This is a genomic window from Rhizobacter sp., from assembly GCF_032229685.1.
In the GTDB taxonomy this organism is placed as follows: Bacteria; Pseudomonadota; Gammaproteobacteria; order Burkholderiales; family Burkholderiaceae_C; genus LMDS01.
On the sequence record NZ_JAVTWP010000046.1, the window covers coordinates 1 to 55,080 of the forward strand.

54 protein-coding genes and 1 riboswitch are annotated in these 55,080 nt (G+C 68.5%); of the genes, 39 read left to right on the forward strand and 15 right to left on the reverse strand.

The genetic code is table 11. The features are described 5' to 3' along the window. Positions 1 to 423: 423 nt before the first annotated feature. Positions 424 to 1,797, reverse strand: a complete 1,374-nt coding sequence (locus AC30PD_RS22835; RefSeq protein ID WP_489538001.1) for an efflux RND transporter periplasmic adaptor subunit — start codon at positions 1,795 to 1,797, stop codon at positions 424 to 426. A 210-nt stretch (positions 1,798 to 2,007) separates the two neighbouring features. Between AC30PD_RS22835 and AC30PD_RS22840 the strand changes: the two genes are divergently transcribed. Genes AC30PD_RS22840 through AC30PD_RS22880 form a run of 9 tightly spaced genes read left to right on the forward strand, consistent with a single transcriptional unit; the run spans position 2,008 to position 10,557 of the window. Then, the gene (locus tag AC30PD_RS22840) at positions 2,008 to 2,754 is read left to right on the forward strand and encodes a FadR/GntR family transcriptional regulator (protein ID WP_489538143.1); all 747 of its coding nucleotides are present in this window, start codon (positions 2,008 to 2,010) and stop codon (positions 2,752 to 2,754) included. An 18-nt stretch (positions 2,755 to 2,772) separates the two neighbouring features. Further along, on the forward strand, positions 2,773 to 3,801 hold the full coding sequence (locus AC30PD_RS22845; RefSeq protein WP_489538002.1) for an L-idonate 5-dehydrogenase: 1,029 nt from the start codon (positions 2,773 to 2,775) through the stop codon (positions 3,799 to 3,801). A 35-nt stretch (positions 3,802 to 3,836) separates the two neighbouring features. Continuing rightward, positions 3,837 to 4,808, forward strand: coding sequence for a sialic acid TRAP transporter substrate-binding protein SiaP (locus tag AC30PD_RS22850; RefSeq protein ID WP_489538003.1), 972 nt, complete (start codon positions 3,837 to 3,839; stop codon positions 4,806 to 4,808). 9 nt (positions 4,809 to 4,817) lie between these two features. After that, entirely contained in the window at positions 4,818 to 5,417 is a 600-nt protein-coding gene (locus AC30PD_RS22855) for a TRAP transporter small permease (RefSeq protein ID WP_489538004.1), read from the forward strand. A gap of 13 nt (positions 5,418 to 5,430) precedes the next feature. Next, positions 5,431 to 6,837: a TRAP transporter large permease gene (locus AC30PD_RS22860; RefSeq protein ID WP_489538005.1), complete on the forward strand. Its 1,407-nt coding sequence runs from the start codon at positions 5,431 to 5,433 to the stop codon at positions 6,835 to 6,837. Between the two features lie 27 nt (positions 6,838 to 6,864). Beyond that, positions 6,865 to 7,635, forward strand: a complete 771-nt coding sequence (locus tag AC30PD_RS22865; protein ID WP_489538006.1) for an SDR family oxidoreductase — start codon at positions 6,865 to 6,867, stop codon at positions 7,633 to 7,635. A gap of 28 nt (positions 7,636 to 7,663) precedes the next feature. After that, on the forward strand, positions 7,664 to 8,530 hold the full coding sequence (locus AC30PD_RS22870) for a fumarylacetoacetate hydrolase family protein (RefSeq protein WP_489538007.1): 867 nt from the start codon (positions 7,664 to 7,666) through the stop codon (positions 8,528 to 8,530). A gap of 15 nt (positions 8,531 to 8,545) precedes the next feature. Continuing rightward, on the forward strand, positions 8,546 to 10,075 hold the full coding sequence (locus AC30PD_RS22875; protein WP_489538008.1) for a UxaA family hydrolase: 1,530 nt from the start codon (positions 8,546 to 8,548) through the stop codon (positions 10,073 to 10,075). Between the two features lie 14 nt (positions 10,076 to 10,089). After that, positions 10,090 to 10,557, forward strand: a complete 468-nt coding sequence (locus AC30PD_RS22880; protein WP_489538009.1) for a CIS tube protein — start codon at positions 10,090 to 10,092, stop codon at positions 10,555 to 10,557. 15 nt (positions 10,558 to 10,572) lie between these two features. Here AC30PD_RS22880 and AC30PD_RS22885 read toward each other — a convergent pair whose 3' ends face one another. The 3 genes from AC30PD_RS22885 to AC30PD_RS22895 all read right to left on the reverse strand — a co-directional run bounded on the left by AC30PD_RS22885 (position 10,573) and on the right by AC30PD_RS22895 (position 12,926). Next, positions 10,573 to 10,821, reverse strand: a complete 249-nt coding sequence (locus AC30PD_RS22885; RefSeq protein ID WP_489538010.1) for a DUF3297 family protein — start codon at positions 10,819 to 10,821, stop codon at positions 10,573 to 10,575. A 288-nt stretch (positions 10,822 to 11,109) separates the two neighbouring features. Then, positions 11,110 to 11,994: a DMT family transporter gene (locus AC30PD_RS22890; protein ID WP_489538011.1), complete on the reverse strand. Its 885-nt coding sequence runs from the start codon at positions 11,992 to 11,994 to the stop codon at positions 11,110 to 11,112. Between the two features lie 77 nt (positions 11,995 to 12,071). Next, positions 12,072 to 12,926 (reverse strand): SDR family oxidoreductase, encoded by an 855-nt coding sequence (locus AC30PD_RS22895; protein ID WP_489538012.1) that lies wholly within the window; start codon positions 12,924 to 12,926, stop codon positions 12,072 to 12,074. An 89-nt stretch (positions 12,927 to 13,015) separates the two neighbouring features. Here AC30PD_RS22895 and AC30PD_RS22900 point away from each other — a divergent pair, with 89 nt between their 5' ends. Together AC30PD_RS22900 and AC30PD_RS22905 are read left to right on the forward strand one after the other, a co-directional pair. Continuing rightward, positions 13,016 to 13,450 carry a winged helix-turn-helix transcriptional regulator gene (locus AC30PD_RS22900; protein WP_489538013.1) on the forward strand — a complete coding sequence of 145 codons (435 nt, stop codon included), beginning with the start codon at positions 13,016 to 13,018 and terminating at the stop codon, positions 13,448 to 13,450. Positions 13,451 to 13,452: 2 nt separating this feature from the next. Continuing rightward, positions 13,453 to 14,616, forward strand: a complete 1,164-nt coding sequence (locus tag AC30PD_RS22905; protein WP_489538014.1) for an HPP family protein — start codon at positions 13,453 to 13,455, stop codon at positions 14,614 to 14,616. Here the strand turns inward: AC30PD_RS22905 and AC30PD_RS22910 are convergent, their stop codons facing one another. Next, entirely contained in the window at positions 14,617 to 15,240 is a 624-nt protein-coding gene (locus AC30PD_RS22910) for a rhomboid family intramembrane serine protease (RefSeq protein WP_489538015.1), read from the reverse strand. A gap of 181 nt (positions 15,241 to 15,421) precedes the next feature. Between AC30PD_RS22910 and AC30PD_RS22915 the strand changes: the two genes are divergently transcribed. Continuing rightward, positions 15,422 to 15,673 (forward strand): hypothetical protein, encoded by a 252-nt coding sequence (locus tag AC30PD_RS22915; RefSeq protein WP_489538016.1) that lies wholly within the window; start codon positions 15,422 to 15,424, stop codon positions 15,671 to 15,673. Here the strand turns inward: AC30PD_RS22915 and AC30PD_RS22920 are convergent. Further along, a complete protein-coding gene (locus tag AC30PD_RS22920) occupies positions 15,660 to 16,655 on the reverse strand; it encodes a helix-turn-helix transcriptional regulator (RefSeq protein ID WP_489538017.1) in 996 nt (331 codons plus the stop codon). The genes AC30PD_RS22915 and AC30PD_RS22920 overlap by 14 nt on opposite strands. An 88-nt stretch (positions 16,656 to 16,743) precedes the next feature. Between AC30PD_RS22920 and AC30PD_RS22925 the strand changes: the two genes are divergently transcribed. Then, positions 16,744 to 17,445, forward strand: coding sequence for an NIPSNAP family protein (locus AC30PD_RS22925; protein ID WP_489538018.1), 702 nt, complete (start codon positions 16,744 to 16,746; stop codon positions 17,443 to 17,445). A gap of 13 nt (positions 17,446 to 17,458) precedes the next feature. Next, positions 17,459 to 17,983, forward strand: a complete 525-nt coding sequence (locus AC30PD_RS22930; RefSeq protein WP_489538019.1) for a hypothetical protein — start codon at positions 17,459 to 17,461, stop codon at positions 17,981 to 17,983. Here the strand turns inward: AC30PD_RS22930 and ypfH are convergent. Continuing rightward, complete coding sequence (gene ypfH, locus AC30PD_RS22935; protein ID WP_489538020.1) at positions 17,929 to 18,600, reverse strand: esterase; 672 nt, start codon at positions 18,598 to 18,600, stop codon at positions 17,929 to 17,931. The two genes, AC30PD_RS22930 and ypfH, sit on opposite strands and share 55 nt — an antisense overlap. Before the next feature lie 111 nt (positions 18,601 to 18,711). On the opposite strand from ypfH, the gene AC30PD_RS22940 reads away from it, so the two are divergent. Continuing rightward, positions 18,712 to 19,641 carry a transglycosylase SLT domain-containing protein gene (locus AC30PD_RS22940; RefSeq protein WP_489538021.1) on the forward strand — a complete coding sequence of 310 codons (930 nt, stop codon included), beginning with the start codon at positions 18,712 to 18,714 and terminating at the stop codon, positions 19,639 to 19,641. Between the two features lie 119 nt (positions 19,642 to 19,760). After that, positions 19,761 to 20,717, forward strand: a complete 957-nt coding sequence (locus AC30PD_RS22945; RefSeq protein WP_489538022.1) for a complex I NDUFA9 subunit family protein — start codon at positions 19,761 to 19,763, stop codon at positions 20,715 to 20,717. Here AC30PD_RS22945 and AC30PD_RS22950 read toward each other — a convergent pair. Beyond that, on the reverse strand, positions 20,659 to 21,312 hold the full coding sequence (locus AC30PD_RS22950; protein ID WP_489538023.1) for a TMEM175 family protein: 654 nt from the start codon (positions 21,310 to 21,312) through the stop codon (positions 20,659 to 20,661). The two genes, AC30PD_RS22945 and AC30PD_RS22950, sit on opposite strands and share 59 nt — an antisense overlap. A gap of 123 nt (positions 21,313 to 21,435) precedes the next feature. Here AC30PD_RS22950 and AC30PD_RS22955 point away from each other — a divergent pair, with 123 nt between their 5' ends. Both AC30PD_RS22955 and AC30PD_RS22960 read left to right on the forward strand, forming a co-directional pair. Then, positions 21,436 to 21,747 (forward strand): hypothetical protein, encoded by a 312-nt coding sequence (locus AC30PD_RS22955; RefSeq protein ID WP_489538024.1) that lies wholly within the window; start codon positions 21,436 to 21,438, stop codon positions 21,745 to 21,747. Then, entirely contained in the window at positions 21,747 to 22,091 is a 345-nt protein-coding gene (locus AC30PD_RS22960; RefSeq protein ID WP_489538025.1) for a hypothetical protein, read from the forward strand. The genes AC30PD_RS22955 and AC30PD_RS22960 overlap by 1 nt, the downstream gene beginning before the upstream one ends. Positions 22,092 to 22,112: 21 nt before the next feature. On the opposite strand, the gene AC30PD_RS22965 is transcribed toward AC30PD_RS22960, so the two are convergent. Further along, complete coding sequence (locus tag AC30PD_RS22965; protein ID WP_489538026.1) at positions 22,113 to 23,015, reverse strand: dienelactone hydrolase family protein; 903 nt, start codon at positions 23,013 to 23,015, stop codon at positions 22,113 to 22,115. 151 nt (positions 23,016 to 23,166) lie between these two features. Here AC30PD_RS22965 and AC30PD_RS22970 point away from each other — a divergent pair, with 151 nt between their 5' ends. The 11 genes from AC30PD_RS22970 to AC30PD_RS23020 all read left to right on the forward strand — a co-directional run bounded on the left by AC30PD_RS22970 (position 23,167) and on the right by AC30PD_RS23020 (position 37,128). Next, on the forward strand, positions 23,167 to 23,895 hold the full coding sequence (locus AC30PD_RS22970; RefSeq protein ID WP_489538027.1) for a FadR/GntR family transcriptional regulator: 729 nt from the start codon (positions 23,167 to 23,169) through the stop codon (positions 23,893 to 23,895). A gap of 32 nt (positions 23,896 to 23,927) precedes the next feature. Further along, positions 23,928 to 24,758 carry a substrate-binding periplasmic protein gene (locus AC30PD_RS22975; protein ID WP_489538028.1) on the forward strand — a complete coding sequence of 277 codons (831 nt, stop codon included), beginning with the start codon at positions 23,928 to 23,930 and terminating at the stop codon, positions 24,756 to 24,758. Positions 24,759 to 24,819: 61 nt separating this feature from the next. Next, complete coding sequence (locus AC30PD_RS22980) at positions 24,820 to 25,485, forward strand: amino acid ABC transporter permease (protein ID WP_489538029.1); 666 nt, start codon at positions 24,820 to 24,822, stop codon at positions 25,483 to 25,485. 10 nt (positions 25,486 to 25,495) lie between these two features. Then, positions 25,496 to 26,155 (forward strand): amino acid ABC transporter permease, encoded by a 660-nt coding sequence (locus AC30PD_RS22985; protein ID WP_489538030.1) that lies wholly within the window; start codon positions 25,496 to 25,498, stop codon positions 26,153 to 26,155. After that, positions 26,152 to 26,913 (forward strand): amino acid ABC transporter ATP-binding protein, encoded by a 762-nt coding sequence (locus AC30PD_RS22990; RefSeq protein ID WP_489538031.1) that lies wholly within the window; start codon positions 26,152 to 26,154, stop codon positions 26,911 to 26,913. Before AC30PD_RS22985 ends, AC30PD_RS22990 begins: the two co-directional genes overlap by 4 nt. Positions 26,914 to 26,935: 22 nt before the next feature. Then, positions 26,936 to 28,147: a D-mannonate dehydratase ManD gene (gene manD / locus AC30PD_RS22995; protein WP_489538032.1), complete on the forward strand. Its 1,212-nt coding sequence runs from the start codon at positions 26,936 to 26,938 to the stop codon at positions 28,145 to 28,147. A gap of 4 nt (positions 28,148 to 28,151) precedes the next feature. Further along, on the forward strand, positions 28,152 to 29,564 hold the full coding sequence (locus AC30PD_RS23000; RefSeq protein ID WP_489538033.1) for a mannitol dehydrogenase family protein: 1,413 nt from the start codon (positions 28,152 to 28,154) through the stop codon (positions 29,562 to 29,564). Positions 29,565 to 29,650: 86 nt separating this feature from the next. Next, a complete protein-coding gene (locus tag AC30PD_RS23005; protein WP_489538034.1) occupies positions 29,651 to 32,455 on the forward strand; it encodes an ATP-binding protein in 2,805 nt (934 codons plus the stop codon). Positions 32,456 to 32,469: 14 nt separating this feature from the next. Continuing rightward, the gene (locus AC30PD_RS23010) at positions 32,470 to 33,513 is read left to right on the forward strand and encodes a serine hydrolase domain-containing protein (RefSeq protein WP_489538035.1); all 1,044 of its coding nucleotides are present in this window, start codon (positions 32,470 to 32,472) and stop codon (positions 33,511 to 33,513) included. 187 nt (positions 33,514 to 33,700) lie between these two features. Continuing rightward, the gene (locus AC30PD_RS23015; protein WP_489538036.1) at positions 33,701 to 36,586 is read left to right on the forward strand and encodes a hypothetical protein; all 2,886 of its coding nucleotides are present in this window, start codon (positions 33,701 to 33,703) and stop codon (positions 36,584 to 36,586) included. Positions 36,587 to 36,669: 83 nt separating this feature from the next. Beyond that, complete coding sequence (locus AC30PD_RS23020; protein WP_489538037.1) at positions 36,670 to 37,128, forward strand: DUF995 domain-containing protein; 459 nt, start codon at positions 36,670 to 36,672, stop codon at positions 37,126 to 37,128. A 37-nt stretch (positions 37,129 to 37,165) separates the two neighbouring features. On the opposite strand, the gene AC30PD_RS23025 is transcribed toward AC30PD_RS23020, so the two are convergent. From AC30PD_RS23025 to AC30PD_RS23035, 3 genes are read right to left on the reverse strand one after another with little or no spacing between them, the layout of a single operon-like run. Further along, a complete protein-coding gene (locus AC30PD_RS23025; RefSeq protein ID WP_489538038.1) occupies positions 37,166 to 38,587 on the reverse strand; it encodes an NAD(P)(+) transhydrogenase (Re/Si-specific) subunit beta in 1,422 nt (473 codons plus the stop codon). After that, the gene (locus AC30PD_RS23030; protein WP_489538039.1) at positions 38,584 to 38,904 is read right to left on the reverse strand and encodes an NAD(P) transhydrogenase subunit alpha part 2; all 321 of its coding nucleotides are present in this window, start codon (positions 38,902 to 38,904) and stop codon (positions 38,584 to 38,586) included. Before AC30PD_RS23030 ends, AC30PD_RS23025 begins: the two co-directional genes overlap by 4 nt. Positions 38,905 to 38,907: 3 nt before the next feature. Beyond that, entirely contained in the window at positions 38,908 to 40,038 is a 1,131-nt protein-coding gene (locus AC30PD_RS23035) for a Re/Si-specific NAD(P)(+) transhydrogenase subunit alpha (protein WP_489538040.1), read from the reverse strand. Positions 40,039 to 40,179: 141 nt separating this feature from the next. Here AC30PD_RS23035 and AC30PD_RS23040 point away from each other — a divergent pair, with 141 nt between their 5' ends. Continuing rightward, positions 40,180 to 40,683, forward strand: coding sequence for an NUDIX hydrolase (locus AC30PD_RS23040; protein WP_489538041.1), 504 nt, complete (start codon positions 40,180 to 40,182; stop codon positions 40,681 to 40,683). A 13-nt stretch (positions 40,684 to 40,696) separates the two neighbouring features. Here the strand turns inward: AC30PD_RS23040 and ribB are convergent, their stop codons facing one another. Continuing rightward, entirely contained in the window at positions 40,697 to 41,377 is a 681-nt protein-coding gene (ribB, locus tag AC30PD_RS23045) for a 3,4-dihydroxy-2-butanone-4-phosphate synthase (RefSeq protein WP_489538042.1), read from the reverse strand. A gap of 161 nt (positions 41,378 to 41,538) precedes the next feature. Then, positions 41,539 to 41,685: riboswitch (FMN riboswitch) on the reverse strand. Positions 41,686 to 41,768: 83 nt separating this feature from the next. Here ribB and mnmA point away from each other — a divergent pair. Beyond that, on the forward strand, positions 41,769 to 42,872 hold the full coding sequence (mnmA, locus tag AC30PD_RS23050; RefSeq protein ID WP_489538043.1) for a tRNA 2-thiouridine(34) synthase MnmA: 1,104 nt from the start codon (positions 41,769 to 41,771) through the stop codon (positions 42,870 to 42,872). 19 nt (positions 42,873 to 42,891) lie between these two features. Here mnmA and AC30PD_RS23055 read toward each other — a convergent pair whose 3' ends face one another. After that, positions 42,892 to 43,521, reverse strand: a complete 630-nt coding sequence (locus AC30PD_RS23055) for a CAP domain-containing protein (RefSeq protein ID WP_489538044.1) — start codon at positions 43,519 to 43,521, stop codon at positions 42,892 to 42,894. Between the two features lie 354 nt (positions 43,522 to 43,875). Between AC30PD_RS23055 and AC30PD_RS23060 the strand changes: the two genes are divergently transcribed. The 6 genes from AC30PD_RS23060 (at position 43,876) to AC30PD_RS23085 (ending at position 51,262) form a co-directional block, all read left to right on the forward strand. Continuing rightward, positions 43,876 to 44,415, forward strand: a complete 540-nt coding sequence (locus AC30PD_RS23060) for a methylamine utilization protein (RefSeq protein ID WP_489538045.1) — start codon at positions 43,876 to 43,878, stop codon at positions 44,413 to 44,415. Continuing rightward, positions 44,412 to 46,904, forward strand: a complete 2,493-nt coding sequence (locus tag AC30PD_RS23065; protein ID WP_489538046.1) for a bifunctional diguanylate cyclase/phosphodiesterase — start codon at positions 44,412 to 44,414, stop codon at positions 46,902 to 46,904. Before AC30PD_RS23060 ends, AC30PD_RS23065 begins: the two co-directional genes overlap by 4 nt. 65 nt (positions 46,905 to 46,969) lie before the next feature. After that, positions 46,970 to 47,611 carry an FMN-binding negative transcriptional regulator gene (locus tag AC30PD_RS23070; protein ID WP_489538047.1) on the forward strand — a complete coding sequence of 214 codons (642 nt, stop codon included), beginning with the start codon at positions 46,970 to 46,972 and terminating at the stop codon, positions 47,609 to 47,611. Positions 47,612 to 47,692: 81 nt separating this feature from the next. Next, positions 47,693 to 49,189: an MDR family MFS transporter gene (locus AC30PD_RS23075; RefSeq protein ID WP_489538048.1), complete on the forward strand. Its 1,497-nt coding sequence runs from the start codon at positions 47,693 to 47,695 to the stop codon at positions 49,187 to 49,189. A gap of 31 nt (positions 49,190 to 49,220) precedes the next feature. Then, positions 49,221 to 49,934, forward strand: a complete 714-nt coding sequence (locus AC30PD_RS23080; protein ID WP_489538049.1) for a c-type cytochrome — start codon at positions 49,221 to 49,223, stop codon at positions 49,932 to 49,934. Next, positions 49,931 to 51,262, forward strand: a complete 1,332-nt coding sequence (locus AC30PD_RS23085) for a c-type cytochrome (RefSeq protein WP_489538050.1) — start codon at positions 49,931 to 49,933, stop codon at positions 51,260 to 51,262. The genes AC30PD_RS23080 and AC30PD_RS23085 overlap by 4 nt, the downstream gene beginning before the upstream one ends. A 13-nt stretch (positions 51,263 to 51,275) precedes the next feature. Here the strand turns inward: AC30PD_RS23085 and mltA are convergent, their stop codons facing one another. After that, positions 51,276 to 53,027, reverse strand: coding sequence for a murein transglycosylase A (gene mltA, locus AC30PD_RS23090; RefSeq protein ID WP_489538051.1), 1,752 nt, complete (start codon positions 53,025 to 53,027; stop codon positions 51,276 to 51,278). Between the two features lie 185 nt (positions 53,028 to 53,212). Here mltA and tssJ point away from each other — a divergent pair, with 185 nt between their 5' ends. Both tssJ and tssK read left to right on the forward strand, forming a co-directional pair. Further along, positions 53,213 to 53,722, forward strand: a complete 510-nt coding sequence (gene tssJ, locus AC30PD_RS23095; RefSeq protein ID WP_489538052.1) for a type VI secretion system lipoprotein TssJ — start codon at positions 53,213 to 53,215, stop codon at positions 53,720 to 53,722. Next, a complete protein-coding gene (tssK, locus tag AC30PD_RS23100; protein ID WP_489538053.1) occupies positions 53,719 to 55,053 on the forward strand; it encodes a type VI secretion system baseplate subunit TssK in 1,335 nt (444 codons plus the stop codon). Before tssJ ends, tssK begins: the two co-directional genes overlap by 4 nt. Positions 55,054 to 55,080: the final 27 nt, after the last annotated feature.

The window sequence follows — 55,080 nt, forward strand, 5'->3', positions numbered from 1 at the left end:
GAGGGGCTCACTTTGATGGCCCGCCATGCAATGCGTTCGTGATGTGTACGACGCTTGTGACGTTCGGCGCGTCGCGGCGGGCGGCAGTCGACGGGGGCGATTGCACCGGTGGTCTCTCGCGACGAGCAAGCGCAGACGTGCCAGCAAAGGCGCGTGCGGGCAGGCTGGAGCGCGCCTCTGGGGCGCCGAGCAGCACAGGGCTCGTGGCCGCGCGCGCAGCGCGCATCAACCACTGACTTGTCGCCGCCTGTTTGAACGCAGCGAACGCAGTGAGCGAAGTGAGTTCGGCGACGGGCCACGAGACCGAGCAGCGCAGGGCAGTCGGCGCGCCGCGGCGACCGCTCCAGCGAAGCGCGGAGGCCTGCCCGCACGCGCCTTTGCCGCCCAAGAGTGTCACTTGAAACCTGATGCCCACGGAACTACTCACCGCGCAGCGCTCGCAGCCGGCACACCCTCACCCGCCGCATCGGAAGCACGCCGACGCCGCTCACCAAACCCCGCACCACTCGCAGCGCTCGCCCCGAAAGCCCGTTCGCCACGGGCACGCGCGCCGGATGCAGCACCCGAAGCGGCACCTGCCGGCCGGTCGGCCGCGGTCTGCACCCGCGCACCGTCCTTCAAGCGATCGCCACCTTCAGTCACGACCGGCTCGCCGGCCTGAAGCCCGCTCGTGATGGCCACGAATTCCACGCTCGCTTCACCGCGCGTCACGTTGCGCAATGCGACCGTGCGGTCTTCCTTCAATACGTAGACGAAGTCGCCACTCGGGCCGTGGCGCAGTGCCGTCACCGGCACCACCACGGCGCCCGTGATCGTGCGCAGCAGCAGGCGAACGTTCACGAACTGGTTCGGGAACAGGGTGCCGGCAGCGTTCGCAAACCGGGCTTTGGCTTTCACCGTGCCGGTGGTCGTGTCGACGATGTTGTCGAGCGTCGAGAACGTGCCGGTGTCGAGCTGCAGCGTGCGGGTGCGGTCGAAGGCCGTGACAGGCAGTTGCGCGCCGTCCGCCACGCGCTTCTGCACTTCGGGCACGCGGTCTTGGGGGATCGAGAACACCACGTCGATCGGTGCCACCTGCGTGATCACGGCGACACCGTTCGCGTCGCCCGCGCCGATGTAGTTGCCGGCGTCGACCGTGCGCAGGCCCACGCGCCCGGCCACCGGCGCCACGATGCGCGCATAGCCCAGGCTCAGCCGCGCGGCGCCTTCGTTCGCGCGGTCGATCGTGACCGTGCCTTCGAGCTGTTTCACGAGCGCGGCCTGCGTGTCCACGTCTTGCCGCGCGATCGAGTCCTGCTGCAGCAGCGTCTGGTAGCGCGCCAGCGTGACACGCGCTGCTTCGAGTTGCGCTTCGTCGCGGATGCGCGCGCCTTGCGCCTGCGAGAGCGCCATCTGGAACGACTCGGGCGCGATGGTCGCGAGCAGGTCGCCCTTCTTCACCATCTGCCCTTCCTTGAACAGCACCTGCGTGAGCACACCCGAGACCTGCGGCCGCACCGTCACGTTGGCGGCCGGCGTCACGGTGCCCAGCGCTTCGATCAGCACCGGAATGTCGGCCTGCTTCGCCTGGGCGATGCCGACCGTGCTGGCCGCGCCACCGCGCCCACCGCCGGGGCCCCCGGGGCCGCCCGGGCCGGGGCCGGCCGAGGTGGTTTTCGGCTGGTGCGTGAGGTACCAGGCCAGGCCACCGAGCAGGCACAGGCCGACGATGGCGATCACGCTGCCGACCCAGCGCCCACGCTTCGACGGCGCGCGCGGCGGGGTGGGGGGTGGCGTGTCGAGGGGAGGCTGGTCCATGGTGGTCGGGGCGGTGTTCGCAGGCGCAAAGATTCGTCGATTGTCCGTGGCGACACGCGCTCGCGCTGTCGGACGGCGACCCGTCGCGCCGGAGGAGCCGAGCGCCAGACAAGGGCAAACACCATGTTGACGCGCTCTGGCCGGCTCCACTATTCTTTACCGAATTGGTCAGGCCACTTGACCACCGCACCGCCCGGCGCCTTGCCTGCCATGCCGATCCAGACCATCGAACCCCGTCGCCTTTACCGCCAGATCGCCGATCAGTTGCGCGGCCTGGTCGAGCGTGGCGAATACGAAGTCGGTTCCCGCCTGCCGCCCGAGCGTGACCTGGCGTTGCAGCTCGGTGTCTCGCGCCCTTCGGTGCGTGAAGCGCTGATCGCGCTCGAGGTCGAAGGCCTGGTCGAGGTGCGCATGGGCTCGGGCATCTACGTGCGCCCGCTCACCGACGCCAGCACGCGGCCGGTCAGCGCCGAAGGCCCGCTCGAGACGATCCGCGCGCGGCAAATGATCGAAAGCGAACTCGCCGCGCACGCTGCCACCCACATGAACAAGGCCCAGGTCGTGGGCCTGAAGAATGCGCTGGCCCTGATGCAGCAGGAAGTCGACAGCGGCCACACGCCCACGCGCGGCGACCGGCTGTTCCACACCCGCATTGCCGAAGCGGCCGAGAACTCGGTGCTGCAGCGTGTGGTGTGCGAGCTCTTCGACGAGCGCCACAACCCGCTGTTCGAGCAGCTCGGCAGCCACTTCGAGACGGCGAGCAGCTGGGCTGCGGCCATCGTCGAGCACCAAGCCGTGATCGACGCAATCGCGCGGCACGCGCCCGACGACGCGCGCGCCGCGATGGCCACGCACCTGTCGAATTCGCACGACCGCTTCACCGTCAACATCGCCCACACGGCGATGGCAGACGCCAGCCCGGCCCCACGCCGCAGGGCGGCACGCAAAGCCGCCTGATCCCCGAGGAGACACCGCATGACACTCATCTGCAGGATTCACGGCGCCAAAGACCTGCGCCTGGAGGACGACGGCCCGGCCACGCTCGGCGCCACCGATGTCGAAATGAGCCTGGGCGCCGGCGGCATCTGCGGCTCCGACCTGCACTACTACCAGCACGGTCGCGTCGGCGCGTTCGTGGTGCGCGAGCCGCTGATCCCGGGCCACGAGGTTTCGGGCACGGTCGCGCGCATCGGCAGCGGCGTCACGCGCGTGAAGGTGGGTGACAAGGTCGCTATCAACCCGTCGCACGCCTGCGGCCAGTGCGACTACTGCCTCGGCGGGCGGCTGAACCTGTGCCGCAACATGCGCTTCCTCGGCAGCGCCAGCGTGTTCCCGCACGTGCAGGGCATGTTCCGCGAGCGTTTCGTGATGGGCGAACGCCAGCTCACGCCGATCCATGAAGACATCTCGCTCGGCGAACTGGCCTGCGCCGAGCCGCTCTCGATCGGCCTGCATGCCGTGCACCGTGCCGGCAACCTCACCGGCAAGACCGTGCTCGTGACCGGCGGCGGCACGATCGGCTGCATGAGCGTGATCGCCGCGAAGCTCGCCGGTGCGGCGTGGATCATCTGCTGCGACATCGCGGAACGGCCGCTCGCGATGGCGAAGCAGGTCGGCGCCGACGTCGGCTTGCGCAGCGACCAGGCGAGCGAAGCCGAGCTGACGGACATCGCCGACGTGTGCATCGAAGCCGCCGGCAGCCCCGCCGCCTTGAACACCTGCCTGAAGGCGGCGCGGCGCGGCGCCCGCATCGTGCAGGTGGGCACGTTGCCGGCCGAGGGCGTGATGTTCCCGGCCAACAGCATCATGGCGCGCGAGCTCGACTACGTCGGCGCGTTCCGCGCAGCGCACGCCTTCGACTGGGCAGTTCAATACCTGCGCACCCGCCGTGTCGACGTGCGGCCACTGCTCAGTGCGCAGATTCCGCTTTCGCGCTCGCTCGAAGCCTTCGAACTCGCCAGCGACCGCACCCGCAGCACCAAGGTGCAGGTCGTGTGCGGTTGATACCCACCCCGAAAACACAACGGAGACAAACCAGCATGAACAAGACCTTCCTGAAGACCCTGATCGCCAGCGCTGCTCTCGCGGCCACCACTGGCGCGTTCGCGCAGACCAAACTGAAGTGGGCGCACGTGTACGAAACCTCGGAACCGTTCCACACCTCGTCGGTGTGGGCCGCCGAAGAGATCAAGAAGCGCAGCAACGGCCGCTACCTGATCGACGTGTACCCGGCCTCGCAGCTCGGCAAGGAAAACGACATCAACCAGGGCCTGACGCTCGGCACGGTCGACATCATCATCTCGGGCTCGAGCTTCGCGGCGAAGAGCTTCCCGCGCATCGGCGTGACCTACTACCCCTACACCTTCCGCGGTGTGGAGCACCTGCTGGCCTACACGAAGAGCGACATCTACCGCGAGCTCTCGAAGGGCTATGAAGAGAAGAGCGGCCACCCGATCGTCGCCACCACCTACTACGGCGTGCGCCACACCACGAGCAACAAGCCCATCGCCAAGTGCGCCGACATGAAGGGCCTGAAGATCCGCGTGCCCGACGTGCCGGCCTACCTGGCGATGCCACGCGCCTGCGGTGCGAACACCTCGCCGATCGCGTTCGCCGAGGTGTACCTCGCGCTGCAGAACGGCACGGTCGAAGCGCAGGAGAACCCGCTGACGACCATCGAGGCGAAGAAGTTCTACGAAGTGCAGAAGAACATCGTGCTCACGGGCCACATCGTCGACCACCTGAACACGATCGTCGCCGGCGGCCTGTGGAAGAAGCTGTCGGACGCCGACAAGAAGATGTTCACCGAGGTCATGCAGGAAGCCGCGGCCAAGGCCTCTGGCGAAGTGGCGGCGCGCGAGAAGGAACTGGTCGCGGTGTTCAAGGGCAAGGGCCTGAACGTGGTCGAGGTCGACAAGGAAGACTTCCGCAGCACGGTGCTGAAGAACGTGACCTTCGAGTCCTTCGGTTACCAGAAGGCCGACTGGGACAAGATCCAGGCCATCAAGTAAGCGCAACTCATGTCTTCAGTTCACGCTGAAATGGCGCCAACGCACGCGACTGTCGAAGTCGCGCCCGAAGAGCTCGTCAAGAGTTTTGCCGAAGCCGACGTGCACGTCGTCGACCTGCACGGCCATTCGGTCGAAGACTGGATCTGCTTCGGCTTCTTCTGGGTGATGGCCGCGCTGGTGTTCATCCAGTTCTTCACGCGCTACGTGATGAACGATTCGTTCGCGTGGACCGAAGAGCTCGCGGTGTACTGCCTGATCCCGGTCGTCTTCATCGGCTCGGCGGCGTGCGTGCGGCGCAGCCGGCACATCCAGGTGAACATCCTTTACCGCTACCTGCCCCAGCCCGCGGGACGCGTGCTGTCGACCTTCGTCGACATCGCGCGCACCGTGTTCTTCGGCTACGTGGCGTACCTCGTGGCGCGCTTCGCGCTGGCCGTGAACAACGAGCCGATGACCACGATCGACTGGAACAAGAGCCATGTGTACTGGCTCGCGTTCGCCGGCTTCGCGCTGATGTTCCTGCGTTCCATCCAGGTGAGCGTGATCAACTGGCGGCAGGGCTTTTCCATCCTCGAACGGCCCGAAGCGTTCGACGGCGTCGACGAATAAGAAAGAGCCGCACATGACCATCCTGATCGGCGGTTTTCTCGCACTCATGCTGTTTGGCCTGCCGGTGGCGGTGGCCATGGCAGGTGCGTCGCTTCTCTACGTGTTGATCTCCGGCAGCGTGCCCGACGTGGTGGTCGCGCAGCGCATGATCGCCGGCATCGAGTCTTTCCCGCTGCTCGCGGTACCGTTCTTCATCCTCGCTGGCAACCTGATGAACGTGGCCGGCATCACCGGTCGCATCTACGCTTTTGCGGTCGCGCTCGTGGGCTGGATGCGCGGCGGCCTGGGGCAGGTGAACATCATCGGCTCGGTGATCTTCTCGGGCATGAGCGGCACGGCCATCGCCGACGCCGCCGGCCTCGGCTCGATCGAGATCAAGGCGATGACCGAGCACGGCTACAGCAAGGAGTTCGCGGTGGGTGTGACGGCTGCTTCGGCCACGCTCGGGCCGATCATTCCGCCTTCGCTGCCGTTCGTGATCTACGGGATGATGGCCAACGTGTCGATCGGCGCGCTGTTCGTCGCCGGCATCCTGCCGGGCCTGTTCATGACGCTGCTGATGATGTTCACGGTGGCCTATTTCGCACACAAGAACAAATGGGGCGCCGACACGCCCTTCCACTGGGGCCGCCTCGGCTCAGCCAGCCTCGAGATCCTGATCGTGCTCGCCTTCCCGATGGCGGTGTGGCTGATGACGAAAGCCGGTGTCTCGGTCAACATGGCCGCGGGCTCGGCCTTCGTGGTGCTGCTCGCGCTCGACTGGTTTTTCAACTTCGCCGCGGTGATGGCGCTGATGGCGCCGGTGATCCTGATCGGCGGCATGACCATGGGCTGGTTCACGCCCACCGAAGCGGCCGTGGCAGCGGTGATCTGGGCGCTCTTCCTCGGCCTGGTGCGCTACCGCTCGATGAGCCTGAAGTCGCTGGCCCAGGCCACCTTCGACACGATCGAGACCACGTCGTCGGTGCTCTTCATCGTGACCGCGGCGTCGATCTTCGCCTGGCTGCTCACCACCACGCAGGCCGCGCAGATGCTGGCCGACTGGATTCTCTCGGTCACCAGCAACAAGTGGGTGTTCCTGCTGCTGGCGAACATCCTCATCCTGTTCGTGGGCTGTTTCATCGACACGATCGCGGCGATCACGATCCTCGTACCCATCTTGCTGCCGATCGTGCTGAAGCTCGGCATCGACCCGATCCACTTCGGCCTGATCATGGTGCTGAACCTGATGGTCGGGCTGCTGCACCCGCCGCTGGGCATGGTGTTGTTCGTGCTGGCGCGAATATCCAAACTCTCGGTCGAGCGCACCACGATCGCGATCCTGCCGTGGCTGGTGCCGCTGCTGGGCGCGCTGATCGCGATCACCTACATTCCGGCGATCACGCTGTGGTTGCCGCGCGTGATGGGCCTCGTCAAGTAGACCGCTTTTTCACTGGAGACTCTCACCATGAGCAAAAGACTCGAAGGCAAGACCGCCTTCGTCACCGCCGCCGGCCAGGGCATCGGCCGCGCCACCGCCGAGGCTTTCGTGCGCGAAGGCGCGCGCGTGATCGCGACCGACATCAACGAAGCGCTGCTCGCCGACCTGGCGAAGAACACCGGCTGCGAAACGCGGCGGCTCGACGTGACCGACGCCAACGCCGTGACGGCCGCCGCCAAGGCCGCCGGCACCGTGAACATCCTCTTCAATGGCGCCGGCTACGTGCACGCCGGCACCATCCTCGACTGCGACGAGAAGGCCTTCGACTTCTCGTTCGACCTGAACGTGCGAGCCATGTACCGCATGACCCGCGCGTTTCTGCCCGCCATGCTGGCGGCCTTCGAACAAGGCAAGGGCGGCGGCTCGATCATCAACGTGGCCTCTGTCGCCGGCAGCATCAAGGGTGCGCCCAACCGCTTTGTCTACGGCGCCACCAAGGCCGCGGTGATCGGCATGACCAAGTCGATCGCGGCCGACTTCATCACCCGCGGCATTCGCTGCAACGCGATCTGCCCCGGCACGGTCGAGTCACCTTCACTGCGCGACCGCATGGCCGCTCTGGCCGAGTCGACCGACCAGACCATCGAGCAGGCCGAGGCCTGGTTCGTGGCGCGCCAGCCGATGGGGCGCGTGGGCAGCACGAGCGAGATCGCCGCGCTCGCGGTCTACCTCGCCTCCGACGAATCGGGCTTCACCACCGGCACCGCGCAGATCATCGACGGCGGCTGGTCGAACTGAATTCAACTCTTTTGCAAAGGAACCCTCGATGAAACTGCTGCGATACGGCGCCAAGGGCGCAGAAAAGCCCGGCATGATGGACGCACAAGGCGTGTTGCGCGACCTTTCCGGCGTGCTGGCTGACATCACGGCGCAGACGCTCACCCCGCACGGCCTGAACCGCCTGCGCGAGCTCGACCCGACCAAGCTGCCGGCCGTGGCGAACCCGGGCCGCATGGCCCTGCCCTGGAGCGGCTGCAGCAAGTTCATCGCCGTCGGCCTGAACTACGCCGACCACGCGGCCGAGTCGAACCTGCCGGTGCCGGCCGAGCCGGTGCTGTTCACGAAGACGGTGTCGTGCATGGTCGGCTGCAACGACGCCGTGGTGCTGCCGCAAGGCTCGGTCAAGGGCGACTGGGAGGTCGAGCTCGGCATCGTGATCGGCACCAAGGCGCGCTACGTCAGCGAAGCCGACGCGCTCAAGCACGTGGCGGGCTACTGCGTCGTCAACGATGTGTCGGAGCGTGAATACCAGATCGAGCGCGGCGGCACCTGGGACAAGGGCAAGGGCTGCGACACCTTCGGCCCGGTCGGCCCGTGGATGGTCACGTCCGACGAGGTGCCCGACCCGCAGGCCTTGTCGATGTGGCTCGACGTGAACGGCCAGCGCATGCAGACCGGCAACACCAAGACGATGATCTTCGGCGTGGCGCACCTCGTGAGCTACATCAGCCGCTTCATGACGCTCGTGCCCGGCGACCTGATCACCACCGGCACGCCGCCGGGTGTGGGCATGGGCAAGAAGCCGAACCCGATCTGGCTGAAGCCGGGCGACGAGATGCGCGTGTTCATCGAAGGCCTGGGCGAGCAGCGCCAGAAGGTTCACGCGTGGGACCCGGCGCTCATCGACGGTTGAACAACGAGGCCCCTCATGTCTGACCCCCTCGTGATCCGCATCCACCCGGCCGACGATGTCGTCATTGCGCGGCACCAGCTCGTCGGCGGCACGGTGCTGGCGAGCGAGGGCGTCACGGTGATGGGCCTGGTGCCGCCCGGGCACAAGCTCGCCGTGCGCGCCATCGCCCAAGGTGCGCCGGTGCGCCGCTACAACCAGATCATCGGCACCGCGAAGCAGGCCATTGCCGCCGGCCAGCACGTGCACACGCACAACCTGGAGTTCAGCAGCTTCGCGCGCGACTACGCGGCCAGCACCGGCACGCACCCGACCGCCTTCGTCGACACGCCGGCCACGTTCATGGGCATCAAGCGGGCCGACGGCCGCATCGCCACGCGCAACTACATCGGCGTGTTGACCTCGGTGAACTGCTCGGCCACGGTGGCGCGGGCGATCGCCGACCACTTCAGGCGCGACACGCACCCCGAGGCGCTCGCGAAGTACCCGAACGTCGACGGCGTGATCGCGCTGACGCACGGCGCCGGTTGTGCCACCGACAGCAGCGGCGAGCCGCTGCAGGTGCTGCGGCGCACGCTCGGTGGTTATGCCAAACACGCGAACTTCGCGTCGATCCTCGTGGTCGGCCTGGGTTGCGAAACGAACCAGATCTCGGGGCTGATGGAGCAAGAGAGTCTGGCCACGGGCACGCAGTTCCACACCTTCAACATCCAGGAAACCGGCGGCACGAAGAAGACCGTGGCCCACGGCATCGAGCTCGTGCAGTGGCTGCTCGAAGAAGCGAACCGCGTGCAGCGCGAGCCGGTGAGCGCGGCCCACATCACGGTGGGCCTGCAATGCGGTGGCAGCGACGGTTATTCCGGCATCAGCGCCAACCCGGCGCTCGGTGCGGCCGTCGACCGGCTGGTGCGCCACGGTGGCACCGCCATCCTGTCGGAAACGCCCGAGATCTACGGCGGCGAACACCTGCTCACACGCCGCGCGGTCACGCCGGCCGTCGCCGACAAGCTGATCAAGCGCATCCAGTGGTGGGAGCAGTACACCGCGCGCAACGACCAGGAGATGGACAACAACCCCTCGGCCGGCAACAAGGCCGGCGGCCTGACGACCATTCTCGAAAAGAGCCTGGGCGCCATCGCCAAGAGCGGCACCACGAACCTGACCGACGTGTTCGAGTACGCCCAACCCGTCACCACCAAGGGCCTGGTCTTCATGGACACGCCGGGCTACGACCCGGTCAGCGCCACGGGCCAGGTGGCCGGCGGCGCGAACCTGATCTGCTTCACCACCGGCCGCGGTTCGGCCTATGGCTGCGCGCCGTCACCGTCGCTCAAGCTCAGCACCAACACCGCGCTGTGGGTCAAGCAGGAAGATGACATCGACATCAACTGCGGCGAAGTGATCGACGGCAGCGCCAGCATCGATCAGATGGGCGAGCGCATCTTCCGCCTGATGCTCGCCACCGCCTCGGGCGAAAAGACCAAGAGCGAAGTACACGGCTATGGGCAGAACGAGTTCGTGCCCTGGGCGCTCGGGGCCGTGATGTAAACAAGGAGCGCGCCATGGCGACGACGCTCGTGCAGGTCACGTTCGATCCGGTCGAGAACGACGTGCCGGCCCTCACGGCCTCGTTCGACGCGGCGAGCTTGTTGGTCGTGAAGGCGGTCGACTGGGCGCGCGCCCCCACGTCGTACGGCGACGCGCCGGAGCTGAACTTTTCGCGCGGCCAGGGCCGCCGTCTGTCGATGCGCCTGCACTTCGAGGCGACGGCGCGGCGGCCGAGCGTGCAACCCGATCTCGACGCGCTGGTGCGGCTGGCGATGATCATCAACCCCACCGGCCCCGAAGAGAAGCGGCGCCCGCCGATGCTCGACCTGGTGTGGCCGGCGCCGGGCACCTTGCCGGCCTTCCGCGGCGCGATCGACCGCGTCACCGTGCGTTACCTCATCCTGCTGGCCGACGGCACGCCGACCAAGGCCGAAGTCGACCTCGAGATGGAAGAAGCCTCGCGCCTGACCTTCGTGCGCTGAGCCGTCTTCGGCGTCCTAGCGGTAGAACGCCTCGACCTTGCCCTTCAGCGTCAGCAACAAGGGCTGGCCCTTGCGGTCGCGGGTCTTGCCCGAAGGCACCTTGACCCAGCCTTCGCTGATGCAGTATTCCTCCACATCAGTGCGCTCCTTGCCGTTCAGCCGGATGCCGATGTCGCGCTCGAACACGGCGGCGATGTGAAACGGGCTGCGCGGGTCCACCGACAGGCGGTCGGGCATCGCGGGGGTGGGTTGTTCTTCGGTCATGGGCTGTTTCTCTTCATCAAGATCGGGGGCACGCCGTTCGTGTGGTCGGCGGTTCTTCAGCCCGCATTGTCCAACGCCGGCGGGTGGTACAACTGCGGCCGGCGTGCGTGCCGTCACCGGCGCACGACCCCACCGACCCACCAACCCGGAAAGACCATGAGCGCAGACAAAGACCGCGGCATTCGCAGAGAAAAACAGAAGCGGGCGAAAGACCGCAAGAAGCAGGCGAAGCAGCAGCCCAAGCCGGCCACCCCGGCGTCGAAGTAGGCACCAGCGACCGGGCCGGCCTCAGGCGCGGCCCGCGGTAGCGCTGGCCGGCACGCCCGGGCGCCGCAAGTTCAGCAGGTTGCCGAGCAGGATCAGCACCGTGCCCAGCACGGTGATCATGTCGACACGCTCGGCGTAGACGAGCCAGCCCGCCAGTGCCATCAGCGGCACACGCAGGAAGTCCATCGGCACGACCGTGGTCGCGTCGGCGTGACGCAGGGCCCGCGCCATGCAGTAGTGCGAGAAGGTGCCGCAGAACGCGATCACCAGCACCCAGCCCCACACGGTGGTCGACGGCCAGCGCCACGTTGCCAAGGCCGGCACGGCGCCGATCAGCGACTGGAACACCAGCATCCAGAAGATGATGACCACCGCGCCGTCGGTGCGCGTGAGCGATTTGGTGAGCGTGACCGACACCGCGAAGCCGACCGCCGCCGCGAGCGCGATCGCCTGGCCCGGGCTCAGGCCCGCGGCCGAGGGCCGCACGATCAGCGCCACACCGAGCAGGCCGAGCACGATCGCCAGCGCCTTCCACACGTTCAGCCGTTCGCCGAGAAAACCGACGGCCAGGCACGCGGTCCAGATCGGCATCGTGAACTCGAGCGCCACCACCTGCGCCAGCGAGATCATCGTGAGCGCCACGAACCAGCCGAACTGCGCGGCGTAGTGCACCGTGTTGCGGGCGGCGTGGTGCCACAGGCGGGCCGTCTTCATCGCGGCAAAACCCCCGCTCGCGCGAATCAGCGGGTAGAGCATGACGAGGCCGATCAGCGAGCGCAGCTCCATGATCTGGAACACCGCGAGCTCGTGCGAAGCCTCGCGGCCGGCCACGGCGATCACGATCATCAGGAACAGCCAGCCTGCCGTCCACAGGGCTGCTTTCGACACCGACTGAGAAGGGTTCATGCCCCGAGACTAGCCGATGGCAGGCCGGGTTGCAGGCTCGCTCGGCGCCACGCACGCCGCCGAGCGAGTGCACGAGATCAACCCTTCAGCGCCGCCGCCACCGTGTCGCGCAGTGGCGTGGTGGCGCGGCCGATCAGCGCGCCGAGCTGTCGGCTGCCGTCGAACAGGCCGCCCTTCGAGGCACCGGTGTCTGAATCGGCCAGCATCGCGGCCAGCGGCTGCGGCAGGCCGAAGCCGACCAACGCGGCTGCGTACTCGGCCTCGGGCAGGTTGTTGTAGACGACAGGCTGGCCCGACTGGCGCGCGATCTCGGCGGCGAATTCGGCCAGCGTGTAGGCGGTGTCGCCGGCCAACTCGTAGACCCGCCCGGCCTGGCCGTCGGTCGTGAGCACCGCGGCTGCAGCGGCCGCATAGTCGGCACGCGCTGCCGAAGCGATGCGGCCTTCGCCGGCGCTGCCAATCACGGCACCGTGTGCCAGCGCTGCCGGCACAGAGGCCGCGTAGTTCTCGCTGTACCAGCCGTTGCGCAACAGCACGACGGGCAGGCCCGAGGCTTTAAGCATCGCCTCGGTTTCCTTGTGCTCGAGCGCCAGGCCGAGTGGCGACGTGGCGGCATGCAGCAGGCTCGTGTAGGCGATCAGCCCGACCCGCGCGCGCACCGCGGCGTCGATCACGGCACGGTGCTGGGCGACACGCTGGCCGACCTCGCTCGACGAGATCAGCAGCAGCTTCTGCGCGCCGGCGAGCGCGCTGTCGAGCGTGGCGGGGCGGGTGTAGTCGGCCTGGCGGACCTGCACGCCGAGCGCGGCCAGATCGGCCGCCTTGGCCGGGTCACGCGCCAGCGCGACGATGTTGCCCGCAGGCACGCTGCGAAGCAGGTTCTGGACGACGAGCCGGCCGAGCTGGCCGGTGGCACCGGTGACGACGATCATGATGATTTCCTTGCAGGAAGTGGGTGAAGGCCTTCAGAATAGGGCCAAAGCTAACTTTTCGTAAGTACGCACCCAAAGGTAAGTAAAGCATGGCCACTCGCACCCGCACCACCTCCTTGTCGGCCAAAGCCCGGCGCGGCGAACTGATGTCGCCCGACTGCCCATCGCGCGATGTACTCAAGCACGTGACGAGCCGCTGGGGCGTGCTGCTGCTGGTGGTGCTGATGGACGGCACGCACCGCTTCAGTGACCTGCGCCGCAAGGTCGGCGGCGTGAGCGAGAAGATGCTCGCGCAAACGCTGAAGTGGCTCGAGGCCGACGGCTTCGTGCACCGCGAGTCGTTCGCGACGGTGCCGCCGCACGTCGAATACACGCTCACGCCGCTGGGGCGGCAGGTCGGCAAGCGGGTCGAAGCGCTGGCCGACTGGATCGAGGGCAGCCTGCCCGACATCCTCGACGCGCAGCGCGCCAGAAGCGCGGCGGCGAAGCGCTCCGAGCCGGCCGGGCGCCACCGTATGCTGTGAACATGCCGAGCCCCCAGACCGACACGCGACACCTTTCCTTCCTGAGCCACTGGCTTCGCGCTTTCTGGCCCGCGCCCATCAGCGTCGACTGGCGCGAGCGGCTGCGCGTGGTGGTGGGCGCCACGTTGGGCATCGGCATCACGGCCCTGCTGTGCCACGGCTTCGGCACCACGGCGCCGCCGGTCTGGCCGTGGCTGGTGGCGCCGCTCGGCGCGAGCGCGGTGCTGGTGTTCGGTGTGCCGGCCAGCCCGCTCGCCCAGCCTTGGGCGGTGGTCGGGGGCAACACACTCTCGGCCCTGGTCGGCGTGTTGTGCGTGCGCTGGGTCGGTTCGCCCGAGCTGGCCGCGGCACTCGCCGTGGGCGGCGCCATCGGCTTGATGTTCGCGCTGCGCTGCCTGCACCCGCCGGGCGGCGCGTCGGCTTTGCTGGTGGCGCTGATGGGTGTTTCGGATCCGTCGTTCGCGCTGTACCCGGTGCTCGTCAACTCGCTGCTGCTGGTGGTGGCCGGTGTGGCCTACAACAACGCGACACGGCGCGCCTACCCGCATGCGCTTCGGCCGGTCGCGACCGAGGCCGCACATGACAACGACGCCGAGGCGCTCGACGCTGCGCTCAGCGCTGTGCTGGCACGCTACAACCAGGTGCTCGACATCAGCCGCGACGACCTGAAAGCCCTGCTCGAAGACACCCAGCTGCAGGCCTACCAGCGCAAGCTGGCGAACCTGCGTTGCGGCGACATCATGTCGCGCGAACTCGTCACGGTGGTGCGCGACACCCCGCTGGCGCAGGCCTGGGCGCTGTTCCGCGAGCACCGCATCAAGGCGCTTCCGGTGGTCGGGCCGACCGGCCACATCGTCGGCATCGTGACGCCGGCCGACTTCATCCGCACGGTCGAACCCGAAACTGGCGACGGCTTCGATGTGCGGCTGCGCGAGGTGACCGGCTGGGCCCGCGGCCCGGCCGGCGACCGGCCGCAGATCGTCGGCCAGATCATGACGCGCCAGGTGCGCGTGGCCAGCGTCAACCGCCATCTGGCCGAGCTGATTCCGCTTTTCGGCAGCACCGGCCACCACCACATTCCGGTCATCGGCGAAGGCGACCGGCTGGTCGGCATCATCACGCAGTCGGACGTGGTGGCCGCGCTGGCGCGCTCCGGCGCGGCCTGATCAGCCGACGAAACTCTTCAGCGCGCGCATCAAGGTCGCGCCGTCGGTGAGCGCCACGAAGGCGATGCCGGCGAGCGCGCCGCCCAGGTGCGCGTCGTGGTTGATGCGCCCGCTGTTCTGGCGCGAGGCGTAGTAGGTGTAGCCCAGGTAGGCCAGCGCGAAGAGCGGTGCCGGAATCGGCACGGGGATCGGCAGGATGAAGATCGACGACCGCGGAAAGTACAGGATCGACGCGAACAGCACCGCGAGGATGGCGCCAGAAGCACCCAGGCTCTGGTAGGCCGGGTTGTGGCGCTGTTTGACCCAGGTGCCCAGGTCGCTCACGAGCAGGCCGAAGAAGTACAGGGCCAGGAACTTCGGCGAGCCGATGGCGCGTTCAAGCGAAAACGCGAAGGCCCAGAACGTGAAGGCGTTGAACGCCAGGTGCGCCAGGTCGGCATGCAGAAAAGCGCTGGTGATCGGCGTGAGGTATTGGCGGTTCGGCAGCAGCCAGTGAGGCCGGAACAGGTTGCGGTCGAGCCATTGCGGCGAGACGAACAGGCCGACCAAGCTGGCGACCACGATCGTGGCGAGCAGCAGCGTGGCGGCGGGGGCGCCGGCGGCGAAGGCCAGGGTTTCTTCCACGGGGATTCACTTTCTTTTCGGCGGGGATCGGTCGTCCTGCTCGCTTGCGTGCCGCGCGCACGCCCCCGGGCCGGTGCAGAGCCCGCAGTCTGGGGCACATTGGGCGCTTGCAAACGACAACGGTGTCCGAGTGCCGCCACCGGCGGGCGCCGGTGCACCGGGGAACAAGACAATGTGGATCATGACGGTGGCGCCGCGAGGCAGCAATTTCTACGAAGCCGACTCGCTGTGTGGCAACAAGACGCTCATCTCCGACACCTGCGAGACCGTGATCTTCGCGCGCTCGCAAGGCACCGACGGACACCAGCTCGTTGCGCAGCGTGGCCGTGACACCTTTCTGGTCGGCCCACCGCCGGTGCGGGGCGTGACAAGCGACATGGAAGCGCAGATGGCCGAGATCGCCAGACAGCTCGGCGCCGTCATCCTGGCCTGACCGTCGGTTCGCCGCGCCCGGCGTAGAGCTTCACGAGGCGCCGCGCCGTCAGCCTGAGCTGCGCGCGCAACGCGGCCGGTGCCAGCACCTCGGCGTCGGCCCCGAGGTTGATGAGCTGGTTCGCTGCATGCGAGACCGACTCGATCGGCACGCTCACGCGCAGCCAGCCGCGCCGGTCCTTCACGGCACTTCGATCGGCGGCTTCGGCCACGGCCGTGCTGAACTCGCGCAGCAGCCGCAAGCCTCGCGGCGACACGCGCAAGGACGCGGTCTCGTTGTAGACACCGGTCTCGAAGCGCCGCGTCGATTCCTGCCAGTAGGCCGCCAGATCGAAGTCGCGCGGTGCCTTGAAGTGCTGCTGCAGCGGCGTCAACGCCAGGATGTTCGAGACCCGGTAGGTGCGCGGCGAAGCGCCCGGGCCGGTGCGCGCCGCCATGTACCAGATGCCGGCCTTCAGCACGAGCCCGAGCGGCTCCACGTCGCGCTCGCGCACGCCGTTCCAGCTTTCGTAGCGGATGTGCAGGCGGCGTTCGGCCCACACCGCGTCGGCCACGGCGCCCAGGTGTTCCGTGCGCGCGGCGCTGTGGAACCAGTCGACCGCGTCGAGGTGAAAGCGCGCGCTCAGGTGCTGTGCGTCGGCCTGCCACTCGGGGGGCAGCGTGGCCAGCACCTTCAGCCGCGCCGAAGCCACCGCCTCGCCGAGCCCGAGTTCGGCCGCCGGGCCCGCCAGGCCGGAAAGAAACAGCGCACGCGACTCGGGCGCCGTGAGCCCGGTGAGGCGGGTGCGCCAGCCGTCGCGCAGCTGGAAACCACCGAGGCGCCCGCGGTCGGCGAACACCGGCACGCCGGCCGCGCTGAGCTGGTCGATGTCGCGGTGGATCGTGCGCACCGAGACCTCGAGCTCCGCCGCGAGCACCTGCGCGCTCAAACGGCCGCGCGCCTGCAACAGCATCAGGACGGAAAGCAGTCGGCTGGCTTGCATCGATGCAGTGTCCCAGAAATACATGCCAGCACCTGGCATGTATGACGGCGCACGATCTCGGCACTGAAACTTCGATCGAACGCGAGCCATGCCGAATGCCACCGAAACCCGCCACCCGGTTGTCGAACTGCGCCAGTACACGCTGCACCCGGGCCAGCGTGACACGCTGATCGAGCTTTTCGACCGCGAATTCATCGAGACGCAGGAAGCTGTCGGCATGTCGGTGCTGTGCCAGTTCCGCGACCTCGACGACCCGGACCGTTTTGTCTGGCTGCGCGGATTCGGCGGCATGGCGGCACGCGCCGAAGCGCTCGCTGCGTTCTACGGCGGCCCGGTGTGGCAGGCCCACCGCGATGCCGCCAACGCCACCATGGTCGATTCCGACAACGTGCTGCTGTTGCGACCTGCGAGCACGGAACCGGGGACAGGCGTCGATGCATGGCGCCGAGGCAGGCCGCCCACCGGCATGGCTGTGGCCGCGGTGTACACGCTCGCGGCAGCGCCCGACACACGCTTTGTCGCCGCCTTCCTGCAGTCGTGGTTGCCGCCGCTCGCGCGCCATGGCGGCGCGCTCGCCGGCTGCTGGGTCAGCGAGAACAGCCCGAACACCTTCCCGCGGCTGCCGGTGCGTGAAGGTGAACAGGTGCTGGTCGCGCTGGCACGCTTCGACACGCGCGACGCTGGTGACCGATTCGCCGCCGCGTTGAACGCATCGCGCGACGGCCTCGACCACCTGGGCACGCCGCCGCAGGTGCTGCGGCTCGCACCGACGGCCCGCTCACGCTTCTGAAAGGAACCCAGCCATGACCACCACCCGTTTCGTCGGTCGCAGCGGCGACTTCGACTTTCTCGTCGGCCATTGGCACGTGCACAACCGGCGCCTGCAGAAGCGACACGCCGGCTGCACCACGTGGGACGAGTTCCCGGCCACGCTGCAGGCCCAGGTCATGTTCGGCGGCGCGGTCAGCGTCGACGAGATCAGCTTCCCGACCCGCGGCTTCGCCGGCATGACGCTGCGCACCCTCGACCCGGCGTTGCAGCGCTGGTCGATCTACTGGATCAACAGCCAAAGCGGCCAGCTCGAGCCGCCGGTGCATGGCGGCTTCGACGGCTCGCGCGGCGAGTTCTTCGGTGACGACCGCGACGAAGGCCGCGCGGTGCGGGTGCGCTTCGTCTGGACCCGCCTCGGCCCCGACGCCGCGCGCTGGGAACAGGCCTTCGCACTCGAAGGCGGCGCCTGGGAAGACAACTGGGTGATGGAGTTCCGGCGTGCTCAGGAAGCGCCGGCCGAGCGCATCGCTTCGTCCCAGAGCCGCTTGGGCACGTAACCCGTCAGTCGCTCGATGGTCAGGTCGACGAAGTCGTCGAGCAGGACGTGGCCGACGAAGGGCAACACGTCGGCCGTGGCGTCGCCACCGATGCGCAGCAGGTGCTCCACCGCCTCGATCGTGTGCCGGTACGGGATGATCTCGTCCTGCTTGCCATGGAACAGGTGCAGCGTGGTGCCGGCGGCCGCTCGCTCGGGCAATTCGGCGAAGCGGCCGGCGATGGCCACCACACGCCCGGCGCAGGCCGGTTCGATGCGCGTGGCCTCGAGCGCCATGATCGCGCCCTGCGAAAAGCCGATCAGCGCAGTGGCCACCGGCCCGAGGCCGGAGACGGCCTGCCAGTGCGCCACCGCGCGCTGGAAAGCAGGCAGCGCCTCGTTCACTCTCGGCACGAAATTGGCGTCGTCGATGCCACGCACCGAAAGCCACTGGTAACCTGCACCGCCATCGGCCGGCAACGGTGCGGCCACGCTGACAACAAAGGCGCTCGGGAACTCGCGCGCCAGGCGCTCGCCCAGCAGCTGCATGGCCCGCGGCGTTTCGCCCAGGCCGTGGAACAGCAGCACCAGTTGCCGGGCCTGCCCCCCAGGTTGTTGGATCACGATCGATTCGGTCACGGAACTCTCATCCTTCAATGGAACACCGACATGCTGTTCCCGCACGACTGTATTCTGGTGTGGAATGAGCGCTTCCCCGACCCGCCCCCTGCCCGCCCCCGGCCCGCATCGATGACCCCACGAGCCCTGTTCGACCGCTTGAGCCCGCTGCTGCTGACGCTGCTGTTCGCGGCCGCATGGCCGGTGCAGGCTGCCGAGACGGGCACCCCCGAGAACCTGCTGATCACGCTGTTGCGCGCCGAAGCGGCCGACTACGAACACGGCGGCAACGGCGTGGAGCGCGACGGTGCCCGCGCCGCGGCGCTCTATTGCCGGGCAGCACGGCTGGGTGACACCGAATCGCAGTTCAACCTCGGCTGGATGTACACCAACGGCCGCGGCGTGGAGCGCAACGACTCGCTCGCCGCCTTCTTCTTCCACGCCGCCGCCGAGCAGGGCATGGAGCAGGCGATCCGCATGCTCGGCTCGGTCGGCGGCCCGACGACCGACGTGCCCGACTGCATGCGCGAGCCGGCCGTGCCCAAGCCGCCCGTTGCGGCCGCCGCACCGCGCACGCCGCCCTCGCCGGTGCGGGCCATCGTCGCACCGCACTCGATCGCCGAGCTGGTGAAGAAGATCGCACCCGAATACCGCGTGCCGACGCAGCTGGTGCTGGCGATCATCGAGGCCGAATCCAACTTCGACATCGTGGCGCTGTCGCCGAAGAACGCCAAAGGGCTGATGCAGCTGATCCCCGACACCGCCGCGCGCTTCAACGTGCGCAACCCCTACGACCCGGCGCAGAACATCCGCGGCGGCACCGCCTACCTGCGTTGGCTGCTGGCCTACTTCGAGGGTGACGTGACGCTGGTGGCCGCCGCCTACAACGCCGGCGAAGGCACGGTCGAGCGTTACCGCGGCGTGCCACCGTATGTGGAAACACGCGCCTACGTGCGCAAGATCGTGGACGCGGTCGGCACGCTGATCCAGCCCTTCGACGGCAGCGCCACCCAGCCTTCGCCGAAGATGCAGTTGCTGCGGGCACCGCGCCTCTCGAAGTGAGTCGCCGAAGGGAAGCGCCTATGCAATTGCGCACCGCAGGCGACTCAATTCAGGCCTACCCTGCCCAATTGGCACAGGGGGCTTCGGTCCGGCCTGAATGGCGAAGGTATAAACGGGCCGTGAACAACATCCTCATCCTCGGTGGCTCGGGCTTCGTGGGCCGCAGCGTGTGCGACAAGCTGGTCGAACGCTCGGGCGGTGCCGGCGGGCAGATCGTGGTGCCGAGCCGACGGCCCGCCCGCGCCAAACACCTGCAGCTGCTGCCCACCGTGCGCGTCGTGCAGGCCGACGTGCACCAGGCGGCCGACCTGCAGCGGCTGCTGCGAGGCGCCGACGCGGTCGTCAACCTCGTGGCCGTCTTGCACGGCAGCGAAGCAGAGTTCAACCGTGTGCACGTCGAGCTGCCACGCCAGCTCGCCAGCGCCTGCCGCGCGGCGGGCGTGCGCCGCGTGGTGCATGTGAGTGCGCTCGGCGTGAGCGACGCCACGGCGCCGAGCCGCTACCTGCGCTCCAAGGCGGCGGGCGAAGAAGCGCTGAAGGCCGCCGGCCTCGAGCTGACAGTCCTGCGGCCTTCGGTCATCTTCGGCGAGCACGACCGGTTCACGAACCTGTTCGCGGCGCTGCAGGCCGTGGCGCCCTTCGTGCCGTTGGCGGGTGCGCAGGCGCGCTTCCAGCCGGTGTGGGTACAGGACGTGGCTGCGGCCGTCGTGCGCTGCCTCGACCGGCCTTCGACCATCGGCCAGACCTTCGAATGCGCCGGGCCCGACGTGTTCACGCTGAAGCAGATCGTCGAACAGGCCGGCCGCTGGTCGGGCCACGAACGCCCGGTGTTCGGCCTGCCCGATGCGGCCGCGCGTGTTCAGGCGATGCTGATGGAGCTGATGCCGGGCACGCCGTTGATGTCGCGCGACAACATCGACTCGATGCGCGTGCCCAACGTGGCGAGCGGAAGCCTTCCTGGCTTGCAAGCGCTGGGCATCGTGCCGGCTTCGCTGGCAAGTGTGATGCCGGGTTATCTCAGCCCCGGGCGGGGCTTGGCTCGGCTGGATCGCTGGCGCGCTCGGCACGGCGGCTGAGCGGCATGATCACGGCCATCAGCATGAACGCCACATTGCCGGCGCCGGGCACCAGGATGTTGATGCCGACCGCCACCACGCTCACGGCGATGAGGCCGAACAAGCGTATCCGCGCGCCGCGGTAAGCCGACGCGGGCATCGTCATCAGCGCGCTCTCCGGGTGCCGGTGGATGTAGCGCGACGTCAGCAGCGCCATCACCGCCAGACCCGACATGTTGATCGAATAGATGGTCTGCGACAGCGTCTCGCGACCATGCTCGCCGATCAGCGCGCATGAAAACGGCATCAGGCTGGCGAACGCCAGCTGTCCGATGTTGAGCGCAACCAGTTTGCCGTCGGCCCGCTTCACGTGTGCGAAGGCCCGGTGATGGCCAAACCAGAAAAAGGCCAGAACGAAGAAGCTGATGATCCAGGCGAGCACCTTTGGCAGCAGGTGCGCGAGCGCCTGCGCCAGATCATTCTGGCCGTGAATCAGCGCGTGGTCTGGCAGCTTCAACTCGATCACCAGCAGCGTCATCGCGACAGCATAGATGCCGTCGGTGAGCGCCTCGCTGCGATGAACTGAAAGGCCGTGTCCGGTGTTCGCATCAGTCATGTGTTCCCTCCCGGCCGACATTCTCCATGCAGAGTGCGCCCAGCGCGGGGTGCGATACGCGGTACGCGGTACGCTCGATAATCCTGTGGAACGACCACCCTCTCTCCAACGCCGCGACTTTCCATGATCGAACGCATCTTCGCCGCCATCGTGCTCGTCGCGTGCGCGCTGCTGCTGCTGAGGCTCGTGATCGGCGAGCGCCGGCGCTACCGCTTCGACGCGGCGGCTCGCCGCGCGTGGTTCATGCTGCGGCGCTTTGGCTTGGCGCTGCAACGAAAGCTGCTGTCGCTGTGGCACTGGCGTTCTTCGCGGCGCGAGGCCGCGAAGGTGGCCGAAGAAGCGATCCGCCGTGCGCGCAGCGCCGAGGGTTCGTGGGACGGCAACGTCTACAAGCCGAAGTCGTTCCGCAAGCCGCCGCGCGACAAGATGCACTGATGGCGCGCGAACCCGAACGCTGGAGCGCCAGCACAGGCGCGCGCGACGTGGTGCGGCTCGACATTCCGGCCGACGCGCAGCGCGAGCGCACGTTCGAGATCTTCTGCCGCCTTGTCGTGAGCAACAAGACCGGCCGGCCCGACGCCAGCCACGCGATGCGCGTGCTCGTCGACGGCGCACTGGAATGGCAACGCTCGATGCCCACCCATGCCGGCGGAGAAGATTCGCTCGACCTGCGCTTGCGCCGCAGCGTGCCGGTCGGCCGGCCACTGCGGCTGAACGCCACGTGCGAGCTGCGCGGTGCGCAGCGCGTGAGCCTGTCGATCAGCGCCGAAGAAGAGTGAAGCGCCGCCGTTGCGGCCGCGTCAGCCGCGCAGCGTGCTGTTGAACAAGGCCAGCGTGCGCTGCCAGGCCGCCTTCGCGGCCTTGTCGTCGAAGCGCGGCGTGGTGTCGTTGTTGAAGCCGTGCTGCGTGCCCGGGTACTTCACGGCTTCGAACTTCACGCTCGCGGCCTTCAGTGCCGCCTCGAAGGGTGGCCACATCGCGTTGATGCGCTCGTCGTTGTCGGCGAACACGATCAAGAGCGGCGCCTTGATGGCAGACACCTTGTCGAGCGCCGGCGCGGCGCCGTAGAACGGCACGCCCGCACCGAGCTCGGGCCAGCGGGTGGCGAGCATGTTGACCACGCCACCGCCGTAGCAGAAGCCGACCGCCCCGACCTTGCCGTTGCCGCCGGCCACGGTCTTCAGCCAGGCCGCGGCGGCCAAAAAGTCTTCCTGCGTCTTGGGCTGCTCGAGCTTGCCGAACAGGTCGCGCGCCTTGTCTTCGTCGCCGGGGTAACCGCCGAGCGGGAACAGCGCGTCGGGCGCGAAAGCGATGAAGTTGTCGAGTGCCAGGCGGCGGGTGATGTCTTCGATGTGCGGGTTCAGGCCACGGTTCTCGTGCACCACCAGCACGGTCGGCAGCGGGCCGCTCGCATTCGCCGGCCGCACGAGATATCCGCGTGCCTTGCCGTAGCCTTTGGGCGAGGCGAACTCGACCATCTCGCCCTTGATGCGCGGGTCGGCCGCGGGCACCTGCTGCGCCTGGGCGAACTTCGGGCTCAGCGCTTCGAGCAACCCGGCGGCCGTGAGGCCACCGACCGCGAACTTCGCCGCGCCGTCGAGAAAACCGCGCCGGTCGAGGCCGCCGTGCACGTACTTGTCGAACAGCCGCAGCACCTCGGGGTCGAAGTCGTTCGCTGTCAGTTTCGGTTTCTGGCCGGCCATGTTGGTCACCCCGCTGGTTGGACGAAGCCGCTGTTTTAGCGGAACGTCGGGCGCAGGGTTTCTCGGCCTTGAAGCAGGCGCTGGCGTAGTGGTAAACCAGATGCCATATTTTGGTAAACCACACCTAAACTGGTTCACCAATTTCAGAATCATGGAAACCACTGCCCCATTGCCCACCGAAACTGCGGCCGAGCCGTCGGGTGACCGCACCTACCAGAAGCTCGCTGGCAGAATCGGTGCGCTGATCAGCCAGGGCGAATTCGAAGTTGGCGCACGCCTACCTTCAGAGCGTTCGTTGGCCGATCGTTTTGACGTGAGCCGCACACTCGTTCGCGAAGCGATCATCGTGCTCGAGATCCAGGGCCTGGTCGAGGTTCGTGGAGGTTCGGGCATCTATGTCTGCACGCCGCCGAGCACCGCGGCGCGGTCGACCACTTTCAGGCCACCGGCCGGGCCAGGCCCGTTCGAGCTGCTGCGCGCGCGTTGCCTGATCGAATCGGAGATCGCCGCCACCGCCGCCGAACACCGCAAGGACTCCGACCTCGACCGCATCTTCGCGGCGCTGGCCGCGATGCGCGAGCACATGCACGACAAGGCCGCCAACGAAGCGGCCGACCGCCTCTTCCACCTGCGCATCGCCGAAGCCACCGGCAACAGCGTGTTGCTCGAAATGGTGACTGCGCTGTGGGACCACACCAAGGCGCCGATCTGGTCGCAGATGGAAACGCACTTCCACACGCCGGCTTTGCGGCTCGCCTCGCAAGACGACCACCAGCGGGTCTTCAACGCCCTGCTCGAACGCGACGCCGCCGGTGCGCGGGCCGCGATGCGCGCCCACATCGAACGTGTGATCGGCGAATTCGCCCAAGCCTGGCGCTGACCGGGTTTTCATTTCACTGACGGAGACGAACCATGAAGCTGCTTTCCACCCTGCGACTGACGGCCGTGCTGTCGGGCCTTGCGCTCGCCGGCCACGTGCTGGCCCAGACCGTGCCCGCCCCGGGCGCCAGCGCGCGCATCGACGCGATCAAGAAAGCCGGCGTGCTGCGCGCCGCCGTGCTCTCGAACCCGCCTTGGCTGGTCGAGAACACCACCGGCTCAGGCGACGCCTGGGCCGGCCCGGCCTGGCTGCTGGCGGTCGAAGCCGCCAGACAACTCGGCGTGAAGCTGCAGCCGGTGCCGGTCTCGCACGAGACCAAGGTGCCGGTGCTGGCATCGAACCAGGCCGACATGACGATCTCGCCGCTCTCGGTCACGCCCGAGCGCCTGAAGGTGGTCGACTTCGTGACCTACTCGAAGACCGCCCTCTGCGTGTTCGGCCGCGCCGACAACCCGAAGGTGGCCAACGCCAAGTCGATCGACGAATTCAACCAGCCCGGCGTGACGGTCGCCTACTTCACCGGTGGCGGCGAAGAGAACTGGGTCAAGAAGCGTTTCCCGAACGCCACGCTGCGGGGCGTGTCCACCGCCGGCACGGCTGCACCTGTCGAAGAGATCATGGCCAAGCGCGCCGACATCACGCCGATCAACCGGGTGCCCTGGCAGGCGCTGAACCGCAAGGTCAAGGGCCTGAAGGCGCTGCCCGAAGGCAACAACTGCCAGGACAGCAACGAGATGGCCACGCCCATCGGCCTGGCGATCGACAAGAACCAGCCCGAGTACCTGAACTGGCTCAAGGCGGTGAACGACGGCATGAAGGCCAAGCTCGACGCCGACGAGGCGCGAATCATCGGGACGATGTAGGTCCAGGTCCACGCTCATACCCCACCCTGCCCTCCCCGCCTGCGGGGAGGGTTCCATATCGATGGATCTCGACTTCTCCCCGCTGCTGGAAAGCTGGCAGTACCTGCTCGGCGGCCTCGGCTTCACGCTGCTGCTGTCGGTGCTGACGGCCGCCGGTGCGCTCGTGCTCGGCACCGCGCTCGGCCTGGGCCGTGTGTACGGGCCGGCGTGGCTGCGCTGGCCCATCGTCTTCTACATCGACACCCAGCGCGCGGTCCCCGTGCTCGTGATCCTGGTGTGGTTCTACTTCGCGGTGCCGATCCTCACCGGCATCAGCTTCCACCCGTTCTGGGCAGCGCTGATGGCGCTCACGCTGCACATCGCCGCCTACGTGGCCGAGATCGTGCGCGCCGGCATCGAGTCGATCCGGCCGGGGCAGGTGCGCGCCGCATTGGCGCTCGGCATGTCGCGGGTGCAGATCGTGCGCAAGGTCGTGCTGCCGCAGGCGCTGGTGCGCATGCTGCCGGCCTTCGGGTCGATCCTGTCGATCACGATCAAGGACACGGCCATCGCCACCGTGATCGCCGTGCCCGAGCTGATGAAGCGCGCCGAGACCATCGCCGGGCAGAGTTACCGGCCGATCGAGGTGTTCACGGTGGTCGCGGTCATCTACTTCATCATCCTGTTCCCGGGAACACGCCTGATCGACATGCTCTACAAGCGCGTCGCGCACCTGGGGCGATCGTGAGGGCCGGCCGATGAACCTCGACTGGTCGATCATCTGGACCCACCGCGACGACCTGATGCACGGCGCGATGCTGACCGTGCTGCTCACGGTGCTGACGATGGCGGTCGCGGTGCCGGCCGGCATCGTGCTCGCGCTGATGCGCTTGTCGAACTCGAAAGTGCTTGCCACCGCGAGCCAGTGGTTCGTCGAGTTCTTTCGCAACCTGCCGCTGATCCTGGTCGTGTACTGGGCTTTCTACGTGATGCCGGTGCTGCTGCACATCCAGTTCTCTGCCTTCACGACCGGGCTGGTGGCCTTGTGCCTGAACGTGGCGGCCTACAACGCCGAGACCTTTCGTGCCGGCATCAACTCGATCCGCAAGGGCCAGCTCGAAGCGGCGATGTCGGTCGGCATGAGCCGCTGGCAGGCCATGAAGACCGTCGTGATCCCGCAGGCCTGGCGGCGCGTGCTGCCGGTGCTCGCGAGCACCTGGGTCTCGCTGTTCAAGGACACCTCGCTGGTCTCGGTGATCGCGGTCGGCGAGCTCGCCCACGTGGCCTTGCAGATCCGCTCGCAGAGCTTTCGCGTGCTGGAGATGCTGACCGCGATGGCCGTCATCTACTGGCTGATGGGTTACCCGCAGGCCAAGCTGGTCGACTGGGTTCAGAAGAAATTCGAGGTCAAGGAATGACACGCAAAGGTGCCAACGAGCCGCCCGTGGTCGTGTACGAGAACGTGCGCAAGCTCTACGGCGATTTCGTCGCGCTCGACGGCGTCGACGTGCAGGTCAACAAGGGCGAGGTGATGTGCCTGATCGGGCCGTCGGGCTCGGGCAAGTCGACGCTGCTGCGTTGCACGAACGCGCTCGAAACCTTGAGCGGCGGGCGCGTGCTGATCGACGGTGTGCCGCTGCCCACCGACGAACGCGAAGCGCGCAAGGTGCGGCAGAAGATGGGCATGGTGTTCCAGAACTTCGAGCTCTTCCCGCACAAGAGCGCGCTCGACAACGTGGCGATCGGCCCGGTCACCGTGCTCGGCATGAACGAGAACGAAGCCCGCCAACGCGCGATGGCGCTGCTCGAGAAGGTCGGCCTCGCGGCGAAGGCGCACAACTTTCCGAGCGGCCTGTCGGGTGGCCAGCAGCAGCGCGTCGCGATCGCGCGCGCGCTGGCGATGGAGCCCGAGGTGATGCTGTTCGACGAGCCCACCTCGGCGCTCGACCCCGAGACCATCGGCGAGGTGCTGAACGTGATGAAGCGCCTGGCTGAAGAAGGCATGACCATGGTCGTGGTCACGCACGAGATGAGCTTCGCGCGGCGCGTGGCGAACTGGGTCGTGGTGTTCGACCACGGCAAGGTCGTCGAGCAAGGCCCGCCCGAACAGATCTTCGACGCGCCGCATGCCGAACGCACGCGCGATTTCCTGAGCCACCTGGGCTGGAACGGCTGAACCTCTTTCGAGAAGAACGAACATGAAGATCACCAACGCCAAAGTCATCGTCTGCTGCCCCGGCCGCAACTTCGTCACGCTGAAGATCGAGACCGACGAAGGCCTCACCGGCATCGGCGACGCCACGTTGAACGGCCGTGAACTCGCGGTCGCGGCCTACCTCACCGAGCACGTGATCCCGTGCCTGATCGGCCGCGACGCGCACCAGATCGAAGACATCTGGCAGTACCTCTACAAGGGCGCGTACTGGCGCCGCGGGCCGGTGACGATGAGCGCGATCGCGGCCGTCGACACGGCGCTCTGGGACATCAAGGCCAAGGCTGCGAACCTGCCGCTGTACCAGCTGCTCGGCGGCAAGAGCCGCACCGGCGTGATGGTCTACGGCCACGCCAACGGCAGCGACATCGAACACACCGTCGACGAGGTGCTGCGCTACAAGGCCGAGGGCTACAAGGCGATCCGCGCGCAGAGCGGCGTGCCGGGGCTGGAGAAGGTCTACGGCGTGGGCCGCGGCACGATGTTCTACGAACCGGCCGATTCGGATTTGCCGAGCGAGCACGACTGGTCGACCTCGAAGTACCTGAACCACACGCCCAAGCTCTTCGAAGCGGTGCGCAATGCTGTCGGCGACGACATCCACTTGCTGCACGACGTGCACCACCGCCTCACGCCGATAGAGGCCGGGCGCCTGGGCAAGTCGCTCGAACCCTTCAACCTGTTCTGGATGGAAGATGCGACGCCGGCCGAGAACCAGGAGGCCTTCCAACTGATCCGCCAGCACACGACCACGCCGATCGCGGTCGGCGAGATCTTCAACACGATCTGGGACTGCAAGGACCTGATCGAGCACCAGCTCATCGACTACATCCGCGCGACGGTCGTGCATGCGGGCGGCATCACGCACCTGCGCCGCATCGCCGACCTCGCCTCGCTGTACCAGGTGCGCACCGGCTGCCACGGCGCGACCGACCTGTCACCGGTGTGCATGGGTGCGGCGCTGCACTTCGACCTGTGGGTGCCGAACTTCGGCATCCAGGAATACATGCGCCACACCGACGAAACCGACGCCGTGTTCCCGCACGCGTACACGTTCAACGACGGCATGCTTTACCCGGGTGACGTGCCTGGCCACGGCGTGACGATCGACGAAGCGCTGGCCGCGAAGTACCCCTACCAGCGCGCCTACCTGCCGGTGAACCGGCTGCAGCACGACGGCACGCTGTGGAACTGGTGAGGCGATGAGCGTGCAGCGCCTGCAGCCCGGCGCCGTCGAAGCGCCCTACGACCGCGCCCTGCTCGCGAGCGGCATCGTGCACCTCGGGGTCGGCGCGTTCCAGCGCGCCCACATGGCGCAGGCGACCGAAGCAGCGATGCTCGCCACCGGCGACCTGCGCTGGGGCATCACCGGCGTGTCGCTGCGCAGCGCCGAAACCCGCGACGCGCTCGCGCCGCAGCAAGGCCTGTACACGCTCGCGATCCGCGATGCCGACGAACACGCTGTGCCGCGCGAACGCCTGCAGGTGATCCACGTGCTGCGCGAGCTGCTGGTCGCGACCGAAGACCCGGCTGCGGTGCACGAGCGCATCGCGAGCAACGCGACGCGCATCGTCAGCCTCACCGTGACCGAGAAAGGCTACCTCGGCACCGAACCCGGCAGCACGATCGCCGTGCTGAGCCAGGGCCTCGCGTTGCGCTTCGCACGCAGCGAGGGCGGCATCACGCTGATGTCGCTCGACAACCTGCCGAGCAACGGCGAGGTGCTGCGCGAGCGGCTGCTCGCGCACGCCCGCAGCGTCGACCCGGCGCTCGCCGAGTGGATCGAAGCACACTGCAGCTTCCCGTGTTCGATGGTCGACCGCATCGTGCCGCGCACCACCGACGCCGACCGCGAAAGCATCTCGGCCCGGCTCGGCCTGCAAGACGCCTGGCCCGTCGTCGGCGAGCCGTTTTTCGACTGGGTGATCGAAGACCGTTTCGCCGCCGGCCGCCCTGAGTGGCAGCATGGCGGCGCCCGTTTTGTCACTGACGCCAAACCCTTCGAGACGCTCAAGCTGCGCATGGTCAACGGGGCGCACTCGGCGCTCGCCTACCTCGGCGCGATGGCCGGCTGGCGCACCGTCGACCGGGCGGTCGCCCAACCGGCACTGCGCCGCTACCTCGACGCGCTGATGCTTGAGGAGATCGCGCCGACGCTGCCCACGCTCGCCGGCCTCGACCTCGACGCCTACCGCGCCCGCTTGCTGCAACGTTTCGCCAACCCGGCGCTGCAACACCAGACCCGCCAGATCGCGATGGACGGCTCGCAGAAGCTGCCGCAACGCCTGCTCGGCAGCGTGCGCGACCGGCTCGCGGCCGGTGCACCGATCGAGCGCCTGGCGCTCGCGGTCGCGGCGTGGCTGCACTACCTGCGGGGCGTCGACGAATCGGGCGCGCGGCACGAGATCCAGGACCCGCTCGCGCCCGCCCTCGCCGCCGAACTATCGCGCGCTGAGGCCGCCGGTTCGGTGCAGGCCACGGTCGCAGGCTTCACGTCGTTCGAGCCGGTCTTCGGCGCGCTCGGTCGCGAGCCCCGTTTCGTCGAGGCGGTCGCGCGGCAACTCGCCAGCCTTCGGCAACGCGGCGTGCTCGCCACGCTCGAAGGTTGGCCCTGAAGTCGCCCCGGTTTCGGGGATGACGCTGCAAGGGGGCGCATCCCTAGAATTGCAGTGCGCCGCCCCCGGTGCATGCCTTGGACGCGATGAACCTTGTCTCCCGGCCCGACGCGCCGCTCGCCGCCCCACGAACCGACTCCGCAGCGCCTGCAGACCACGAATTGCCGGCGCTGTGGCACGTTCGCCTGCTCGGTGGCCTGAGCCTGGGCGACGGCACCCAGACCCTGTCGCGCCTGCCGAGCCGGGCCGTCACCGCACTGCTCGCGCGCCTGGCCCTGGCGCCCGACCGTGCGCACCCGCGCGAAGAACTGATCGAGCTGCTGTGGCCCGGCGTGGCGCTCGACGTCGGCCGAAACCGGCTGCGCCAGGCCTTGTCCACGCTGAAAGGTGTTCTCGAACCGGCCGGCCGGCTGCCACCCCAGCCGGTCTTGACGGCCGACCGCATCAGCGTGCGCGTCGTGCCCGGCAGCCTGAGCTGCGACGCCATCCGCTTCGAGCGCGCCGCCCGGGCCGGCCAGGCCGCCGCCGCGCGCGCGCTGTACCGCGGCGAGCTGCTGCCCGGTTTCTACGACGACTGGATCGACGAAGAGCGCCTGCGCCTGGCCGCGCTGCACGACCGGCTGGCAGAAGCGCCGGCGACGGAGCCTGCATCGGTCACGACGCCCACGCCCGCCCCCCCGAGCGGCGCCCGCATTTCGCTGCCCACCTACCTCACCCGCGTGTTCGGCGCCGACGAGCAGGCGGCCCGGCTGCGCGGCCTGGTGCTGGCGCACCGCCTGGTCACCCTGATCGGCCCGGGCGGCAGCGGCAAGACACGGCTGGCGGTCGAGATGGCGCATTCGCTGCGCGACAACGCCGGCTGGCCGGTGCCGGCCGCCGAAGCGCTCGCGCCCTTCGACCTGATCGCCTTCGTGCCGCTGGCCGCCTGCAGCACCCGCGCGCAGGCCTGCGACGCGCTCACCAGCGCGCTGCAGATCGCGCCGCGCGGTGATGACCCGCTGCTCGCGCTGACCGATGCGCTCGCCGGGCGCCGCGCGCTGCTGCTGCTCGACAACTTCGAGCAGCTCGTCGGCCAGGCCCAAGACCTCGTCGCCCAGCTCGTCGGGCTGTTGCCGGCGCTGCACGTGGTCGTCACGTCGCGCCGCGCGCTCGGCCTCGACGGTGAACGTGAGCTGGCGGTGGCCGCGCTCGAGCTGCCGCCCGCGGGTGCCGATGCCGGCAACGCGGCGGGCAACCCGGCGATCGCACTCTTCATCGAACGCGCCCGCGCGGTGCGCGCCGACTTCCACTTCAGCGCGCGCAACGGCGCGGCGCTGGTCGAGCTGGTGCGTGCGCTCGACGGCATGCCGCTGGCGATCGAGCTGGCCGCATCACGCGTGCGCAGCATCGCGCCGGCCGACATGCTCGCGCGGCTGCGCGGTGCCGGCACGCCACGGCTCGACCTGCTCTCGCGCAGCGGCCCGCGGGGCGCGCTCGATTCGCGCCACGCGTCGATGCAACGGGTCATCGAATGGAGCTGGGAACTGCTCGGCCCGGCGCAGGCGCGGCTGCTTTGTGCCTTGACCGTGTTCCCCGACGGCTTCACCGCCGCCTCGGCCGCGGCACTCGTGGCCGACGAGCCTTTCGACGCGCAGTTGTTGCTCGACGAGTTGGTGGCGAACTCGCTGGTCCACACCCACGCCGGCACCGATGAAGCACTGCGTTTCGGCCTGTACCCGCCGATCCGCGAATACGCGGCCGCACGCCTGCCGCCGCCCGAGGCGAGCCATTGGCGGGCCCGGCTGCGCACCTGGGCCGTGGGCTGGGCGCAGGCCTTGCCGCGCACGCCACCCCTGGCCGAGCTGCGCACCGAACTGCCGAACCTGATGGCGGCGCTGGCGAGCGCCCTGGCCGACCACGCGCCCGAAGACGCGATCCACTTGCTGCTGGCGCTGCGCCGTTGTGTCGAAGACGTCGAATGGCCCGCGGAAGGCCTGGCCCAGGCGCAGGCCGCTGTCGCGCAGTGCGCCGACCCGGTCTTGCAGGCGCGCGGCCATGCGGTGCTCGGCCCGATGCTGTTCACCGCCGGCCAGGGCGAGGCTGCGCTGCGCCACGCCGAACTCGGCGTGCAGTGCACGGCGCTCGGCGCCGGCCAGCGCGCCCGCGCCTTGCACTCGTTGGCGCGGGTGCGCTGGCGCAGCGCGCGGCGCGCCGAGCAGGTCGAGCCGCTGCTCGACGAAGCACAGTCGCTCGCCGTGCCGGGCAGCGAGCCCGAGTTGCGCGCCAGCCTGCTCGCGTTGCGGGGCTTCGTCACCAACGCGCACCACCATGACCACGTCGAAGGTGAGCGTCTGCACGCGCAGGCGCTGGCGCTGTGGGAACAGCAGGGCAACGAACACGCGATCAACAGCGGGCGCTACAACCTGGCCGTGTGTGCGCAGAACGCGAAGCGCCACGAAGCTTCGCTGCAACGCCTGGCGCCGATCATCGCCAGCGCCCGCGAGCTGCACGACTGGCGGCGCCTGAGCCAATCGCTCAACGTCAAGGGCAATGCCCACAGCGAGCTGCACGACTGGCCGCAGGCCGTGGCCGACTACCGCGAGTGCATCCGCGTGGCCTGGGCCAGCATGGCCTCGTTCGACCTGGCCCACGGCCTGTGGAACCTGCCCCGCGCGCTGGCGCATCTGCACCAGCCCGAGAACGCGGCGCGCCTCGCGGCCTTCGCCGCCGCGTTCTGGTGCGCGCGCTTCGGCGAACTGACCACCCGCGACCGGCACGACCTGCGGCGCGTGCGCCGGCTCGCGGCCTGCCAGATCGGCAGCGCGCGCGTCGAGGCGCTGTGGGCCGAAGGCGAGCGGCTCTCGTTGTCGCAAGCGGTCGCCTTGAGTCTCGACCCTGTGGCGCTGAACTGAATGGAACCCCGGTGATGACCCGACGCAACATCGTGATCGCCGGCGCCACGCTGGCGGCCGACCTTTCCCTGGCTGCCGCGCCGGATTGGCCCACCGCGCCACCCGAGTCGACGGGGCTGCGGCCCGACGCCGTGGCCGAAGCCTTGCGGGCCGGCGAAGCCCTGCCGGGGCTGCGCGCGCTGCTGGTCGCGCGCCACGGCATGCTGGTGGCCGAGCGTTACTACGGCGGCAGCCAAGCCGACGACTTGCAGGCGATCAACTCGGCCACCAAGAGCGTGTGTTCGATGCTCGTGGGCCTGGCGCTGCGCGACGGCCGTATCAAGAGCCTGGACGAAACCGTGGCTCAGCTCATTCCCGAAGCGGTGGCCGAGGTGCCCGGGTCGCCGATGGCGCCCGTCACCCTGCGCCAGCTGCTGGCGGGCCGATCCGGCCTGGCATTCGACCCGATGCAGTACGGCCAGCTCGCCCGCGCCAAACCGCTGGCGCGCTGGGCCCTCGAGCGCCCGGCCGAGCCGGTGCCGGCGCCGGGCTGGTCTTACAACGACGCGCTGGTCGCGCTGATTTCGCCGATCGTCGAACGGGCGCAGGGCGCCGACCTGGCGGCGCTGGCGCAACACCAGCTGTTCGAGCCGCTCGGCATCCATCGCTTCGAGTGGCGGCGTGACCGTGACGGCCACCCGGTGGCTCCGGCGGGCCTGGCCCTTCGCCCGCGCGACCTGCTCAAGCTCGCAGCGCTGATGGCCGACGGCGGCCGCTGGCACGGTGCGCAGGTGCTGCCCGAATCATGGGTGAACGAGAGCCTGGCGCCACAAGGCCCGGCGACATGGCGGGTCGGCGCCGTCACCGACATCGGCTACGGCCTGCTGTGGTTCACCGGGCAGTTGCATGGCCACCGCATCGCCTGGGCCTGGGGTTATGGCGGCCAGTTCGCGCTGCTGGCGCCCGAATTGAAGCTGGTGGTGGCCACCGCCGCCACATCGCCTTCGACGACAGCGCTGCGCGAGCAGACCAGCGCAGTGATGGCGCTGGTGGGCAAGGTTCTGCTCGCCGCCGCCTGACGCGAGCACGGCGCGCCCCTCCATCGCGTTCCCCCGGGGTTGAGGGGGGTTCAAGCGCGAAGTCAGCCGCAAAAAAACGTCGCCACTAACGATTTCAGCGCTGCGCCGCTAGCGTTCGCCTAACGCTCGGCTCCGATCCTTCGTTGCACCGGCCCGCATCGGGCCTTCGACGAAACGGAGCGAGCACATGAAGCACCACGAGATCGACCAACCCCTGAACCCGCTGCGGCGCAAGCTGCTGCTGGGCTTGCCGAGTGGACTGGCGCTGTCCACGCCATTGGCGCTGATCGGTTGCGGCGGCGGGGGTGATGACGGCGGCAGCACCGAGGCGGCTTCCGACAACAGCCTGCACGACAGCGGCCGGGCCTTCGCCGGCGACACCGGATTCACCGAGGTGACGGTCGGCGTCGAGCTGCCCGCCGGTGTGACGGTGCCTGCCGGCGGGCTGGCGGCACACACGCTGCTCGGCGGGTTCGGGGTCATGAGCGCAGGAACGGCGACGCTGCGCGTCGCCTTTGCCGGCCCGCAGCTCGCCACGCTCTACACGGCGGACAAGCTGCCGCTGCTGTTCGGTTTCGTGGGCGACGGCCTGCCGCCGCTGTCGGCACGCAGCACCGCCACGGCGCTGATCGCGTTCGCGCTCGGCACCGAGTGGGTCGAAGGCTCGACCAGCCGCGCCTGGATCGCCGAGGTCCACGCGAGCACGGCTGCCGCCACGCTGGCGGATGTGATCGCGGCCGAGCTGGCCGCCGACGTCTACGCGGTGGCCGGCAGCAACCGCGCCATCGACGCTGCGCTCGTCGACGCCGTGCGCACGCTGCTGCCCGCGGCCGCGACGGCCACGCCCTCCGCAGAGCGGGCTCGGCCTTACGGCATCGGCGTCAACCCGCCGAACCCTGCCAGCGGCGTGCAGCCGGTCATCGCCGAGGCGCTCAACACGATCTATGTGCAGAACGAGAAGCTGCGCCGCGCCTGGTACGTGGTGCACCGCGAAGGCCACGTCGCGGCCGACGGCAGCGTGGTGCCCGATGCCGGCCGCACGGTCGTCGTCTCGGGCGACATTCCGATGTTGCCGGCCTTCGACAGCGCCAGCAGCATCATCGGCTCGGTGACGACCGCGCTCTACGCGGGCGACGACACCGGCCTCGCTTTTTCGAAGACCGCCGAGACGACGCTCGTGCTCTCGCCGGAAGGCGCACGCAACACGAACTTCAGCACCACCGTGCTGATGGCGGGCAACTCGAAGCTCGGCTACGACCAGGCCGCGTTCGACAAGCTCACTTACGAAGAGAAGCTGAAGATCGACATCAGCCTGTTCAGCCCCGAGAACCTCGGCCTGCAGACACTGATGATCGACCTGCTGATGCCGATGTTCATGTCGTGGCTCGGTGGCAAGGTGAGCGACGTGGGCGGCGGCGCGGGGCCGCGCGAATGGAAGCAGAAACTCCAGATCGCACTGATGGGCCAGTTGCTGGGCGTGCTGAGCACGACGCTGCCGCCGATCGTCGCCAAACTCAAGGATACGAAAACGTATCCCGAGTACGGTGTGGTGGCCGCACTCACGGAAATTGCGCGCACCCACCTCGTGGTGTTCGTCGACGTGCCGGTGCCGGGGCGTGCCCAACCGGTCTCGCTGCCGGCGCTCAGCAAGTTCTCGATCAGCATGCTGCTTCTGCTGCTGAAGTACATCGCCTACGAAAAACTCAGCGTCGCCAACGGCGAGGCCTTGTTGAATTTTCTCGAAGGCGATGCCAACGACGCCGGCGAGCGCAAGTACTCGTGGAACGTGGGCAAGGGCGCCGACGGCAAGGACAAGCTCGTCCACTTCGACAAGGAGAACCTGGCCTTCGCGGGCATCGGCGTCGCGATGAAGGCGCTCGGCACGGTCGACACGATTCTGGGCAACGTGGGCAAGCTGCGCGCGGCGATCGACATCGGCAGCAGCAAGCTGCTCGAGACCTGGGACGTGAAGGTCACGAAGCCGAAGCTGCGGCTGAACCCGGCGCCATTCGAGGTGAAAGACACGGGCGTGGTCTACCCGATCAAGGCCGAGATCGTCGACAACGACAACGACATCTACGGCAACGAGAAGGGTTCGTTCCGCTTCGACTGGGTCTGCACCGGCCTGTACGGCGACCTGTTCAAGCGCAACGGCGTCGACGGTGCGGCGCAAGAGAAGAACCGGTTCAGCACCAGCAACGCCAACGCGACCACCGATTACCTGGCAACAACGCTGGACGACGGCGCCGGCCCGGAAACGATCACCGTGACGGCCTACTTCGAGCCGATCGGCTCGGGCAAACCGGCCGAGCTGATCGGCACCGTGAGCTCCACGGTGAACTTCAAGAAGCCCTTCAACCTGCGCATCAACCCGCCAGGCCCGACCGACGTGCCGAACGACACCGACTTCGGCCTGATCGCGGCGTTCAAGGAGAACGTGCCCTACGGCAGCACCGTGGCCTGGACCTGGTCGCACTCTGGCGTTGGCTCGCTCGCCGAAGTGGCGGCCGACTCGAACCCGGCCGACAGCCAGGTCACGTTCAAGTCGGGCGCCAACGAAGGCGCATCGACCGTCACGGTGCGCGCCACGCTGTCGGTGCCCGCGGCCTACGGCATGCCCGCCCGCACCTTCGAGTGCCAGCCGGTCAGTACGACGCTCAACGTGAAGAAGGGCCTGAAGACGCTCAAGCTCACAGGCGGCTGGACCATCGACACGACCTACGAGCCCTACGTCTGCGGGCGGTGCGGGCCGGGTGGTTCACCGACCAACGAAACCGGCTTCTCGGTCGCCGCCTACGTCGTGATCCCGAAGGTGGCCGGCGCCAAGAGCTACAGCGTGCTGCTGGAAAGCCCGACGCCCGACGTGCGGGGCGGCGTTCCGTTCCCCAGCACGCGTGGCTTCACGCCGACCAGCCTGGGCAGCGTGATCGACAAGGGTGGCGTGTACTGGTCGGGCTTGTCGGGCCTCAGCGGCACCGTCAGCCGCGAGACCGGCGGCGGCCCCGACAGCGGCTACACCTGGATGAACGGCCGCTTCGGCGCCATGACGGTCACCGTGACGGTGACGCTGTAGCCGCCCCCGGCATGCGCTCGCTCGATCACGGACACCCGGTCTTCATCGTGACCATCACCCTCGCCCCCTGAAAGGAAATGAAGATGAACTCACTCACCCGACAATTCGCCGGCCCGCTGGCCGCACTTTCCCTTTGCGCCCTGGCCTCGGCCGCAGCACAGGCCCAAGAGGCCACCGCGGTGCTGCGCGACCTCGATGCCGCAGGCCGGGTCACGCTCACCAAGGACGAACTGACGCAGCTGCTGCCCGGCGCCAAGATGAGCCGCCTCACCGGCAAAGGCAACACCAACGCCTGGAAGAACGATGCCGACGGCACCTTCATCGTCTCGTCGGACAACCGCGACCAGGCCGGCTTCAACAGCACAGCATCGGGCAAGTGGCACATCTCGGAAGACGGGCGCTACTGCGTGCTGATCGAGTGGCGCAGGAACCCCACCGAAGAATGGTGCCGTTACGTGGTGAAGGCCGGGGCCGACTACTACACGACGCGTTCGGACAAGAACGCCACCGAGAGGGTCTTCAAGGTGACGATCTCGAAGTAGGCGCGAGGCGCGGCGCCCGAGGGCGCCGCTCGCTGCACTACTCGATCGCCTTGACCATGTCTTCGACCACCTTCTTCGCGTCGCCGAACACCATCATGGTCTTGTCCATGTAGAAGAGTTCGTTGTCGAGGCCGGCGTAACCCGCCGCCATCGAGCGCTTGTTGACGATGATGGTCTTGGCCTTGTAGGCCTCGAGGATGGGCATGCCGTAGATCGCGCTGCCCTTGATCATGGCGGCCGGGTTCACCACGTCGTTGGCGCCGAGGATGATCGCCACGTCGGCCTGGCCGAATTCGCCGTTGATGTCTTCCATCTCGTGCACCTGGTCGTAGGGCACTTCGGCTTCGGCCAGCAGCACGTTCATGTGGCCCGGCATGCGCCCGGCCACCGGGTGGATCGCGTACTTGACGGTGATGCCCTTCTCGGTGAGCTTGGCGGCGAGCTCCTTCACCGCGTGCTGGGCGCGCGCCACCGCCAGGCCGTAGCCCGGAACGATGACCACGGTCTCGGCGTTGCCGAGCACGAAGGCGGCGTCGTCGGCGCTGCCGCTCTTGACCGGGCGCTGCTCTTTCGCTGCACCACCGCCGCTCGTGGCCTCGCCGCCGAAGCCGCCGAGGATCACGTTGAAGAACGAGCGGTTCATCGCCTTGCACATGATGTACGAGAGGATCGCGCCCGAGCTGCCCACCAGCGAGCCGGCGATGATCAGCATCGCGTTGTTCAGGCTGAAGCCGATGCCGGCCGCAGCCCAGCCCGAGTAGCTGTTGAGCATCGAGACGACCACCGGCATGTCGGCGCCGCCGATCGGGATGATGATCAGCACACCCAGCACGAAAGCCAACGCCAGCAGCGCGTAGAAGTCGAACCAGCTCTGGCTGTCGACGAAACCGTAGATGAAGAACAGCAGCGCCAGGCCGAGCACCAGGTTCAGGATGTGCTGGCCCTTGAACTGCACCGGCGCGCCCTGGAACAGGCGGAACTTGTAGGTGCCGCTGAGCTTGCCGAAAGCGATCACCGAGCCGCTGAAGGTGATCGCGCCGATGGCCGCACCGAGCGCCAGCTCGAGCCGGTTGCCGGCCGGAATGGGCACGCCCTTGGCGACGATCGCGAACGCGTGCGGCTCGGCCACGGCGGCCACGGCGATGAACACGGCCGCCAGGCCGATCATGCTGTGGAAGAACGCCACCAGCTCCGGCATCTTGGTCATCTCGACGGTCTTGGCGCGGTAGGCGCCATAACCGCCACCGGCCACCAGGCCGAGCAGCACCCACGACAGGCCGCTGGCGGTGCCGGCGAGCTTGACGATCAGGGCGCCCGTGGTGACCGCGGCGATCGCCATGCCGGTCATGCCGAAGACATTGCCGCGGATCGAGGTGGTGGGGTGGCTTAAGCCCTTGAGCGCCTGGATGAAGCAGACGCTGGCGATCAGGTAGAGCAGCGTGACGAGGTTCAGGCTCATTTGCCTTCCTCCTTCACGGCGACCTTCTTGTCCTTCTTCTTGAACATCTCGAGCATTCGCCGGGTGACCAGGAAGCCGCCGAAGATGTTGACCGCGGCCAGCGCCACGGCGAGCACGCCCATGGTCTTGCCGAGGCTGGTTTCGGTGAGCGCCGCCGCGAGCATGGCGCCGACGATCACGACCGCCGACAGCGCGTTGGTGACGGCCATCAGCGGCGTGTGCAAGGCGGGGGTCACGGTCCAGACCACGTGGTAACCGACGTAGATCGCCAGCACGAAGATGATCAGGTTGGTGAGGGTGGGGGAGACGAGTTCCATGTGTTATTTCCTCTTCACTTCACCGGCCTGCGTCATCAGGCATGCGGCCACGATGTCGTCGTCCATCGGCACGTGGAACGTGCCCTCTTTCGTGATCACGAGCTTCAGGAAGTCGAGCACGTTGCGCGCGTAGAGCGCGCTCGAGTCGGCCGCCACCAGCGCCGCGAGGTTGGTTTCACCGACGATGGTGACGCCGTGCTTCACGACCGTCTTGTCGGCTTCGCTGAGCGGGCAGTTGCCGCCGACACCGTTGGCGCCCTTGCCGGCAGCGATGTCGACGATCACCGAGCCCGGCTTCATCGACTTGACCATGTCTTCGGTCACGAGCACCGGCGCGGCGCGGCCCGGGATCAGCGCGGTCGAGATCACGATGTCGGCCGCGGCCACACGCTTGGCGACTTCGACGCTCTGGCGCGCGAGCCAGCTCGGCGGCATCGGCTTGGCGTAACCGCCCACGCCTTCGGCCGCTTCTTTTTCTTCGGGCGTGTCGTACGAGACCTCGATGAACTTGGCGCCGAGCGACTCGACCTGTTCTTTCACCGAGGGGCGCACGTCGCTCGCTTCGATCACGGCGCCCAGGCGCTTGGCCGTGGCGATGGCCTGCAGCCCGGCCACGCCGACACCCAGGATCACGACCCGCGCCGCTTTGACGGTGCCGGCCGCCGTCATCAGCATCGGGAAGAAACGCTGGTAGCGGTCGGCCGCGATCATCACGGCCTTGTAGCCGGCGATGTTGGCCTGGCTCGACAGCACGTCCATGCTCTGTGCACGCGTGGTGCGCGGCGCCGCTTCGAGCGCGAAGCTGGTGACGCCGGCACCCGCGAGGCGGTGCAGGCCGTCGGTGTCGAACGGGTTCAGCATGCCGACCAGGTTGGCGCCGGTCTTCATTTGCGAGAGTTCGCTGTGCAGCGGTGCCCGCACCTTGAGCACCAGGTCGCAACCCAGCGCGCCGGCGGCGTCGGTGATCTCGGCGCCAGCGGCTTCGAATGCCGCGTCGGTCACGCTGGCGGCCACGCCGGCCCCCGATTGCACGCGGATCGTGTGCCCCTGCGCCTTCAGCTTCTTGGCCGTTTCGGGCGTGACGGACACGCGCGTTTCACCGGCCGCTGTCTCGAGCGGTACCCCTATGAGCATGGATGCCTCCTCAGGCGCTTTTATGTTGGAACTCTCGAACAGGGGCGATTTTGCCGTACCTTGAGCCCCCTGCACCAATGACCGCGGTCAAGCGCGCCGCAACCGGGATGAACCCCGAGGCTGCGGGCTACCATCGTGGCCATGGCCGACCGCTGGAAACCGAGTGTCACCGTCGCTGCGATCATCGAGCGTCGCGACGGCGACACGATCCGCTTTCTGCTCGTCGAAGAGCACACACCCGAAGGCCTGAAGCTCAACAACCCGGCCGGGCACCTCGACCCCGAAGAGTCGCCGCTGCAGGGCGTGGTGCGTGAAGTGCTCGAAGAGACCGCCTGCGTGTTCACGCCCGACCGGCTGGTCGGCGTGTACCTGTCGCGCTTCCAGCGCCCGGCCCGCGGCGAAGACGTGACCTTCGTGCGTTTCGCCTTCGGCGGCAGCGTCGGTGAACCCGACCCGGGCCGACGACTCGACGAAGGCATCGTGCGCACGCTGTGGATGAGCTTGCCCGAGCTGCGTGCGAGCCGTGAGCGCCACCGCAGCCCGCACGTGCTGGGCTGCATCGAAGACTTCGTGGCCGGGCGGCGCTACCCGCTCGACACGATCACGACCGACGCTTCGGTCTACGTGCCGGAAATCAAGCGCTGATTCCGGCGGCCGCTCAGGCCGTCACCGCCTCGCTGTCGCGCCGAAAACTCACCAGCTCCTCGATGGTCAGCATCGGGTAGCCGTGGCGGCGCGAGAACGCGACGAGCTCGTCGCCTTTCATCATGCTGCCGTCTTCGTTCATCAGCTCGCACAACACGGCCGCCGGCTGCAAGCCTGCGAGGCGCGCCAGTTCGACCGCGCCTTCGGTGTGGCCGCGCCGCTCGAGCACGCCGCCGGGCGCCGCGCGCAGCGGGAACACATGGCCCGGGCTGACGAGGTCGGCGGCCGTGGCGCCGGCGGCGATCGCGGTGCGGATGGTCGTCACGCGGTCGGCCGCGCTCACGCCGGTGGTAACCCCTTCGCGCGCTTCGATCGACACGGTGAAGGCTGTGCCGTAGCGGCTGCCGTTGTGACTCACCATGGGTGGCAGCGCGAGTCGCTGCAGTTCTTCGTCGGTCATGCACAGACAGACGATGCCCGAGCACTCGCGGATCAGCGTGGCCATCATCGGCACGGTGATGCGGTCGGCCGCGACGATGAGGTCACCCTCGTTCTCGCGGTCGTCGTCGTCGAGCAGCACCACGGCGCGGCCGTGGCGGATGGCGTCCAGCGCGATCCTCAGTCGAGGCGGCATGGGGCGGGTGTTGGCAGAGAGTTGAGACATTGAAACGCTCCTCGTTTGAACGAAAAACATTCCAGGGCGCGCAAACGCAGTTCGGCCACGCCGGGGGGAACAGCGCAGACAAGCGGCATCGGCACATCTTCTTTCATCCGGACTGTGCCGCCGAAGCGAAGCACCTGTGCAACTGTGCAGCGAAGGCGGCACATTTCTCCGCCTGCTCTGCGCAACTGCGTAGGCGCTTCGTTCCGGCGGAGAACCGTCGGCCTCGGCATCTCACCGAATCTGCTGACCCCTTCATCGGGAGATGAAGGGCGCTCGCGGGCTCGTGGCTTGCGCCACACACCGCCGGTGGGGAATTCCACCCCGCCCTGAAGACGTGTGCCGGCCTTTCGGTCGGCGCCGCGATCTTAGGACGGAGGCCTTACCCGCACGCGTCGCGGGGGCGACACCTAAAATTGCAGGCATGAAACCCCAGCGTGTCGTCGTCGGCCTGTCGGGCGGCGTCGATTCGGCCGTCACCGCCCTGTTGCTCAAGCAGCAGGGGCACGAGGTCGTGGGCATCTTCATGAAGAACTGGGAAGACGACGACGACAGCGAGTACTGCTCATCGAACGTCGACTTCGTCGACGCGGCCGCGGTGGCCGACGTGATCGGCATCGAGATCGAACACGTGAACTTCGCGGCCGACTACAAGGACCGGGTCTTCGCCGAGTTCCTGCGCGAATACCAGGCAGGGCGCACGCCCAACCCCGACGTGCTGTGCAACGCCGAGATCAAGTTCAAGGCTTTTCTCGACCACGCGCTGCGGCTGGGCGCGGGCAAGATCGCCACGGGCCACTACGCCAGGGTGCGCGAACGCGATGGCAAGTTCGAACTGCTCAAAGGCCTGGACCCTCTGAAAGACCAGAGCTACTTTCTGCACCGACTCACGCAGGCGCAGCTGGCCAAGACCCTGTTTCCGGTCGGTGAACTGCCCAAGACCGAGGTGCGGCGCATCGCCGAAGAAGCGGGCCTGCCGAATGCGAAGAAGAAGGACTCGACCGGCATCTGCTTCATCGGCGAGCGCCCCTTCCGCGAGTTCCTGAACCGCTACCTCGCCAACACGCCGGGGCCGATCAAGGACGACCGCGGCCGCACGATCGGCGAGCACGTGGGCCTGAGCTTCTACACGCTCGGCCAGCGCAAGGGCATCGGCATCGGCGGCTTGAAGGAACGCGGCGCGGCGCGTGGTGGCCACGAGCATGCGCCCTGGTTCGTGGCACGCAAGGACATGGCGGCCAACACGCTCTACGTGGTGCAAGGCCACGACCACCCATGGCTGCAGTCGCACCTGCTCACGGCCGACGATGCGAGCTGGGTCGCGGGCCAGGCACCCTCGGCCGCCGCGCTGAGCGCCAAGTCGCGCTACCGCCAGGCCGACTCCAGTTGCCGGCTGGCCAGCGCTGCGGGAGGCGCGTTCGAGCTGCGCTTCGAGCAGGCGCAATGGGCCGCCACCCCGGGCCAATCGGCCGTGCTCTACGACGGCGAGGTGTGCCTGGGGGGTGGCGTGATCGCGGCCACCGCGTGAAGGCCGGGCGACGGAACGCTCAAGGCGCCTTGCCCAGGTCCATGGTCCAGTAGGTGTTGTAGCTCGAGGTCGCCGTGCCGGGCACGCAGGCCACGCCGACCTCGGTGAAGTTGGCGCTCATCAGGTTCGCGCAGTGGCCGTCGCTGTCGACCCAGCCGTTCATCACCGAATCGATGCCGGCGTAACCCGCCGCGATGTTCTCGCCCAACCGGCTCCAGCTGTAACCCGCCGCCGTGACGCGGGTGCCCAGGGTGCGCCCGTCGGCGCTGGTGTGCGAGAAGTAGTTCAGCGCCGCCATGTCGGCCGAATGGGCGCTGGCGGCGCTGGTCAGCGCGGCGTTCCAGCGCAAGGCCGGCACCGGTGGCAACACGCCGTTGACTCCGCAGTTCGCGCCCGCCGCCCGCACGGCGTTGATGCGCGCCAGCATGGTGGCCGCGAAGTCGGCGATGCCGCAGGTGGCGGCGGCAGCCGGTGCTGGTGCTGGTGCTGGTGCTGGTGCTGGTGCTGGTGCTGGTGCTGGTGACGGCGCGGGCGCCGTCGCGGTCGGCTCGTCGCTGCCACCGCCGCCGCAGGCCGCCAGCAACAGCACGGCGCCGAAGAGTTCGGCCAGCAAGGCAGTGCGCACGCGGGTTGGTTCAAGGTCGTTCATCGGCTCGCAGGCTACCGATTGCGCCGCGGTTCAGGGGTAATCAGCGGTGAGTAAACGTGTGTGCGTCGATCGCACTCGCGGCCAGCGTGAATTGCGGCACGTCGCAAGTGCACGGTGCCCCGCGCGATGCCGGCACGGCGCCGGCCAGTGCGGCAGCATCGTGTGCGAGGGCCCCTGCACGCGTTCGTCGGTCGAACGAACTCAAGTCAAGGGCGCGTTCGCCGATAGCTCCGGCAACCCTGATCGCCACGCACTGTGCAACCCGACCCCGTGATTTCTGCTTTTCGTTCCGCTCCGCGTCTGTGTGCTGGGCTTCTGCTGGCTGCCCCTGCCCTGGCCGTTCAGGCCGCTGCGTTGAACCTGAGCGTCAGCGATGGCGCCGGCAAGCCGCTGCTTGACGCGGTGGCGCTGCTCGAGCCGGCCGCGGGCAAGGTGGCCGTGAAGCCGATGGCCGACGTGGAGGTCTCGCAGGCCAAGCGCCAGTTCGCGCCGCGGGTGACGCTCATCACGGTGGGCACGAAGGTCACGTTTCCGAACTTCGACACCGTGCGCCACCACGTCTTCTCGTTTTCGCCGATCAAGACCTTCGAGCTGAAGCTGTACGCCGGCGTGCCCAACGCACCCGTCACCTTCGACAAGCCCGGCGTGGCCGTGCTCGGCTGCAACATCCACGACAACATGGCGGCCTGGATCGTCGTGGCCGACACGCCCTGGTTCGGGCGCAGCGCCGCCAACGGCAAAGTGCGCATCGACAACGTTCCGGCGGGTCACTACCGCCTGCGCCTGTGGCATGCCGGCCTCGGCCCGGGCATCGAGCCCGCGCCCGTGGCGATCACGGTCGGCGCCGCCGACGTGGAGCACAACGCACGCCTGGCCGTGAGCAGCGAGCCATGAACGCGCCCGCGATCGGCCTGTGGTCCCGCAGCACGGGCTGGGTGAAGAAGTCTCTGGGCGCACGCATCGTCGTCGTGTTCCTGGGCCTGCTGCTGGTGGTGCAGATCGCGAGTTTCTGGGCGATTCGGGCGAGCCTGTGGAACCAGGCCCACCGAGAGTTGCCCGAGCAACTCGAACTCGCCGACAACATCTTGCAGAGCGTTGTGGAACGCCGCGCCCAGCGCCTGATCGACGGTGCCGAAGTGGCGGCCGCTGACTACGCCTTCCGCGAAGCCGTGGCCAGCAACGACGCCGAGACCATCGCCTCCGCATTGGCCAATCACAGCCGACGTGTGAAGGCGACCGAGGCGGCGCTCTACGGCACCGATTTCTCGCTGCGCGCGGCCACCGGCAAGCTCCAGACCAACATGGGCCCGCTGGTGGCCCGGCTTGGCGCGCGTGCCATGGCCGAAGGGCGCGGCGGCAGCCGCGCGAGCGAGATCGCACTGATCGGCGGCAAGCCCTACCAGATGGTGATGGTGCCGATGAAGGCGCCGGTCGTGGTCGGCTGGGTGATGATGGGTTTCCCGCTCGACGACCAGCTCGTCACCACCATGCAGGCCATGTCGGCGCAGAGCCTGAAGCTGACGCTGCTGAGCCGCAACGAGCCGGGTGCGCCCTGGCACGTGGACGTGACGCGCCTGCCGCAGGACCAGGCCGAACAGCTGGCCCGCCAGCCCTGGCTCTCGCTCCCGGCCAAGGGCCAGATGGATTCGGTCGACGCCATGGGCGAAGAACTCGGCGTGCGCCCGCGCTGGTTGACCGCACGCGGTGCGAATGCTGCCGCTGGCGAGTCCGGCGTGGTCGCCCTCACCTCGATCTCGATCGACGACGCGGTGCGCCTGCCGCACTTCCTGCAGGTGGCGCTGCTCAGCATCACGCTGCTCGGCATCGCCGGGTTCGCGCTCGGCAGCGTGTTCACGGCACGGCGCGTCACCACCCCCTTGCGCCAGCTCACCGAGTCGGCCGACCGGCTGGGCGCCGGTGACTTCGACACACCGATGGGCGGCCTGAACCGTGCCGACGAGCTGGGCCAGCTCGCGCAATCGTTCGAGCGCATGCGCGTGAACGTGTCCGACAAGCAGCAGCAGATCCTGAAGCTCGCCTACTGGGACAGCCTGACCGGCCTGCCCAACCGCGTGCAGTTCCGCGATGCGGTGCAGGCGGCCATCGCCGAGGCCCAGGCCGCCGCAGCCGCCGACCCGGCGGCCCGCCCGACCGTGGCTGTGCTGATGCTCGACCTCGACCGCTTCAAGCATGTGAACGACGTGCTCGGCTACCGCTTCGGCGACCTGCTGCTCAAGCGTGTGGCCGAGCGGCTCGGCCAGGACAACGTGCGCGGCGACGACATCGTGGCGCGCCTGGGTGGCGACGAATTCGCGGTGCTGCTGCGTCATGGTGACGCCGCACTCGCGGCCTCGGTCGCGCAGCGCATCACACGCGCGTTCGACGCGCCGCTCACGCTCGAAGAGCACACCGTCGACATGGGCGCCGGCATCGGCATGGCCTGCTGGCCGGAACACGCGACCGACGCCGACGTGCTGCTCAGCCGCGCCGAAGTGGCCATGTACGCGGCCAAACGCAAGAGCGACGGGCCGTTGATGTACCACGCCGCCATCGACGCCGCGAGCGCGCAGACGCTGTCGTTGCTCACCGAGCTGCGCAGCGCCGTCGACCGCAGCGAGTTGCGCCTGTACCTGCAGCCCAAGCTGATGCTCGAGACCGGGCGCGTGGGCGGCGCAGAAACGCTGGTGCGCTGGATGCACCCGCAGCGTGGCCTGGTGCCGCCGATGGAGTTCATTCCGTTCGCCGAACAGACCGGTTTCATCCGCAACCTGACGATGTGGGTCTTCGAAGAAGCTGCGCGCCATTGGTTGCGGCTGCAGGCCGAAGGTCTGCCGCTGGTGCTCTCGGTCAACCTCTCGACACGCGACCTGCTCGACCAGGACCTGCCGCAGAAGTTCGACGCGTTGCTCGTGAAGCACCGCGTGCCCGCCGAAGCCTTCTGCCTCGAGATCACCGAGAGCGCGATCATGGACGACCCGCAGCGCGCGCTTGCCACGCTGAACCGCCTGAGCGGCCTGGGCTTCAAGCTCTCGATCGACGACTTCGGCACCGGCTACTCATCGCTCGCCTACCTGAAGCGCCTGCCGGTCGACGAACTCAAGATCGACAAGTCTTTCGTGCTCAGCATGGAGACCGACCTCGACGACGCGAAGATCGTGCGCTCGACCATCGACCTGGCCCACAACATGGGCCTGACCGTGGTGGCCGAAGGCGTGGAAAACGCCAAGGTCTGGGAGCTGCTGCGCGAACTCGAATGCGACGAAGCCCAGGGTTACCACATGGGCAAGCCGATGCCGGCCAACGAGTTCCAGGCCTGGTCGATCGGTTGGGCCAACAAGCACCGCCCGCGTCCGGCCGCAGGCGCAGGGGCCGTGCTGCACTGACAGCGACAGCGGCTGGTGCACACTCGATGCGTGGCTCGCCGAGCCCGCATCGCACAGGGCCGACCATGTACCTTCCGTCCCACTTCGAAGAAAAGCGCCCCGAGGTTCTGCATCAGCTGATGCAGAACCACCCGCTGGGCCTGCTGATCACGCAGGGCGAAAGCGGCCTGCAGGCCAACCCGATCCCCTTCATCCACGAGGCCGACCCCCGCGGTGGCTCGGGCGTGCTGCGTGCCCACGTGGCACGTGCCAACCCGGTCTGGCGCGAAGCCCGCACCGACACCGAATCGATCGTCGTGTTCCAGGGCCCGCAGGCCTACATCTCGCCTGGCTGGTACCCGAGCAAGGCCGAGCACGGCAAGGTGGTGCCCACCTGGAACTACTGCATCGTGCAGGGCCGCGGGCTGTTGCGCGTGATCGACGATGCGGCCTGGGTGCACGCTTTCGTCACGCGGCTGACGCAAGAGCACGAAGCCACGCAGGCCCGGCCCTGGGCGGTGAGCGACGCGCCGGCCGACTTCATCGCGGCCACGCAGCGGGCGATCGTCGGCATCGAGATCACACTCACGGCGCTCACGGGCAAATGGAAAACGAGCCAGAACCGGTCGGCGGCCGACCGCGACGGCGTGGCCCGCGGCCTGGCGCAGCGCCCCGGATCCGATGCGGCCGACATGGCCGCGCTCGTGGCCGGCAGCGGCAAGGCATAAGCGGTCCCGCGCGCGACCCCGGCCGACACCGGGGCATCGTGTTTGCGGCATGCTCTCGCCTCGCTCCCGGACCGCCTTGCCTTGAACCCAGACTCGCCCGTACTCACCCCGCCGCAACTGCGCGCCGCCACCGCGGCCGTGATGATGACCATCCTGCTGGGCGCGCTCGACCAGACCATCGTCAGCGTTGCCGTGCCCACCATCGCACGCCAGCTCGGCGGCTTCGAGTGGATGGCGTGGGTGATCTCGGGTTACCTGATCGCGTCGACCGCCGTCACGCCGCTGTACGGCAAGTTCAGCGACCTGTTCGGGCGGCGCAAGGTGATGAGCTTCGCGATCATCCTTTTCCTGCTGGCTTCGGTGGCTTGCGCGCTCGCGCAAACGCTGCCGCAACTGGTGCTTGCGCGGGTGCTGCAGGGCGCGGGCGGCGGCGGGCTGATCACAATGGCGCAGTCGGTCATCGCCGACGTGGTGCCGCTGCGCGAGCGCGGGCGCTACCAGAGTTACATCAGCATCGTGTGGGCGGTGGCGAGCATGCTCGGGCCGGTGGTCGGAGGCGTGCTCACCGAGTACCTGTCGTGGCCGTGGATTTTCTGGATCAACCTGCCGGTCGGCCTGGTCGCGCTGATGCTTGTGCGCAGCTCGCTCGGTGCGCTGCCGGTGAAACGCGGCACGCCGAAGATCGACGGCGCCGGTGCCTTGCTGCTGCTGAGCGGCCTCACCGCCTTCCTGATCCCGATCACCCGCGTGGGCCAGGGCACACCGTGGAACGACGCGGCCAACGCGGCCGGCTGGGCGGTCGCGCTGGTGCTGCTGGTGCTCTTCATCGTGCAGCAGCGTCGCCACCCCGACGCGATCGTGCCGATGGCGCTGTTCGGCAACCGCACCGTGGTGGCGTGCTGCGCACTGCTCTTCGTGTGCTTCTTCAACTTCATCGCGCTGTCGGTGCTGGTGCCCTTGCGGCTGCAACTGGTCGCCGGTTACTCGGCCGCCGACGCGGGGCTGTACTTGCTGCCGATGACGCTCTCCATTCCCGCCGCCGCGTTCCTGAGCGGGCGCTGGCTGTACCGCACCGGGCGTGTGTTGCCGGCGCAGCGCCTGGGCGTGGTGCTCGTGCCGCTCGGCCTGGCCGCGCTCGGCTTCACGGGGCCGACCAGCCTGCTTGCCGCCGTGGCGCTCGTCGTCGTGGGCATCGGCATGGGCCTGCAGATGCCGACCACGCTGATCACGGTGCAGCAGTCGGTACCACGCGAACAGATCGGCACGGTCACGGCACTCACCGCGTTCTTTCGCCTGCTCGGCGGTGCGATCGGCATCGCGGTGCTGAGCTCGGTGGCGCTGCTGCTGTTGCGCGGGCATCTGCCGGCTGGCGTGACTTCTCTCGCTGGCGAAGGCTTGGGCGCGATGCTCGACGCCGCGCGCACGGCCCACGGGGCTTCGCTGGGCAGTGATGGCGCCTTCCGGCAGGTGATGTTCGTCAGCGCGCTGGTTTCGCTGGTCTCGCTGTGGCTCGCCTCGCGGCTGCCAGACATTCGCCTGCACGAGGCCGCCCGGCCCGGCCCGCAAGAACAGGCCTGAGGGCGCGCGTGCGGCATGATCCGCACCCACCATGAAGAACTTTCCACGAAGACTGCTGGCCGCCTCGATCCTGTTCGCGGCTGGCGCACAGGGCGCCTTTGCCGCGCCCCAGGTCGAAGACTCCATGGCCCAGCGTGTGCTCGCCTGCACCGGCTGCCACGGCGCGCAAGGCCGGGCCGCGAGCGACGGTTATTACCCGCGCATCGCCGGCAAGCCTGCGACCTACCTCTACAACCAGCTGCTGAGCTTTCGCGACGGCCGGCGCCAGTACACACTGATGAACAAGCTGCTCGCCCCACTGAGCGACGCCTACCTGCGCGAGATCGCCGACCATTTCGCCAGTCTCGACTTGCCCTATCCGAAGCCACAAGCCGCAACCGGCAGCGTCGACGCCCTGAGTCGCGGCGAAGAACTCGTGCTGAAAGGTGACGCCGCACAGCGCATCCCCGCGTGCGTGGCGTGCCACGGCGAAGCGCTGATGGGCGTGGCGCCCGCCACGCCGGCGCTGATCGGCATGCCGCGCGACTACCTCAATGCCCAGCTCGGTGCCTGGCGCACCGGCAACCGGCACGCCACCCCGCCCGACTGCATGGCGCAGGTGGCCGGCTTGCTGAAGCCCGAAGACATCAGCGCACTCTCGCAGTGGCTCGCCGCGCTGCCGGTGCCGGCCGGCGCCAAGCCCGCGCCGAGCCTGCCAGCGGCACCGCCGCTGAAGTGTGGTGGCGTGCCCGAGGCGCGGCCATGACGCCGCCGGAGCGCCCGAAGAGCCAACGGCGCAGCGCGCGGCGCAGAGCGGCTCCGTCTCGGCGGCGCTGGTTCACCGGTGCTGCGGTGTTGCTGCTGGGGGCGGCGGTGGCGATCGCCGGCCTGCTGTTCATGAACCTGCGCGACGAGTCGCCACTGTCGGCCCAGCCCACCCCACCGCCCAGCGCCGAGCAGATCTCGCGCGGGGCCTACCTGGCGCTCGCCGGCAACTGCATGGGTTGTCACACGACCCCGGGTGGCGCACCCTATGCCGGCGGACGGGGCGTGCCCACGCCGTTCGGCACGGTCATGGCGCCCAACCTCACGCCCGACGACAAGACCGGCATCGGCCGCTGGTCGGCCGACGACTTCTGGCGTGCGCTGCACAACGGCCGCTCACGCGATGGCCGCCTGCTGTACCCGGCGTTCCCGTACCCCAACTACACCCGAATCACCCGCGACGACGCCGATGCGCTGCACGCCTGGCTGCGGCTGGTGCCCGCAGTGGAACAGGCCAACCGGCCGCACGAGTTGAAGTTCCCGTTCAACCAGCAGGCGGCGCTGGCGGTGTGGCGCGCGCTCTATTTCAGGCCCGGCCAGCACCGGGTCGACCCGCAACGAACAGCCGAAGCCGACCGCGGCGCCTACCTGGTCGAAGGGCTGGGCCATTGCAACGCCTGCCATTCGAGCCGCAACGCGCTCGGCGCCACGGCCAGCCCGTTCGACCTGGCCGGAGGCCTGATCCCGGTGCAGAACTGGTATGCGCCTTCACTGACCGCCGCGCACGAAGCCGGCGTGGCGGCCTGGGACACGCAGGACGTGGTGGACTTGTTGAAGCGCGGCGTCTCGGCGCGAGGCTCGGTCGCCGGGCCGATGGGCGAGGTGGTGCTCGGCAGCACACAGCACCTGTCCGAGCCCGACCTGCGGGCGATGGCCGTTTACCTGAAGGCCTTGCCGCAGACCGCTTCCGCGGCGGCCGCCGAGTCGGCGCCCTACGCCCCCACCGGCCCCGGCGCCAAGCTCTACGAGCGCCACTGCGCGGGCTGCCATGGCGACGCCGGCGAAGGCGTGCGCGGCATCTACCCGGCGCTCGCCGGCAACCGGGCCGTCACGATGCCCACGGTGGCGAACCTCGTTCACGTGGTGCTCGAAGGCGGCTTCGCCCCGACGACCGCCGACAACCCGCGGCCCTACGGCATGCCTCCGTTCGCGACCGTGCTGAGCACCGACGAAACGGCGCAGCTGCTGTCGTTCGTTCGGGGCAGCTGGGGCAACCGCGGCGCCGCGGTCTCGGCGCTCGAGGTCGAGCGTTTTCGCAGCGCGAAGTAGGCGCTGGCCGGGGTCACTCGGGTTCGGAGCAGAAGGTGTCGTCGGCGATCACGCACTCGGCGTCGACCCGTGCCGCGCCGGCGATGCTGCGCGTGAGCAGGCCGCTGCTGCGCAACTTGCCGGCCTCGGCGAGCGGCAACATCAACCACATCTGGCCGCGCTGACGGGTGCGCATCGCCTGCCTCCCGGCGTCGTTGCCCGAACCCCAGAAGAAGTCGGCCCGAATCGCGCCGCGGATCGCGCCGCCCGTGTCTTGTGCAACCACCAGCCGCTGCAGCGGCAATGACGAGCCGGCCGGTGTGGGCGCGGCCATGTAGACCGGGTAACCGAGCGGCGTGACCCGCGGATCGACGGCGATCGAGCGCCCCGCCGTGAGCGGCACGCCGAGCGCGCCCACCGGGCCGCGCGCGGGCGACTGGTCGGGTGCCACGCGAAAGAACACGTAGCTCGGGTCGCTGCCGAGCGCCGCGCTGCGCGGCGCGCCCGGAACCGACGATCTGGCCGGTGCCGTGGCCGTCGTCGCCGGTCTGGGCGCGTGCTTGCGCTGCGCGCCGCCGAGCAACTGGTCGACGAGCGCATCGGAAGCCGAAGCATTGGCAGCCGGCTTGGACGCCGGTGCACCGGCCGCCGGCCTGATGCCACGCGTCGTCACGCCTTCGAGCGGCGCATCGGCTTGGGGCTCTGCAGCTGCGGGCGCTGCATCGGCCAGCTCGAAGCTCTCGGCCTCTTCCGGGCCCGAGCCGATGCTGCGCGTGCGCACCCGCTCCGGGCCCTTGGCCACCAGCCGCACCGGCTTGAAAGGGTGGCCGTTCTGCTCTGCGTATTGCACACGCAGCACCGTGCCGTCGCGCAGCCGGATGCGGCCCGAACCCTGCACCTGCATCGCATACAGCGCGAGCGCGTCGTCGACCCAGGCGACGACCGGTGCGTCGATCTGGCCGCTCGATTCGATCTCGGCACGGGTGCGGTACGGCAAGGCGCGGTCGCCGACCAGTTGCACGCGCCAGTTGCGGTCACGCGTGTCGAGCTCGAAGCGTGTCGTGTCGAGCGCATAGCTGCCCGGCACTCGGCTCGGCACGACCTGAAGGTTCTGCCCCGCCTTCACCACGTAGACCGTGGCGCGGCGCTGGGCCGCGGGAATGGCCTTCCAGTCGAGCGTGTACAGGTCGTTCGGCGTGGCATAGACCGGTACCGTGAAAGCGCCCTCGGGGCGCAAGCTGCCGTTGATCAGCGGTTCGTAGTAGCCGGTCACGTCACCGTCGCGGCTGGCATCGACGTTGAGGATGCGGAACAGCGCGAACTCCTGTTCGAAGAAGCGCCTCAGTTCGACCGGGTTGCGGTTCAGGCGCGCGGCGCGGGCGCACAGCGGCTTCCAGGCGTCACGTTTGGCCAGTGCCAGGCATGAGGTCTGGAAAGCGTCCCATGCGGTGTCGAGGTCGTCCTGCCCCCATCCCGGCAACTCGCTGAAGCTGCTGGCCTTGAACAGCGCATGACGTGTCTTCACGTCGGTGCCGAGGCCGGCGTCGGCACGTGCCGAGGGCGCCAGATCGGTGGGGGCGTCGAGCGTGCGGGCGGGCGCGGCAGACGTGGTGGCCGGCGCCACGCCCGGCCCGGGCGCCACGGTGGCCGCCGGCACTGCGGCGGCACCGCTGCCAGCGGGGGTGGATGCGCAGGCGCACAACACGAAGGGCAGGCTCGCCAACAGCAGGCCGTGCAGCGCACCGGCAACGGCGCGGCGAAGGCGGGGCAAGGCAGAAAACGTCATGGCGTGGTCCGGGGTCTCATGGGCAGAACGTAGGCCCAAGTCTGCGTCACATCAACTGACCTTCGTCAGCGCGGCATGGCGCTGCGGGTTCACCGCCCGGCGGTGTTACCTAAGTCATGCCTCGGTCGGCCGGCCCGTCGTTATTCTCGACGGACTTCGCCCGAATGGGCTGACGGAGAAGACGCATGCGCATGATCGCCGCCATCGAGGGCACCCGCCGGGTGCCGGTTCGTGCGTTGCAAGGCCTGACACTGGCCTTGTTCGCGCTGCTCGCCGGCTGTTCGAGTGCGCCGCCGGCGCCCAAGCCCACGTCGGTCAAGGCGTCGGTGCAGGCGGCCGCCGACGTGAACCCCGACGCCCGCAAGCGCGCCTCGCCGCTGGTGGTGCGCATCTACGAGCTGAAGTCGGCGGCGGCTTTCGAGGCCTCCGACTTCCTGTCGCTGTACGACCGCGACCAGGCCACGCTCGGCGCCGAGATGGTGGGCCGCGAAGAGTTCACGATGCGCCCGGGCGAAAGCCGCCCCTGGGAAAAGACGGTCGGTGCCGAGGTCCGTTTCATCGGCGTGATGGCCGCCTACCGCGACATCGAACATGCGCGCTGGAAGACGCTGATTGCGGTCAAGCCGGGCCTGAAGAACGCGGTCACGATCAAGGCCGATGCGATCAGTCTTTCGGGAAGTGTGGTGGCCCAATGAGCTGGCGCAGCTCGGTGGTCTGGTCGCAGGGCATGTTCCTGCAGCCGCACCACTTTCAGCAGGAGGCGCGTTATGTGTCGCGCCTGGTCGATGCGCGTGCACGCTGTGTCTCGCCCTACGCCTGGGGCCTGGTCGAACTGGTGCTCGACGACACGCTGCTCGCGCTCGGCCGTGTCGGCATCGCCCGCGCCTCGGGCGTGTTGCCCGACGGCACGCCCTTCGCCATTCCGCAGCTCGACGCGCCGCCGGCACCGCTCGATATCCCGGCCGACCTGAAGAGCGAGCTCGTCTACCTGGCGCTGCCACTGAGCCGTGAAGGGGTTTCCGAAGTCGACTTCGGCGACGCCGCCAGCCAGGACACGAGCCGCCTCGAAGCCACCGAAGAAAACGTGCGCGACCACACCAGCGCCTCCGACGAGCCGGCGAGCATCCAGACCGGGCGCCTGAAGCTGCGCCTGGTGCGTGCCAAGGACCTGAGCGACGCCTACACCGTGATCGGCGTGGCCGAGGTCAGCGAGCGCCGCAGCGACAACCAGGTGCTGCTCGATCGCAGCTACATCCCGCCGGCCGTGGTGCTCGACGCGACCGACTCGCTGGCCAGCAGCACGCGCCTGCTGCACGGCCTGATCAGCCAGCGTTCGCAAGCGCTGGCCGGCCGCATGGGCCAGCTCAGCAGCGGTGTTTCCGAGTTGGCCGACTTCATGATGCTGCAGGTGCTCAACCGCGCCGAGCCGCTGTTCCGCCAGCACGCGAGCGCGCCCAACTCACACCCGATGGCGCTGTATGCCGACTGCCTCCAGCTGGCCGGCGAGTTGTCGACCTTCGCGTCGACGGCGCGCCGCCCGCCCGAGTTCCCGCTTTACCGGCACGATGACCTGCGCGGCTGCTTCTCGCCGGTGATCGGCGAGCTGCGCAAGATGCTGTCGGTGGTGCTCGAACAGAACGCGATCCAGATCGAACTGACCGAGCGCAACCACGGTGTGCGCACCGCCGTCGTGCCCGACCTCGAGCTGGTGCGCAGCGGTGTGTTCATGCTGGCCGTCAACGCGCAGATGCCGCCGGAACAGTTGCGCCAGCGTTTCGTGGCGCAGACCAAGGTCGGCCCGGTCGACCGCATCCGCGATCTCGTCAACCTGCAGCTGCCCGGCATCGGCCTGCAAGGCCAGCCGGTGGCGCCGCGCCAGTTGCCCTACCACGCCGGGTATTTCTACTTCGAGCTCGAACGTGGCAGCGACCTGTGGCGCCAGTTCGAGAAGAGCGGAAGCCTGGTGATCCACACCGCCGGCGACTTCCCCGGGCTCGAGCTCGAGCTGTGGGCGATCCGCCAATAGGGCTGCGTTCGCCGCCGCGCTGTCGCC

Bases quoted from the DNA above. Each gene is read 5' to 3' on its own strand.
- AC30PD_RS22835 (WP_489538001.1), bottom strand. From the start codon at position 1,797: ATGGACCAGCCTCCCCTCGACACGCCACCCCCCACCCCGCCGCGCGCG.
- AC30PD_RS22840 (WP_489538143.1), top strand. From the start codon at position 2,008: ATGCCGATCCAGACCATCGAACCCCGTCGCCTTTACCGCCAGATCGCC.
- AC30PD_RS22845 (WP_489538002.1), top strand. From the start codon at position 2,773: ATGACACTCATCTGCAGGATTCACGGCGCCAAAGACCTGCGCCTGGAG.
- AC30PD_RS22850 (WP_489538003.1), top strand. From the start codon at position 3,837: ATGAACAAGACCTTCCTGAAGACCCTGATCGCCAGCGCTGCTCTCGCG.
- AC30PD_RS22855 (WP_489538004.1), top strand. From the start codon at position 4,818: ATGTCTTCAGTTCACGCTGAAATGGCGCCAACGCACGCGACTGTCGAA.
- AC30PD_RS22860 (WP_489538005.1), top strand. From the start codon at position 5,431: ATGACCATCCTGATCGGCGGTTTTCTCGCACTCATGCTGTTTGGCCTG.
- AC30PD_RS22865 (WP_489538006.1), top strand. From the start codon at position 6,865: ATGAGCAAAAGACTCGAAGGCAAGACCGCCTTCGTCACCGCCGCCGGC.
- AC30PD_RS22870 (WP_489538007.1), top strand. From the start codon at position 7,664: ATGAAACTGCTGCGATACGGCGCCAAGGGCGCAGAAAAGCCCGGCATG.
- AC30PD_RS22875 (WP_489538008.1), top strand. From the start codon at position 8,546: ATGTCTGACCCCCTCGTGATCCGCATCCACCCGGCCGACGATGTCGTC.
- AC30PD_RS22880 (WP_489538009.1), top strand. From the start codon at position 10,090: ATGGCGACGACGCTCGTGCAGGTCACGTTCGATCCGGTCGAGAACGAC.
- AC30PD_RS22885 (WP_489538010.1), bottom strand. From the start codon at position 10,821: ATGACCGAAGAACAACCCACCCCCGCGATGCCCGACCGCCTGTCGGTG.
- AC30PD_RS22890 (WP_489538011.1), bottom strand. From the start codon at position 11,994: ATGAACCCTTCTCAGTCGGTGTCGAAAGCAGCCCTGTGGACGGCAGGC.
- AC30PD_RS22895 (WP_489538012.1), bottom strand. From the start codon at position 12,926: ATGATCGTCGTCACCGGTGCCACCGGCCAGCTCGGCCGGCTCGTCGTC.
- AC30PD_RS22900 (WP_489538013.1), top strand. From the start codon at position 13,016: ATGGCCACTCGCACCCGCACCACCTCCTTGTCGGCCAAAGCCCGGCGC.
- AC30PD_RS22905 (WP_489538014.1), top strand. From the start codon at position 13,453: ATGCCGAGCCCCCAGACCGACACGCGACACCTTTCCTTCCTGAGCCAC.
- AC30PD_RS22915 (WP_489538016.1), top strand. From the start codon at position 15,422: ATGACGGTGGCGCCGCGAGGCAGCAATTTCTACGAAGCCGACTCGCTG.
- AC30PD_RS22920 (WP_489538017.1), bottom strand. From the start codon at position 16,655: ATGCAAGCCAGCCGACTGCTTTCCGTCCTGATGCTGTTGCAGGCGCGC.
- AC30PD_RS22925 (WP_489538018.1), top strand. From the start codon at position 16,744: ATGCCGAATGCCACCGAAACCCGCCACCCGGTTGTCGAACTGCGCCAG.
- AC30PD_RS22930 (WP_489538019.1), top strand. From the start codon at position 17,459: ATGACCACCACCCGTTTCGTCGGTCGCAGCGGCGACTTCGACTTTCTC.
- AC30PD_RS22940 (WP_489538021.1), top strand. From the start codon at position 18,712: ATGACCCCACGAGCCCTGTTCGACCGCTTGAGCCCGCTGCTGCTGACG.
- AC30PD_RS22950 (WP_489538023.1), bottom strand. From the start codon at position 21,312: ATGACTGATGCGAACACCGGACACGGCCTTTCAGTTCATCGCAGCGAG.
- AC30PD_RS22955 (WP_489538024.1), top strand. From the start codon at position 21,436: ATGATCGAACGCATCTTCGCCGCCATCGTGCTCGTCGCGTGCGCGCTG.
- AC30PD_RS22960 (WP_489538025.1), top strand. From the start codon at position 21,747: ATGGCGCGCGAACCCGAACGCTGGAGCGCCAGCACAGGCGCGCGCGAC.
- AC30PD_RS22965 (WP_489538026.1), bottom strand. From the start codon at position 23,015: ATGGCCGGCCAGAAACCGAAACTGACAGCGAACGACTTCGACCCCGAG.
- AC30PD_RS22970 (WP_489538027.1), top strand. From the start codon at position 23,167: ATGGAAACCACTGCCCCATTGCCCACCGAAACTGCGGCCGAGCCGTCG.
- AC30PD_RS22975 (WP_489538028.1), top strand. From the start codon at position 23,928: ATGAAGCTGCTTTCCACCCTGCGACTGACGGCCGTGCTGTCGGGCCTT.
- AC30PD_RS22980 (WP_489538029.1), top strand. From the start codon at position 24,820: ATGGATCTCGACTTCTCCCCGCTGCTGGAAAGCTGGCAGTACCTGCTC.
- AC30PD_RS22985 (WP_489538030.1), top strand. From the start codon at position 25,496: ATGAACCTCGACTGGTCGATCATCTGGACCCACCGCGACGACCTGATG.
- AC30PD_RS22990 (WP_489538031.1), top strand. From the start codon at position 26,152: ATGACACGCAAAGGTGCCAACGAGCCGCCCGTGGTCGTGTACGAGAAC.
- manD (WP_489538032.1), top strand. From the start codon at position 26,936: ATGAAGATCACCAACGCCAAAGTCATCGTCTGCTGCCCCGGCCGCAAC.
- AC30PD_RS23000 (WP_489538033.1), top strand. From the start codon at position 28,152: ATGAGCGTGCAGCGCCTGCAGCCCGGCGCCGTCGAAGCGCCCTACGAC.
- AC30PD_RS23005 (WP_489538034.1), top strand. From the start codon at position 29,651: ATGAACCTTGTCTCCCGGCCCGACGCGCCGCTCGCCGCCCCACGAACC.
- AC30PD_RS23010 (WP_489538035.1), top strand. From the start codon at position 32,470: ATGACCCGACGCAACATCGTGATCGCCGGCGCCACGCTGGCGGCCGAC.
- AC30PD_RS23015 (WP_489538036.1), top strand. From the start codon at position 33,701: ATGAAGCACCACGAGATCGACCAACCCCTGAACCCGCTGCGGCGCAAG.
- AC30PD_RS23020 (WP_489538037.1), top strand. From the start codon at position 36,670: ATGAACTCACTCACCCGACAATTCGCCGGCCCGCTGGCCGCACTTTCC.
- AC30PD_RS23025 (WP_489538038.1), bottom strand. From the start codon at position 38,587: ATGAGCCTGAACCTCGTCACGCTGCTCTACCTGATCGCCAGCGTCTGC.
- AC30PD_RS23030 (WP_489538039.1), bottom strand. From the start codon at position 38,904: ATGGAACTCGTCTCCCCCACCCTCACCAACCTGATCATCTTCGTGCTG.
- AC30PD_RS23035 (WP_489538040.1), bottom strand. From the start codon at position 40,038: ATGCTCATAGGGGTACCGCTCGAGACAGCGGCCGGTGAAACGCGCGTG.
- AC30PD_RS23040 (WP_489538041.1), top strand. From the start codon at position 40,180: ATGGCCGACCGCTGGAAACCGAGTGTCACCGTCGCTGCGATCATCGAG.
- ribB (WP_489538042.1), bottom strand. From the start codon at position 41,377: ATGTTTTTCGTTCAAACGAGGAGCGTTTCAATGTCTCAACTCTCTGCC.
- mnmA (WP_489538043.1), top strand. From the start codon at position 41,769: ATGAAACCCCAGCGTGTCGTCGTCGGCCTGTCGGGCGGCGTCGATTCG.
- AC30PD_RS23055 (WP_489538044.1), bottom strand. From the start codon at position 43,521: ATGAACGACCTTGAACCAACCCGCGTGCGCACTGCCTTGCTGGCCGAA.
- AC30PD_RS23065 (WP_489538046.1), top strand. From the start codon at position 44,412: ATGAACGCGCCCGCGATCGGCCTGTGGTCCCGCAGCACGGGCTGGGTG.
- AC30PD_RS23070 (WP_489538047.1), top strand. From the start codon at position 46,970: ATGTACCTTCCGTCCCACTTCGAAGAAAAGCGCCCCGAGGTTCTGCAT.
- AC30PD_RS23080 (WP_489538049.1), top strand. From the start codon at position 49,221: ATGAAGAACTTTCCACGAAGACTGCTGGCCGCCTCGATCCTGTTCGCG.
- AC30PD_RS23085 (WP_489538050.1), top strand. From the start codon at position 49,931: ATGACGCCGCCGGAGCGCCCGAAGAGCCAACGGCGCAGCGCGCGGCGC.
- mltA (WP_489538051.1), bottom strand. From the start codon at position 53,027: ATGACGTTTTCTGCCTTGCCCCGCCTTCGCCGCGCCGTTGCCGGTGCG.
- tssJ (WP_489538052.1), top strand. From the start codon at position 53,213: ATGCGCATGATCGCCGCCATCGAGGGCACCCGCCGGGTGCCGGTTCGT.
- tssK (WP_489538053.1), top strand. From the start codon at position 53,719: ATGAGCTGGCGCAGCTCGGTGGTCTGGTCGCAGGGCATGTTCCTGCAG.